Origin of the sequence: Marinobacterium sp. xm-m-383, assembly GCF_013283255.1 — a bacterium.
Classification (GTDB): Bacteria; Pseudomonadota; Gammaproteobacteria; order Pseudomonadales; family Balneatricaceae; genus Marinobacterium_E.
Genome location: NZ_WBYT01000003.1, coordinates 1 through 57,525, shown reverse-complemented (window position 1 = coordinate 57,525; position 57,525 = coordinate 1). Strand labels below are relative to the sequence as shown.

Sequence of the window (57,525 nt, the reverse complement as noted above, 5' to 3'; positions counted from 1 at the left end):
GGGAGAGCATCTGCCTTACAAGCAGAGGGTCGGGGGTTCGAACCCCTCTTCGCCCACCATATCGAGTTCTGATTCATGCAGACACCTTCAATCTCTATCGAAACTATAAATCTACCTAACGGCTTTAGTTTTGATTTATTGCGTCTAGATCAAACTGATCGTCTGATTTCGGGCAATAAGTGGTTCAAACTGCTCCCTAATCTCTCTAAACTCAACCTTGGTGATCTAGTGGCCAGCTTTGGAGGTCCTCACTCCAACCATATTCACGCACTGGCCTACGCGGCACAGAATCTAGAGCTTAAGTCGGTTGGTTTTATTCGCGGTGAACCTCAATCCACACCAACACTTGAGGATGCTAAAGCCTGCGGCATGCAGTTGATATTCATCGATCGTGACACCTATCGTGAAAAGCCTACTCAGTCGCTGGCGGATCAATATCAGTTAATCAATCCCTACTGGATACCGGAAGGGGGAAGTAATCATAGCGCCGTCGAAGGCTGTGCCTCTATCTGGCATCAAGCCTGTTTGCAGAATCGCGTCTACGATCAGGTCTATGTGGCGGTGGGATCTGGGGGAACTTTGGCGGGTTTAGTCGCTGGAGCGCCTGATGGAGTCGAGCTGATTGGGTTGTCTGCTCTAGGAAGCCTCGCCGACCTAAATGAACGTGTCAGTGAGCTGCTGACACAAGCAGGTCATCTTCAAACGGAGCAATCCGTGCAGTGGTCTATTGAGGTGGCTCTGCAGCAACGCTATGGCAAGGTGACTGCTGAACTAGCGGCCACTCAGGTTCGAGCTCAGATTCTAGGTCTACTGCTAGACCCAATCTATACCTTGCGAGTATTCCACTATCTGAATCGTCAGTATCTCAAGCATCGTTTAACAGGGAAGCGTCTACTGATGGTTCATACCGGAGGTTTGCAAGGTCTTAGGGCTCAGCAAGAACGTATCAACCGTCTGGCAAATGAGTTTGTCGGCCCTCTCCCTTTTTAACGGCTTTTAACACCTAGGTCGGCTAACGTTCTCCCTCTACAAGCTTTATACTGCTGTCTAATCATTCATTGATATCCGCAGGGAAACGCACAGGGTATGTATCAATTTCGCAATATTGGTCTTATAGGCCGCTTAGGAAGTAAAAAAGTCATCGATACCATGAAGCAGCTCATTCGCTTTCTTGAGCAGCGTCATTTGAACATTGTCATTGACGATAAGATTTCAGAGCTAATGCCTGGCCATGGTCTGCAGGTCTCGCCGCAAAAGCTGATGGGCGAAGTGGCTGATCTGGTGATCGTAGTGGGTGGTGACGGAAGTCTGCTTGGGGCTGCACGCTCATTGGCGTCGTCAAATGTGCCTGTGTTGGGTGTTAACCGCGGTAATCTTGGCTTCCTAACGGATATTAAACCTGAAGAGATCGAAGAGATGGTCGATCAGGTTCTAGAAGGCCACTACGTAGTTGATAAGCGTTTCTTGCTGGATGTCACCGTGAAGCGCAATGGCGAACCCATCGCCGAGACAACGGCCCTTAACGACTGTGTGTTGCACCCAGGTAAAGCGACTCGAATGATTGAGTTTGAACTCTGGATTGAAGGTCAGTATGTCTACACCCAGCGTTCAGATGGTTTGATCGTCGCAACACCAACAGGATCTACCGCCTACTCACTGTCAGCCGGTGGTCCTCTGATGCACCCTAAACTGGACGCGTTGGTCTTAGTTCCAATGTTCCCGCATACACTATCAAGCCGCCCAATTGTGGTAGACGGTAACTCTGAGCTGAAACTGGTGATCAGTGAAAATAATGAAACATACCCGTCCGTAGCCTGTGATGGCCAAAGTAACATCGCTTTGGCGCCTGGTGATACCGTGACGATCAGTAAGAAGCCACAAAAGCTGCGCCTGCTCCACCCAGAAAACTACGATTTTTACAGCACCTGCCGGACCAAGCTCGGTTGGAGCTCAAAGCTCTGGGATAAGTAGTTTTGCAGAGACAGGGTATAGATTTAATTGGCGATATCCACGGCTGCGGCGAGAGTTTAAAGCTTCTGCTCAACCGCATGGGATACAGGGAAATTGATGGTGCATACCGTCACCCTAACCGCCGCGTTATTTTCCTCGGTGATGTAATCGATCGTGGTCCACGCATTGTTGAGACCTATGAGATCGTTCGGGCCATGGTGGAAAAGTCGGGCGCCGAAATTGTCATGGGTAACCACGAATACAACTACTATTGTTATAAAACGCCTAAGGGTGATGGTAGTGGTGACTTTCTTCGTGAGCACACGCCCAGACACCAACGCATTGTTCAAGAGACTTTAGATCAATTTGCTCATCGTCAATCGGATGAACAAGAGCTGTTGGATTGGATTGAGTCGATTCCACTGTTCATCGAGCATGATGATCTGCGAGTGGTGCATGCCTGTTGGCACTCAACCTTGATCAACCGTTTAAAAGAGCGAGTAGGTTCTGCTCCAGTCGTGGATAAGCAATTTCTTTTGAACTCTGTCAAACCGCACAGTTTTGAGCTCTTGGTCATGGATCGATTGACCCGTGGCACCCATTTGCGACTGCCCAACAATGAAGTGATGATCAGCAAAGATGGATTTAGACGCCACTTCTTCAGAACTCGTTTCTGGGCGCAAGAGCCTAAACGAATGGGGGATGTGGTGTTTCAACCTGATCCTTTGCCGGAGCATATAGCTCGTACCGAGCTAACACCCGCTGATTACGTGGATCTGCAGTTCTATTCGCGCGATGAGCGGCCACTGTTTATCGGCCACTACTGGTGTGAAGGTGAACCTAAACCGGTTGCCGATAACATCGCCTGCCTAGATTACAGTGCGGTTAAATACGGTAAGTTGGTGGCCTACCGATTCGATGGTGAAAAGACGCTCGATAGCAGCAAGTTCATCTGGGTCGATGTCGATGCGGAGTTCCCGCGCTAGTGGTTCCTGTGGTTAAAACCGATCTAACGGTCGATCTAACAGAGTTCACCCAATTTTTATGGGCTAACGCCATTCCTCATCGGGTGGTGGAAGAGGGTGACAGCCAAACACTCTTTGTTGCGGCCCACATTAACCGCGAAAAAGTCCTCGAACTCTTTCAATATTGGCGAGAGGGTGGGGATCTCGCTAGCATCAATGTGCAAGTTCACAACCCTAAAAGCCGATCCCCCTTTAAAATTTCAGAGCTAAAACAACTGCCTGCGACGGCTTTACTGATTTTCCTATCGGCCATCATCACGCTGCTCATCGATTTCGGTGGCAATGCCAGCTGGATGGTGAGATTCAGTTTTGCCGACTTTACACTCAGCTCCAGCCAGATTGAGTATCACACACTGAGTACTATGCTCTCATCGGGAGAGTTGTGGCGGATTTGGACTCCGATGTTTATGCACTTCTCTCTGCTACATATCTTGTTTAACCTGCTTTGGGTCTGGATGATCGGTGGTTCGATAGAGCGCCTTCAGGGGACGACCCACTTCTTGCTGCTGGTGCTTTTCTCGGCAGCTCTCTCTAATCTGGCTCAGTTTTGGGTGACGGGCCCGCTCTTTGGTGGCCTCTCTGGTGTCGTCTTTGCTGTGTTGGGTTACACCTGGTTATGGGATCAATTGAGCAGTAGGCCATTGTTTAGGCTCCCTAAAGCGCTGTTTGGGTTCATGATTTTTTGGTTGGCTCTGGGATATACCGGAGCGCTGGAATTCATAGGTTTAGGGGCTATTGCTAATACCGCTCATTTGGCCGGTCTGCTGTCGGGTTTGGCCTTCGCACTGATTAGCCGAGTTTGGCTGCCCAAATCCTCTTAAAAGCCAGTATCAAAAGCCCTCTCAAACGATCCTCTCTATGGTATTCTGAACGCTTGAAATTTGAATGAATGGGTAGCGGTTTGAATTACGAAAAAATGATCGAAACCATGACGCCTGATGTCTATCAGGCGCTCAAAGTGGCCGTTGAAATTGGTAAATGGCCCAATGGTGAAAAACTATCTCCTGAACAGCGTGAGACCAGTATGCGTGCGGTCATTGCCTATGAGGTGGCGCGTGATATTCCAGAGGATCAGCGTGTAGGTTTCATCGATCGTACTCGTCCTGATGGAAAACAGCATGGTTCGGATCCAATGCAGCCTGACGTGTTGAGAATCCTAACCGATGACTAATGACGCTTTATCGCTGCGAGCAGAGGGTATATTGGAGAAGATGCGAGTGCATCTCGACTCTCCTGTCCGTTATGAGCTATCCCTGAACGGCGAGGCTGGTCCGTTAGTGAATGATTTTATTGGCCAACCCATTCGCCTTGAATACATCGGACAAATCAACTGCCTCTCCTGTGGTCGTAAATCCAATAAAAGTTTCAATCAAGGTTTCTGTTACCCCTGTTTCAAAAAACTTCCGGGCTGTGACACCTGTATCGTTAAGCCTGAAACCTGTCACTTTGCCGAAGGAACCTGTCGTGATGAAAGCTGGGGTTTGAAGAACTGTTTTGCCCCGCATATCGTCTATCTTGCCAACTCTTCAGGGCTCAAGGTGGGCATTACTCGCCAAACCCAGATCCCGACTCGCTGGATTGATCAGGGTGCTGTGCAAGCACTTCCGATTATGGAGGTCGATAACCGCCTGCAGTCAGGTCTTGTTGAAACGATATTTGCTAAACAGGTGGCCGATAAAACCAATTGGCGTGCCATGTTGAAAGGCGATGTTCTGCCTCTTGATCTGAAACAGGAGCGCGATCGTCTGTTTGAACTCTGTGATGAGCCCTTGCAACAGCTCATCAGTGCTCAATCTGGCGATGCGATCCGTAAGCTGGATGCAGAGGTCGTTGAAATTAACTTCCCAGTGCGTAACCACCCCACCAAGGTAACCAGTTTTAACTTTGATAAAACGCCCATTGTAGAGGGCATCCTAGAAGGGGTTAAAGGCCAGTACCTCATGTTAGATACGGGCGTGATCAACCTGCGCAAGTTTGGCGCGTACAACATTAAATTTTTCGCGTGATTGGAGAGACAATCTTGAGTGAACAACCCAACACAATTTATCTAAAAGATTACCGTGTTCCTGAATTTTTGATCGACTCAGTAGCGCTTCGTTTTGAATTGGATGAAGAGGAGACGTTAGTCTTTGCAACATTGCAGATGCGCCGTAACCCCGAATCTCATCTTCGCAACGCCCCTCTGATTTTAAATGGCGATAAAGACCTTCAGCTCAAACGAATCTGCATTAATGACCAACAGGTGCCTGAAGGCGAGTATAAGGTCACGGATGAGTCACTGACGATTGAGGTTGTTCCTGATCAATTTACTCTGCAAACGCTCTGTCGCATTCAGCCACAGCTGAACACTGCATTGGAGGGTCTCTACCGTTCGGATGGTGTCTTCTGTACCCAATGTGAGGCAGAGGGCTTTAGACGCATCACCTATTACCTTGATCGCCCTGATGTGATGTCCCTGTTTGAGACAACCATCATTGCTGATCCCGAACAGTATCCCGTGTTGCTATCAAACGGTAATGCCGTTGATAAAGGGGTCACTGATGACGGACGTCATTGGGCTACTTGGCAGGATCCACACCCCAAACCCGCCTACCTGTTTGCTTTAGTGGCGGGTGATTTAAGCTGCATTGAAGATCAGTTCACAACAGCCTCTGGACGTGAAGTTCAGCTGCAAATTTTTGCTGAACCTAAAGATCACGACAAGCTTGCCTATGCGATGGAATCCCTAAAGAGATCGATGCGCTGGGATGAAGAGGTCTATGGCCGTGAGTACGATCTTGATATCTACATGATCGTGGCCGTCGACTTCTTCAACATGGGTGCGATGGAGAATAAAGGCCTCAATATCTTCAACACCAGTTGTGTATTAGCCAGTCAAAAGACCACTACAGACCTTGGGTTTCAGCGAGTAGAGGCGGTGGTTGCTCATGAGTACTTCCATAACTGGTCAGGCAACCGTGTCACCTGTCGTGACTGGTTCCAGTTAAGTCTTAAAGAGGGCTTTACCGTCTTTCGTGATGCGGAGTTCTCGGCCGATATGAACTCGCGAACCGTGAAGCGAATCGAAGATGTGACACTGCTGAGAACGGCACAATTTGCTGAAGACGCTGGCCCCATGGCGCATGCGGTGAGACCGGAATCGTTTATCGAGATCTCAAACTTTTACACGCTGACCGTCTATGAGAAAGGCGCAGAAGTGGTGCGCATGATCCATCAGCTTTTGGGTGAAGAGACCTTCAGAAAAGGGACGGATCTCTACTTTGATCGTCATGATGGCCAGGCCGTTACGACGGATGACTTTGTGGCCGCGATGGAAGAGGCTTCAGGGCGCGACTTAACACAGTTTAAACGCTGGTATTCCCAAGCAGGTACTCCTGTGGTTGAGGTCTCTGATCAGTGGGATGCTGCATCAGGAACCTACCAGCTGACCTTTAAACAGAGCTGCCCAAGCACTCCAGGTCAAGATCATAAAGCACCCTTCCATATGCCCATCCGTTTTGGACTGCTCACACAGGAGGGGACGGAACTCTCTTCAGGTGTTTTGGAACTTACGGAAGAGGTACAGAGCATTAGTTTCGAAGGCCTTTCTGAACAGCCAACTCCGTCTCTGCTTCGCGGCTTCTCAGCACCGATTAAGTTGCGTTTTAACTACACGGATGAGCAACTGCTGCATCTGATGCGTTTTGATACTGACGGCTTTAACCGTTGGGAGTCGGGACAGCGCTACTTAGTGAACAAACTGCAAGCAGGCATTGCGGGTGCGGCGGTCGAATCCAACGCAGCGCTTTTAGATGCTTGGCGAGCGTTACTGGAAGATGAGTCCTTAGATGAGGCGATGCTCGCTAAGTTATGCACCTTGCCGAGCGAAGCCTATCTGAGTGAATTAGCTGAGGTCATTGACGTTGAAGCGATTCACGCGACTCGTAAAGCTTTTGTCAAAGCCCTAGGCAAAGCCCTAGCACCAGAGTGGTTGGCAGTCTATCAGCGTTGCACCTCTAAAGAGGCTTACCAACCAACTGCAGATCAAGTGGCTAAGCGCAGTCTGAAAAATTTAGCCTTGAGTTACCTGATCGCGGCTAACTATGAAGGCGCCATTGAGTTAGCAATGGAGCAGTTCAACAGCGCTGATAATATGACCGATCAACAGTCTGCACTGGCGGCACTGGTTCACTCTGAAGATGCCCAAGCAGCTAAACAGGCGCTTGCGGCATTCAAGCAGCAGTGGTCAGGTGAAGCGCTGGTGATGAACAGTTGGTTCTCACTGCAGGCCTGTGACTCCAAAGAGGGCGCTCTGGATCGAGTTAAAGCACTTGAAAACGATGAGCTATTTGATGCAAAAAACCCCAATAAACTGCGCAGTCTGATTGGTGCTTTTGCCAGTGCAAACCCAGTTCAATTCCATGCGCCGGATGGCTCGGGTTACCAATACTTGGCTGATTGGATCATTCGCTTGAATGAACAGAACCCTCAAATTGCATCGCGAATGTTAACGCCTTTAACTCGCTGGAAGCGCTATACTAGTGATAAGCAAAAGTTAATGAGAGCTCAACTGGAACGCATCATGAAGCAGAAGGCGCTGTCGCCCGATGTTTATGAAGTCGTCAGTAAGAGCTTGGTGTAATAGGAGTCATCGGTATGGCTATCTCTATCGATTCTGCGATTAAGTTTGATCTGCAACAGAACTACCGTCGTTACCTGAACTTTCTAGATCAGTACGGGGCTGAAAACGATGCACTGAAAAATGCGCGAAGCTCTAAGGTCTGGATTGTTGCATTGGTGCTACTGATTTTCGCTCTAGCCTCTGATTTCTTCTTAGGCGCGAGTGCTGCTCTGTTTGGTATCTACTTCTATCGAGTCGTGATGGCTTGGTTGGAGGTGAGAAAAGCGGAAGAGGGGCGTGAACAGGCAGAACGCTGGTTCTCGACTAAGGGGTTTAAGTTCGAAGGACGCGTACTCTTCTTCAAAGAGGACGAAATGCTGGAAGAGCCTGTAGATCCTTTTGATGAGCGAATCTACAAATAGTCTCAATCCCAAAGGGGCAGATCATTGATCTGCCCCTTTTAGTTTAAGCGTTATCCTCAAGGATCATGTCAGACGCTTTCTCTGCAATCATAGTGATCGGTGCATGAGTATTACCCGAGGTAAGGGTTGGCATCACTGAACCATCCACTACGCGCAGACCGTCAATGCCGTGCACTCTCAATCGCGCATCCACAACGGACATCTCATCACTGCCCATTTTTGCGGTGCCGACCGGGTGGAATATTGTTGTACCGACATCACCTGCGGCCTTCGCGAGCTCTTCATCCGATTGAAGCTGTGCGCCCGGTTTTAACTCAATTGGATTAAATTCACGTAAACGCTGAGTCGCCATTAGCTTGCGAGCGTGGCGTAAGCTATCTGCTGCAACCTTGCGATCGCCGTCCGTCGAAAGGTAGTTCGGTTTAATTGCTGGCGGAACATTAGGATCGGTCGATTGAATATGACAGGTACCGCGGCTCTCTGGACGCAGGTTACAGACCGAGACGGTGATAGCCGGAAACTCGTGCAGATCCTCACCGAATTTCTCAAGCGATAGAGGTTGAACGTGATACTCAATGTTCGCCGTAGCATGCTCATCCGAGGATTTAGTAAAGATACCGAGCTGACTGGGGGCCATTGACATTGGGCCTGAACGTTTTAAGAAGTATTCAGCCGCAATTTGCGCTTTACCCAACAGGGTTGACTGCCACTCATTCAGAGTTTTTGTGTTTTCAACGGTGTAGATGGTTCGCAACTGTAGGTGGTCCTGTAGGTTTTCACCGACACCAGGGAGCTCGTGCACCATCTCGATTTTGTGCTCCGCTAAAACCTTGGCAGGGCCAATGCCAGAAAGCTGTAGAATTTGTGGCGAATTGATCGCACCGGCACTGAGCAGTAGCTCTTTATCGGTCGTTACGCTCGCAACTTGCCCGTTAACGATGAGATCAGCACCCACAACGCGTCGGTTTTCAATACGCAGCTTGGTGACTTGAGCGTGAGTCATAATGGTGAGATTAGGACGTGCTTTAACGGGGTTGATAAAGGCTTTGCGTGCATTCCAGCGAATGCCATTTTTTTGGTTAACTGGGAAATAACCTGAACCCTCATTATCACCACGGTTGAAGTCTGAGGTTTTCGGTACATCAACCTCTTCAGCCGCCTCTCGAACGGCTTCTAGAATCGGCCAGCTCAAGCGCTGCTCTTGAACGAACAGTTCCCCTTTATCATTGTGGAACTCATCAGCGGGTTGGTAGTGTCGTTCAGAGCGTTTGAAATAAGGAAGAACCTCTTGCCAGCTCCAGCCTTCATTGCCTAATGATGCCCACTCATCATAGTCACGCTCTTGCCCACGCATGTAGATCATGCCGTTAATCGAAGAGCAGCCCCCCATTACTTTACCGCGAGGGTAGATAAGTGAACGACCATTAAGCCCCTCTTCGGCATCGGTTGAGAAACACCAGTCAGTTTTTGGGTTGCCTATACAGTAGAGGTAACCCACTGGAACATGTACCCAAAACTGGTTGTCACTGCCACCCGCTTCAAGCAGAAGCACACGAGTATTTGGATCTTGACTCAAACGGTTGGCTAATACACAGCCGGCAGACCCAGCGCCAACGATGACGTAATCGTAAGTTCCAAGATCTTTGACAGTAGACATGGCGTTATCCTTTCTATGCTTATTAGTGTGTGCACCATCTTATGATTATTTGTGCAGTAATTTTTGATTATTTTGCTGGTTTGTTGTGCTAAATTGCACAGATGATGGATGATAAATTGAATTGGAACGATCTGCGTTACTTTCTCGAGGTCGCTCGCGCGGGTCGTTATTTGACTGCAGCAAAACGAATGGGCGTGAACCATACAACGGTGTCGCGTCGAATAGCCGCTCTTGAAGATGCGTTGCAAACCCCACTGTTTGAGGCGGATGATAAAGGCTTGCACCTCACTCCGGCCGGTGAAGCTGTTTTGCCTCTGGCTCAACAGTGTGAAGACATTACTGTCTTGACCAAAGAGAGAGCGGCTTCAGATCAGCGATCCCTATCCGGGAACCTAAGAATTGGGGCGCCAGATGGTTTGGGAAACCTCTTTATAGCAAATCAATTAACCCATTTTGTCCATCGTAACCCTGATCTAAACCTACGCTTGGTACCCGTTCCACAGAGCCTTAACTTGATGAAGCGTGAGGTGGACATAGCGATCACATTGGAGCCCTCTGAGAGGCGGGATATTCATTGTAAGAAACTGACGGACTACCAGCTTTTTCTCTATGTAGGTCGTGAGTATCTGCAGAATAATTCCGTAGATTTAGAGGATATTGAATCGGTTAAACAGCACCCGTTTGCCGGTTATATTCCCGATATACTCTACACTGAGCAGTTGGGGTTTAACCGATTGATCGATGACCAACTGATTGAGCGCTTTCAGGGGGCAACCGTGATGTCCCAATTCCAGTTTATTGCTAATGGTGGAGGGTTTGGGGTGTTACCCCATTATATGGTGCAAGATGACCCGCGTTTTGTTCAGGTTCTGCCAAAGGAGATTAGCTTTATACGAAGCTACTGGCTGCTGACGCCTCTAGAGCTGAGGCGTCGCGCCAATGTTCGTTCTATCTCAACTGAGTTAGAGCAGTTAATCGCGCAGCACAGAGATCAGTTTTTGCCGCGCTCCTGAAGGTATCGTTCGACCGTATCGACAATCGCTTGCGTTTGAGGGTCGATCTCTAGGTTGATCAGATCACCTACCTTAGCTTTGCCAAACAGTGTGCGCTCCAAGGTTTCTGGGATTAGCCAAACAGAGAAACGGTCATCCGTTACTTGCGTCATCGTCAAACTACAGCCATTCAGTCCGACAAACCCTTTATCCAATAGATAGGGTGCCCATTGGCTCGGACGATCAAACTCAACTCGGCAATTGGTCTCTGTCTTTTCGATCGCTGTTATCGCTACTCGGTCGCAAATATGGCCCGACATTAGGTGCCCACCAATCTCATCGCCAATCTTAGCGGCACGTTCAAAATTGACCAGTGACCCGACCTGCAAATCGCCAAGGTTGGTCAGTTCTAGTGTCGATTGGATCGCATCAAACTTGGCTCTGTTACCTTCAAATGAGGTAATCGTTAAACAAGTACCATTAAGTCCGACACTGGCTCCGATCTGGAAGTTATCACAACAGTTTTCCGGGAACTCAAGCTGCAATGTCATAAAATTATCGGCTGGGGTGAGGGCAGTGACTGTCGCCACACCTTGAACAATACCAGTAAACATTATCGATTCTTCCTTTAGCTTTAGCAGTCCGAACGCTAGCATGGGACGTAGATAAAGCAAACAGTTAAGGGTTTAACAGCATGCACATTCTTTTGACAGGCGGTACAGGGTTTATTGGTGATGCAGTCGCTAGAGCGCTCGTCGCTCGAGGTGACCGAGTCACTCTATTGATACACAAACGATCCTCGAAAGTGGCCGGTGTTCAAACAATCTCAAATTTGTCTGACTTGAACACCGCTGTCGATGCCATTGTCAATTTAGCAGGCTTACCGATCGCTGATAAACCTTGGACTCACTCGCGAAAAGTGGCCCTGCGTGCCAGTCGTGAAGGAGTTACGGGGCAGTTAGTGCGTTGGATTGCTCAACAAGAGGTTAAACCCAAGGTGCTAGTCAGTGGCTCAGCGATCGGTTTTTACGGGGCGACTCGCAGTAATCAGACGCTTTCTGAGGCGGATCAACCTCTGGTTCAAGACTTCTCCAGTGAGCTTTGCAAAAGCTGGGAGAACATTGCCTTAAGTGCTGAACAAGAGGGTGTCAGAGTGGCGCTACTCAGAACGGGCATCGTGCTTGGTAAGGGTGGCGCCCTGAAGAAGATGCTACCTGCCTTTAAACTGGGCTTAGGTGGTCGCATTGTCGACGGCCAGCAGATGATGTCCTGGATTCATCTAGACGATCAGGTCAACGCCATTCTATTTTTGATTGATAACCCTGATGCGAGTGGGCCATTCAATTTGACCTCACCTAATCCAGTCTCCAACCAAGTATTTACAGAAGAGCTTGGCAAAGTCTTGAAGCGTCCAACCTTTTTGCCAATGCCAGCTTTTATGCCTAAGTTGATGCTTGGCAAAGAGGGGGCTGCACTGCTGACTGAAGGGTTGGCTGTGATTCCTGCGAAGTTGACTCAGCACGGATTTGATTTCAAATACCCTTCACTCGATCAGGCCTTAACCGCTGTTATCTAATCCGTTAACTTTTTGGTGAGCGTTTTTCAGACTCGAGCGTTTGAATTTGCTCCAACGAAGTCACCGCTTTATTGAGGTTTTGTTCTATTCGCTCTAAACGAGCTTCAAGCATCTGAAGGCGTCGCACCATAGCGTCTTCCCGGTCATTTTTCTCCTCTTCATCTTTTTCGATAAAAAAGACAGAGAAACTAGCGGTCAGCATTGAAAAGATCGCGATGCCAACCAAAATCAGAAGCATGCCAACGATACGCCCCTCAAGGGTGGTTGGAACAAGGTCGCCGTAGCCGACGGTAGTCATCGTGACCCAAGCCCACCAGAAGCCATCGATCGGGTTTTTAAACGCAGGATCCAGTCCAGAGATGAGGAAGGCGGCTAGGATCAGAAATCCCAGTGCGATCGCCAGAGTTACCCCTAGGTTATGCCGGCCCAACACCGAGCGAAGATCGCTAGATAGGCGTGTGAATATACTGGCAAAAATCAGCAGTCTCAGTGATCTTAAGACGCCACTTTGCAGGCCTAAAGCGTTTAATAAAATCGGAATTCCGGTCAGCACGATGACCAGGCTCATCCAGTTGCCTTTTAGGTATCGCAGTCTGTTGTCTACTAACACCAACATAACTACCAGATCTAAGGTAAAAAAGCCCCAGATCACCCAGTCGTTGAGACCGATAATGGCGAGCTGTTCGTGATGGTTTGTGGTTTGAAAATACCAGTCGATCAGTATCCAAAACGCCAGAAACAGGAGCGGCCACTCAAAAATACTCCCCCACTGTTTGGCTCTGTGGTTCTCTCGAACATCAACGCCTTGGACCCCTAAAATGCCCATTAAACGGTTGTGCTTATTGTGCTGAGTCACCGGCTGATCTCCTGAATAGATAGATGAATATTATTTATGACACCAGTGACTTAAGCAAACTGTCATTCAGAATGACCACTCTGTATAATTCGCCCAACTAAAATTTCGATTGGATAATCATGTTATACGACCTAGCCCGCTCTTTGATGTTTCGCTTAGATGCTGAGAAGTCTCACGACCTTGCACTGAGCAGTATGAACTTGGCTGCCGATCTGGGTATGCCGAAGCTTCTTGGTGCGAAAATGGTGGAAGCACCAACAGAAGTCATGGGCATTCGTTTTCCAAACCCCGTTGGATTGGCGGCTGGTCTGGACAAGAATGCGGGTGCTATTAACGGTTTGGCGGCTATGGGTTTTGGTTTTGTTGAAGTCGGTACCGTGACTCCTCGTCCTCAACCGGGCAACCCTAAACCCCGTCTATTCCGCATACCTGAGCACAGCGCGATCATCAATCGCATGGGGTTTAATAACCTGGGTGTAGATCGACTGATCGAGAATGTTGAGGCGTCGAACTTTAAAGGCGTACTGGGTATCAACATTGGTAAGAACAAAGATACCCCTAATGAAAATGCGGCCGATGATTACCTAATCTGTTTGCGTAAGGTGTATCCCTACGCTACTTACATAACGGTTAATATCTCTTCACCAAACACGCCTGGTCTTCGTGACCTTCAGCAGGGTGATAGTCTCAACTTGCTTTTGGACATGCTGAAGAATGAACAGGCCCGCTTGGCAGGTATTCACGGCAAATACGTCCCGATCGCGATCAAAATTGCGCCCGACATGGATGAAGAGGGTTTTGTAACAACTGCTAATCTACTTAAAACCTACGAGATGGATGGGGTGATTGCGACCAATACCACCATTGAACGAGGTGGTGTAGAGAGCTCTGAATTTGCCAAAGAGGCGGGTGGTTTGAGCGGTGCTCCAGTTCGCAACCTATCGACTCGTGCGATCCAAATCTTGGCGCGTGAGTTGGATGGTGCTTTGCCTATCATAGGTGCTGGTGGTATCACTGAAGGTTTTGACGCTGTCGAGAAGATCGAGGCGGGTGCTAGTTTGGTTCAGGTCTACACAGGTTTTATCTACCGTGGTCCTAAACTGATCACTGAAGCGGCTGAAGCGATTCGTGATCGTCGTTTATTAGGACACCGTTAAGCTCAACGCTTTGACACTGAATAGCCGCTATCGATTAGCGGCTTTTTTGTATTTATAGAGCAGTGCTAGCGGGATGTGGCAGAAACTATGATCCTCTGGATGACGTGTCAGTCGGTCCTGGTGCTCGTCATCACTTTTGACGTAGTTGGATAGGGGGAGTACCTCAATAGCCAGCTGTTTATAATCTTCGCGGCTTTTCAGAATTCGTTTTGCCTCGTCCAAGTGTTTGCGTTCTCGACTGTAGATCCCTGTTCTGTATTTAGGCCCAACATCTTGGCCTTGTTGGTTGATGCTGTAGGGGTCGATTATTTCAAACAAGCACTCTATCAGCTCGACTAGGGCTATCTGTTCAGGGTCGAAGTCGATCTGTACACACTCCGCATAGCCATCATACTCAACGTCTGTCCTGTTAGACGTGCCATTGGCTCGACCTGCTTGCGTGGAGATGACGCCAGGAACATGCCGCATGAACTCTTGGACACCCCATAGGCAGCCCCCAGCAAAGTAAATCTGTTCCATTAGCCCTGCTTAACATTGGTGTTTAACTGTGAAGAGAGGATCTTAAAACGAAAAAGGCTCCTATGGGTATCATTAGGAGCCTTACTTGATTAAATGTTGTTAGTGATAACTTGGATTGACCTGTATCGCTGAAACACCTGATTGGCCATTCCAGTGGGCTTCTCGCCCTTCGCGCCATCCTGTCATCCAGTGGCTGCGTAAGTCTGTCGTTGATACCGGACAATCTGACTGTGATTTACCCTCCAGTCCGGCAGTAAAACCGCGTTTGTATAGTGAATTGCTACGTTCTCGTTTCTGTCTTTTCATATATACGCCTCGTATTGAGTGAGTATCTGCTTTCGCAGTGATGTTTTGGCGACAACAATTGGTAGTCACAACCTATTAATAGACCAGATTGGCAATTTTAAGTAATTGTATTGCTCAATTTAAATTCACCTTCTAATAGGTTTAACCTTTTCGCGTCAGCAGCAAAGTCGGCTGAATCAGTGACTTACAGATGAAGCGTAATGCTTTAAAATAGGGCCAATATAGCGGATGAAAATTTTTCATTTCATTCGGCGTTAACCAAATTGAGTGTTGAAATGAAATTATTCGTTACCTGCCCCAAGGGCGTTGAGTCTTTACTGCTAGCCGAGTTGAAGTCGATCGGTATAGAGGGGTTAAAAGAGACTCAAGCAGGGGTTCAGGTAGAGGGTGATCTCGCCACAGCCTACACGATCTGTTTGTGGTCACGTCTTGCAAACAGAGTACTGTTGCTATTGAAAGAGGCTGATGCGACTTCGACAGAAGCACTCTATAACGATATTAAGTCGATTAATTGGCTGGAGCACATCCGGGCTGAGGGGACTTTGGCCGTTGATTTTAACGGCCGTAATGAGTCGATCAATAACACCCATTTTGGCGCTCTTAAAGTGAAAGATGCGATTGTTGACTCCGTTCGTGAAGAGACCGGCAGTCGTCCCTCCGTTGCCAAACAGTACCCTGATCTGCGCATCAACGTTCATCTGCGCAGAACGACAGCTCAGGTAGCAATTGATCTGTCCGGTGAGAGTCTGCACCGCCGTGGATACCGACTTCAAACCGGTGCTGCGCCGCTTAAAGAGAACCTTGCAGTAGCGCTATTGATGCGTGCGGGTTGGCCCAATCAAGGTGACTTTAAACAGCTAGTTGATCCTATGTGTGGTTCTGGAACCTTAATCACTGAAGCTGCATTGATGATGGCGGATATTGCGCCGGGTCTGTTACGTCGTCGCTGGGGCTTTGATCGTTGGTGCCAACACCAGCCGTCTATCTGGCAAGAGATCTACCAAGATGCAAAACAGCGCCGTGAAGCAGGGCTAAACAGAGAGGGTTACCCTCGTCTAACTGGTTTTGATGCCGATTCAAATGTTCTGCAGCGTGCAAACAACAACGCTCAAGCCTTAGGTGTCGAGTCACTCGTCCATTTTGAACGTTGTGATCTGGCTAGCTTGTCACTTCCTTCGCCAGAAGATAAAGGGTTGTTAATTACTAACCCCCCTTATGGTGAACGATTGGGTGATCGTTCAAGCCTAAGATTTTTGTATAGCCAGCTGGGTGATTTCTTAAAAGCCCAAGCGCATCACTGGCGTGTGGGGGTGTTTACTTCGAACCCTGAGCTTGGCAAGGTGATGGGTCTGCGTGCAGACAAGCTCTACAAGCTCTTTAATGGCGCACTGCCCAGTCAATTACTGCTATTTACCGTCTACCCGCAGGAGGGTGTGCCGCAAAACAGTGCAGATTCCGATTCGGATGTTGTGCACCAAGATAGTGCACCCCTGTCTGAAGGGGCGCTGATGTTAGAGAACCGACTTAAGAAAAACCTTAAACAGCTCTCTAAGTGGGTGAAACGTGAGTCAATCGAGGCATACCGAGTCTATGACGCTGATTTGCCAGAGTACGCGGTCGCAATCGATCGATACGCTGATCAGATTGTGGTTCAGGAGTATGCGCCGCCTGCGAAAGTCGATCCTGTAAAGGCCTTTAAGCGACTTCAAGATGTGATGGCCGTTGTAGGAAGAGTGTTTGCTTTGGGCACAGACTCGATTGTATTGAAACAACGCAAGCGTCAGCAGGGCAGCGATCAGTATCAACGACAGACCGAACAGGGTGAGACGCTGACGGTACAAGAGCATGGCTGTCTGTTCGAGGTCAACCTAAGAGATTACCTAGATACAGGTCTTTTCCTAGACCATCGTCCTGTTAGGCAACAGATTCAGTCTCTCGCTAAGGGTAAACGTTTCCTAAATCTTTTCTGTTACACCGCTACCGCCAGTGTCCATGCGGCTGCCGGTGGTGCGATCAGCACGACCAGTGTCGATATGTCGGCAACCTACCTCGATTGGGCCCGACGCAATTTTGAACTGAACAAACTGGACGCTAAACGTGCTGATTTTGTTCAAGCGGACTGTATTCAGTGGCTTGATCGCCCTCGTTCAGAGACCTTCGATCTCATCTTTATGGATCCACCCACCTTCTCTAACTCTAAGAGAATGTCTGACATCCTAGATGTGCAGCGTGACCACGTTATGCTGATTAAAGGGGCAATGGCGTTGCTTGAACCCGGTGGGCTTCTGATCTTTTCAAATAACTATCGCCGCTTTAAGTCGGACTACGAGCAGCTCGACGCTTTTGAGATTGTGGATACTTCTCATCGTACGATTGATCCTGATTTCAAACGTAACTCGAAGATTCACTACAGCTTTGAGATCCGCCATAAGGCATAAAATTCGTTTAATGCCCAAAGTTGGTACGTTACTTGCTAACTAATGCACAGTCTTGCAGCACGGAGTTTGCTGAAAGTGAGTGATTAGTTTTTAAGTTATTGAAAGTAGATAGAAAAAACATTTTATCTTTTTTTATTAAGCCGTCTAAAACTCATCGCATAGTCATTAAATGCACCAAAAGTGTGCATGAAATATAGAGCTGCACCCTATATGTGCATTTCTAAGCAATTTGAGGAGATTAAGGGTGGAAACGATCAACAGTGCCGTTGAAACACTGGTACAAAGTTCCAATACACTATTCATTTTGATGGGTGCCATCATGGTATTCGCGATGCATGCTGGCTTCGCATTCCTTGAGGTAGGTACTGTCCGTCATAAAAACCAGGTCAACGCACTGGTTAAGATCATGACCGACTTCGGTTTCTCTGCAGTGGTCTACTTCTTTGTTGGCTACTGGATTGCCTACGACGTCACCTTCTTTGCCGATGCAGCCACTTTAGCGGAAGGTAACGGCTATGAGTTGGTGAAATTCTTCTTCCTAATGACCTTTGCGGCAGCGATTCCTGCAATTATCTCGGGTGGTGTGGCTGAGCGTGCTCGCTTCTACCCAATGCTTATCGCAGCTGCACTCTGTGTGGGTCTAGTCTACCCGTTCTTCGAGGGCATCATCTGGAACGGTAACTACGGTTTCCAGGGCTGGCTTGAAGAGACCTTTGGTGCAGGCTTCCACGACTTCGCTGGTTCTGTCGTAGTCCACGGTGTCGGTGGTTGGATCGGCCTAGCGGCTGTTTTGGTTCTAGGTTCACGTAAAGGTCGTTACCGTAACGATCGTGTTGTGGCGTTCCCACCATCAAACATTCCATTCCTCGCTCTAGGTGCATGGATCCTATGTATCGGTTGGTTCGGCTTCAACGTGATGTCGGCTCAAACACTGGACGGTATCTCTGGTCTGGTTGCAGTCAACAGCTTGATGGCAATGGTCGGCGGCATCATCGTTGCGACCCTTCTTGGTAAGAACGACCCAGGCTTCATTCACAACGGTCCGCTTGCGGGTCTTGTTGCGATCTGTGCTGGTTCTGACGTTCTACACCCAATTGGCTCGCTGTTTGTAGGTGGTATTGCCGGTGCACTATTTGTTTGGCTGTTCACACTGGCTCAGAATAAGTGGAAGATCGATGACGTACTGGGTGTATGGCCTCTACACGGTCTATGTGGCGCCTGGGGTGGTATTGCAGCAGGTATCTTCGGTAGCCAAGCACTAGGCGGTCTTGGTGGCGTAAGCCTAGGTGCTCAGGTTGTGGGTACTCTTGCAGGTATCGCAGTGGCCTTGATCGGTGGCTTCCTGGTTTACGGTATTGTGAATGCAGTAGCGGGCATCCGTCTGGATGAAGAGGACGAGTTCCGTGGTGCGGATCTAAGTATTCACCGTATCGAAGCCACTTCGGATGATCGCAAATAAGCGATTGATCCCGTTGCTCTAGGGAACCTGCGAATAAGTCCATGGCATCTCAGGCTTACAGTCGAATTCATCATCAAGGCGTGGTTTCGAAGGCCTAGCGGGCTAAGTCAAGAAAGCGCAACACAGAGGGTGGATTTGACTGTAAGCCCCCAAGGGCGTGGCCTGCAATATGCATCTACGGCGTTGCTCCTCTTGCTAAGGGCTACGGCCATTAGCGGCGAGAAGCGCCTTGTATCTGCACATTTCAGGTCTCGCTGAGATACTATGGACTTGTTCGCAGGTTCCCTTGCAACAATCACAAAAAAGCCGAGTTATTTAACTCGGCTTTTTTAATGTTAGATCGATGGTGGATTAGTGGTGGTGACCGCCAGCTCCATGAACATGACCGTGCTCAACTTCTTCAGCGGTTGCTTCACGTACTTCAACCACTTCAACGTCAAAGTTGAGCGTTTCACCAGCAAGCTGGTGGTTGCCATCAAGAGTGATCTGGTCGCCTTCAACTTTAACAACGGTTACAGGCTGCTCACCCCAAGGTGTTTGAGCCATAAACTGCATGCCAACATCGATATCATCAACGCCCTGGAACGCACTGCGATCAACTTCTTGGATCAATTCATCACGAATCTCGCCATAGCCTTCAGCCGGTTCAACGGTAACCTGAAGTGCATCACCAACCGCTTTGCCAGTTAGGGCGTTTTCTAGACCGGGAATGATGTTTTGAGCACCTTGTAGGTAGACAAGAGGATCCTGTCCTACAGAGCTATCAATCGTCTCGCCCAGAGCATTGGTAAGAGTGTAGTGAATAGAGACAACAGTTTTGTCAGCGATTTGCATCTTTCTCTCCTTATATTGGAGATGCAGACCATTAGTGAATCGCAGTGCTCCGTGAATGTAGGCGACTATGCTAACAAACTACAAGGGCAGGTTGTAGGGTAAATCACCGATGACTAAGAGCCGATGACAGGCTGAAGCCAGTCACGGTTACTCCGTAGATAGTTCAAAGCACCGGTGACAGTAATTTGCTCCTGCAATTACCGCATACAGCACATCCGTGTACTTAACAGGTTTCAACCTGTCATCCTCTGTATCGGTCATCCGAAACCTCTATCTGAGCGTAAATATTGAAGTAAAAATCAACACCGAGGCGCACAATGAAGCTTATGAAAATATTAACCCTACTGGCAGCCGTTTTTGGCTTTAAAACAGCCTCAGCTGATACTTGCACTAACGTGCTGAATCATACCGTTCGTGAGCTAGCCGGTGAAAAAGAGGTCAACCTCTGCGAAGAGTACAAAGACAAAGTGGTCTTGATCGTCAATACAGCCAGTAAGTGTGGTTTTACCGGGCAGTATGAAGGTCTTGAAGCGATGCATGCTAAGTACAAAGACCAAGGCTTTGCAGTGTTAGGTTTCCCTAGCGGTGATTTCGCCAATCAGGAGTATCGTGAGGAGGGGCAGATCAGAGAGTTTTGTCGTTTAACTTACGGTGTTAAGTTCCCGATGTTTGAGAAGTCAGTGGTTCGTGGGGATCAAGCGAGCCCTCTATGGGCGGATTTGATTGCTGCGACAGGAACCGCCCCGAAATGGAATTTCTACAAGTACCTGATTGGCCGTGATGGTAAAGTCATTGATGTCTACTCAAGTGTCACATCGCCCGAAAACAGAGGCTTCATTAATACCGTTGAAAAGGCCATTGCGGTAGAGCCCAATTCATAGGATCAATATGCCAAGGATAGCTATTATCGGCGCTGGTTTAGCCGGTGCTACACTCGCCAATAGACTGACCACTTCAGGTTTTACTGTTGATCTGTTTGAGAAATCACGAGGAACGGGTGGGCGTTTAGCCTCTTCTCGCGTGGGTCAACTCTCTGCTGATCTAGGTGCTCCCTATCTAGATGGCTGTTCCAGCGAGTTTGAGCGTTTCTTAAATGCCTATGTCGACACCGGTGTGATTGAGACCTGGAGTACCACGCGCTCGGATTTTAGCCTCACACAACATGAGTCCGTTGAGTACAAGATCGGCGCGGGTCGTAACAGTCTGTTTACTCGTGAACTTCTCAAAGGTACTACTCTCCACACTGAAACCCGTATAGGTGTCGTGTGGAGCGATAAGCAGGGTGTACTGATTCGAGATGATCAAGGTGAACTGATCGACTATTTTGATGCGGTAGTTGTTGCCGCGCCCGCGCCACAGGCGGTGCCACTTCTTGAAACCTCACCACGCTTTGCTCATCGCGCTGAGCAAGCAGCAACCTCAGCCAATTGGATTGCACTGTTTCAGTTAGAGACGCGACCATCGCGCTTAGACGGAGTCTCTGTGATTGAGGGAGAGCATCCAGAGTTCTACCGTATCGTGGTCGAGAGTGACAAACCTGGCCGAGAGGGGCTGTTGGTTCGAGTTGAAATGCGTGAATCTTGGAGCGAATCACACATTGATGATGATCGGGGGGCTCTGCTGAAAAAAATAGAGGGCTTATTGTCTGATTGGCTGGGTGAATCGATAGAGCCTAGCGCCTCAAAAATTCACCGTTGGCTCTACAGTCGAACTCTGCAGAGTGCTCAATTAACGGAACCTTTGTGGGATGCTGAACTTTCGATTGGCGCCTGTGGAGACTGGATTAATGAGCCCGGTTTGGCAGGAGCTTGGAAGAGTGCCAATGAATTGGCCGATGTCATTATTGACTCTTATAGTACAAGCGGTAGTCTGTCCTAACACCCGCATAGTTAAGATGGCACAGATTGATTGAGTTCGAATATACCCTAGAGCGATCCAGTAGACGTCGAACTCTGTCGATTCAAATCGACAGGGGTAGAGTCGTTGTCAAAGCACCACTATTCATTAGTGAGGCTGATATTCAGCAATGGGTTCTGAGCAAACAGGCCTGGGTCACTCCTAGGCTAGTACAACAGCAGAAAGCATTGAGTAAGCACTCCATTGATCTGCATTCAGAGACTCTGGTCGTTAATGGCATCAACTACCAACTTGAGAAGGTCTCTCAATTAACACCCGAAGAGAAAACAATCTGTCACACTGGCCGTTCCGTCAGGGTTAAAGTCAATGCGCGCTCAACAGATCAGTCAATCAGACGACAGCTTCAATCTTCACTAAAGGGGGCTGCCCAACAGCAGTTAATTGCACGTTCTGAGCAGTTATCGAGTTTCACTGGTCTAAAGCCCTCATCCGTCAATATAGGCAGCTATACGAGTAAATGGGGGCAGTGTTCCAGTCGCGGTGAGATCACGCTTAACTGGCGATTGATACACCTTTCACACACTCTGCAGGACTATGTGATCATTCACGAACTCTGTCATTTGAAAGAGATGAACCACAGTCCACGCTTTTGGGCCCTGGTTAGCCGCTTCTTTCCAGACTATCAGTTGGCCAAACAAGAGATAAAAGATCGCTTCGCCTACTTAAACTGGTAGAGGTAAGTTGTTAGACTGGCGTGACTGTTTATTAGAGGTGTACGGTGCAATCGTTTCTATTTTCGACTGAAGATGATCGTGGTGGTGTGATTTTGTGTGATATCGACACCCTTGAAGAGGTCGTACCTTACCTTCAAGCACGATTCAAAGGTGTTATTCGTGTCGAGCAGGGGCGTCGTGCATGGACCATTGAAAATGGGATCGCAGACTTTACGCCACGTCCCATTACCGATGAAGACTTAGCTTAGCGGCGACGCTTTTTCTGGCTGCGCTCTTCGATACGAATCGGCTGCAGAACAGGCTTTTTAGACTGAATATTTGTGCTGATGATGTACAGTGCTGCAGCAATACACAGAGCGCCTAGAATAACCATTTCCATACTCACTTCTCTCTGTTTTTGTTAATTAAAACCACTCATCCTGTCTCTTCTTACGACGAGGAAGGTGGGGAAGGATCAATCCAACGATCAAACCTGCTAAGGCGATCAGTCCGCCATGCGTTAACCAGCGCATTAGGTTTGATTGATCCATATTAGCGACTTGAAACTCAAGTTCGCGAATCCGTTTATCTTTGATGACAAGCTCTGTGGTCGAGTCAGTCGCTTCATCGCGGTAGCTTGCCAACTCTGTTTCGAGTTGGGCGATTTGATCGTTTTTCTTTGCCAAATCTTCACTAAGCGACGCTAGCTGCTGTTTTAGATCCGGTAGCTCAGTCTGCAGAACTGTCAGTTTGCTTTGTCCCTCTGCTAAGTAGCGAGTGAGAACATAACCCTCTTTGCCATCGGCCAGTTTGATCTTGGTGTAATCTTTGCCGCGCTCTAACAGAGTCACGGGATCGCCACTGCGAACTCTAGAGACGATGCGGTATTCGTAAGAGGGGCCGCTGTGCATGAAGAGCTGAACATCATCGGCGATATGGTAATCAGCCGCATAGAGGTGGCTTGACATTAGAAGAGCAAATAGAGAAAAAACTGAACGCATAGCTGGGAAACTGCTTTACCTAGGTTATAGTGTAGATATGGGGGTGATTTTATCACTATCAACCTTACCCGCAGCTTAAATTTAGCCTTTTTGGACGTTTAACTATGCCTGATTTGCAATCTCTTATGGATACCTACTTAGTCCCATGGTCTATCAATATCGCCACGGCTTTGGCCATCTTTGTGGTGGGTCGTTGGTTAGTCAAATTTGCAACCCGACTGCTTGAGAGAGGGCTGCACCGTACATCAATGGACAATATGCTGGTCAACTTTGTCCGCTCCGTCATCAGCATTCTGTTGACGCTGCTGGTTATCGTTGCCGCGCTGGGTCAATTGGGTGTTGATACCACCTCATTGATCGCTCTGGTCGGTGCCGCAGGTTTGGCAATCGGTCTGGCACTGCAGGACTCGTTGAAAAACTTTGCTGCGGGTGTCTTGCTGATCTTCTTCCGCCCATTCAAAGAGGGTGACTTTGTCGAAGTGGCTGGCATATCCGGCGTAGCTGAAGAGATCACGATTTTTAATACGGTGATGCGTACCGGAGATAACCGCGAAGTGATTGTGCCAAATGGTTCGATCTATTCAGGGATCATCACGAACTACAACCGTAGACCGACACGTCGTATCGATATGATCTTTGGTATCAGTTATGACGATGATCTGCGTAAAGCAAAACAGATCTTAACAGAGGTTGTGACGGCCGATAGTCGAGTCTTGGAGGATCCTGCCCCTAAAATTGCGGTATCAGAATTGGCCGATAGCAGCGTTAATTTCATTGTGCGCCCATGGGTTAAAACCGAAGACTATTGGGAGGTCCGTTGGGCACTGACCGAAGAGATTAAAGTGCGTTTTGATGCGGAAGGCATCTCTATTCCTTACCCGCAAATGGATGTTCATCTCAAAAAAGAGGAGGCCTAAAGCCTCCTCTGATTCTTTACTCTGCGGGTACTAACTCTCATCAGTTGAGAGCCCCAATCGTGCTTTCAGTGTCTGGTTTTCATGGGTTAGCTTCTGTATCTCTAAGCGATGCCCATGAATCACTTCGTACTGACGATCAACCTTCTCCTCTAACACCTTGTTCGCATTTTTTAGCTTAGCGAGCTCGTTGTTAAGCTGTTCGTTATTATCTTGCAGCGACTCAAACAGAGGACTGTTTTCGGTTTCTGAACTGCTCAATTTTAATTCGCTGGCAATGTGAGAGAAGAGCGCTTTCAGATCGGCGGATTCTCGGTCGGAGTAGCGAATAGACTCTTCAATTGCTGAATGTGCACCTGCTGCGCCAATAGAGCCGGCTAATCGTTGCTCGAGTAGTCGATGAAACTCCATCAATTCGACAATGGTGAAATGAGTGCGAGCACCTAGCTGGAGGTCCGTCAAAATGCTGCCAAGTACCTGATCCGCCGCATCACTGCTTAGAAAACGGTTGAGAAGAAGCTCAGCCTCTTGGGTTTTCGGCTCACGCTCAATATAGGCTTCAAGCCCAGTGGGGCGGGCATTGCGATATCGGTCCGTTAACATCTCGTTAGTGGCGTTAAACAGCTCTTCTGTCTGAGCTCTCTCAACCTTACGAGGCTTGTAGAGTTTACTGCCAACCACATACAGCGTGATGTTAAACAAGAGTGACCAGAATACGCCGTGGGCGAGTGGGGGTAAAAATTCCAGTCCAAACAGTGCATTAGGACGCAGCCATGAGTGGCCAAACAGTCCATTCGTCATAACACTGGCATCGATCCAGCCCTCACCAACCATAGGCGGTAGCACTAAGGTGAAGCCCCAGAGAATAAAGCCAGACAATAAGCCCAGTGCTGCGCCTAAACTATTCCCTTTACGCCAAAATAGACCGATTAACCCAGCGGGTGCTAACTGCAGAACTGCCGCGAACGAGATTAAACCCAATGCAACTAACAAGTAAGGTGCATCGAGTTGGTTGGCAAACAGATGGGCAATTAACGCAATGCCTAGAATGAGTATCCAGCGCAGATGGAGCAGTGAGGCGCCTAAATTGAGATCCGGTTTAAAACGACGCCAGATGGGAATCACCAAGTGGTTTGATGTCATCGTCGCTAGGGTAATTAGGGTAACGATGACCATACCCGTGGCGGCGGCGAATCCGCCTAGGTAACCCACCAGGGCCATCACCTCACTATTAGCGAGCTTAGGTATCAATAGAACGAACTGATCACCAGAGCTTTTTGGAAGCCCGAGCAACAGCCCGGCCAGTGCGATAGGAATAACAAATAGGTTGATGCCAAGCGTGTAGATAGGAAAGAGCGTCAGGGCGCTCTTGATGTGTGTCGTACCCGGATTTTCAACGACCGTGACATGAAACTGTCTTGGCAGCATCAGGATGGCGGCTGCGCCTAGTATGATTAGGGCAACCCAGGTTAAGAAACTGTCCGATCCACCAAAGCTGTAAACCGACTGTAAGTTGGCCTGCTCCGCTTGCTTGAGGAGATCGTCAAACCCATCAAACAGACCAAAGGTGACAAACAGACCCAGGGCAATGAAGGCAAACAACTTTACCAGACACTCGGCGGCTAACACGGCAATAATGCCCTGGTGACGTTCAGTCGGATCAATTTTTCGGGCACCGAAAAGAATCGTAATAAACGCGAGCGTCAGTGTGATGATGGCAGCCGACCAGCTACCTTGGGTTGCTGAGTCGTTGGTCAGTACATCAAACGCACTATTGATCGCACGCAACTGAAGAACGATGTAAGGCAGCAGCCCTAGAATCGCAATGATGGTCACCAGAGCGGCAATGCGCTGAGAGCGTCTGTAACGCGTTGATATGAAATCGGCAATGGACGTTAAACGAAAACTCTCTTTGGCCAGAACCATTTTTTTGATCGCTTTGGCACCAAAGAGTAGACCTAAAATGGCACCGATATAGATGGCAAAGAACTGGAGTCCGTTCTCGAGCGCGAATCCAACGCTGCCATAGAAGGTCCAAGAGGTAAAAAAGACCGCTAATGAGAGGGCGTAGATGGGTCCCTGGAAGCTAAGACCAGACTGTTTCCTTACCTTACGCTCAACAAAAATCGCTAATGCAAACAGAAGAGCCATGTAGAGCAGAGCAATGCCTGTAAGGCTGGCAGTAGAAAACACGATCAGTGCTCCTTGTTCTCAGGGTGTGAACAGCCGCAGCTTTGTTCGGCAAGTTCTTGTTGATAACTGCTCTCAAGCTCACTGCCTGGAACCGGATCTATCCCACCATCAGACCCTGGATGGCAGCGTCCAATGCGTTTTAAACCGAGCAGTGTGCCTTTGAGGGGGCCGTACAGTTGAATCGCTTCGATCATATAGCTAGAGCAGGTTGGGTAGAATCGACAGCGCGGACCCAGTACAGGACTGATGAACAGTTGATAGAACCGAACCGTCAGTACGAGAAGATGTTCAAAAAAATGTTTAACCACACCGGACTCCTTATTGACGCAATGGTAGTCCTTTAACGCCAATAAACCAATCCGGTGGGGTCCCAGAAATAGAAAGAGTTAGGCCGCTTGAGAGGCCTTTTTCTCATCCAGTTGTAGTGTCTCAAGCGTTTTAGCCCGCACCGTGCGAAGAAGATCGCTATTGGTCGCCAATGATTCACCGTAGGATGGAATCATCTGTTTTAGCTTCTCGGACCAGTTCGACTTCTGCATGCGCTCAGCAAAGCACTCTTCGATGATCGAGATCATCGTGCTGGTTGCCGTTGATGCACCCGGTGATGCGCCCAATAGTGCCGCTATCGAACCATCAGCTGCAGAGATCACCTCTGTACCGAACTCTAGCTTACCCTTGGTTTCATTGCCCGGTTTGATGATTTGGACACGCTGACCGGCGTAAGAGAGTTCCCAATCGTTCTCTTCAGCATCTGGGAAGAAGTTGCGAAGTGACTCTACACGTGAACCGTGCGTCTGCATTACTTCACTGATTAGATATTTGGTCAGATCCATGTTGTTGCGGGCAACTGACATCATTGGCATCAAGTTGTCTGGGCTCAATGACATCGGCAGATCCATCAACGAGCCATTTTTTAGGAACTTAGTAGTGAACCCTGCAAAAGGACCGAACAGCAGTGCTTTTTCACCATTGATAACACGGGTATCCAAGTGGGGTACTGACATGGGTGGCGCACCAATGGGGGCCATGCCGTATACCTTGGCTTGGTGACGCTCGATGACCTCTTTGTTCTTACAGATCAACCACTGACCACTAACTGGGAAGCCGCCGTACCCTTCACCTTCAGGGATGCCAGATTTTTGCAACAGAGGTAGAGCTCCACCACCGGCACCGAGGAAGACAAACTTCGCACGGACTTTGTAGGTGTCTGGCTTAGCAGAGTGTTTCAGTTTGACGCACCAACGGCCATCCTCTTCCTGTTTAAGATCTTGGACTGTTGACGACAGTTTGAGTTCGAAGTTGCCACTAACTTCAAGGAAATTGACCATGAAGCGCGCAAGTTCACCAAAGTTAACGTCCGATCCATATCGCACGCGAGTAGCAGCAATCGGCTGGTTATCTTCGCGGTTTTGCATCACTAGAGGCATCCACTCGCGAATTTGCTCAGGATCTTCGCTGTACTCCATCGCCTCAAAAAGAGGGTGCTGTGAAAGTGCTTGGTGGCGCTTACGAAGGAAATCGACGTTATCTTCACCCCAGACAAAACTGCAGTGGGGCGTTGTGTTGATGAACTTCTTAGGATGAGGAAGCGCACCTTTATTCACAAGGTATGACCAAAACTGCAAGCTGATCTCAAAACATTCGTTAATTGAGAAAGCTTTGCTGCAGTTAATTGAGCCGTCAGCCTGGCGAGGGGTGTAATTCAACTCACAATAGGCTGCGTGCCCAGTACCCGCGTTATTAAGACCATCGGTGCTTTCGCTAGCCACGTGGTTGAGACGTTCGACCATCATCATTTTCAGATTAGGGTCCAGCTCCTGGAGCATAACGGCAAGCGTCGTACTCATCGCTCCTGCGCCAACTAACAATACATCTACTTCTGAATCCATAACTCGACTACCATCTGTGTGTTGAACAAATGTGCCTTACGACTCAATCTCCTATAAGCTTTTGGCAAATAGGCCTTGGAAGTGAGGCGGTGGGTAACAGATAAATGTGTCACCCATATTTCAGTGGTGCCAATTATATTGCGCCGCATCATGGTTTCTAGTCTCTATCGCCTAACTGTTTTGTTATACAGCTATGACAGATAACTATAAGCCACGTAGTTACTGGACTTCGGCGAAATGGACGGTTTTTCAAGATAGACCAATGTCTCAGATGGATGTATCCAATGATCGACTTAAAAAGTCTAAAACCCCTTGAATTGTGGGGATTTGTTGAAGATGCGCTGGTGGAAAAAGGGCACCCTTGGAGGGTGTTTACTCTCTCTACAGTGGATGATGCTGGTCGACCGCAATCACGCTCTGTTGTCTTAAGAGAGATCGAATCGAATAACTGGCTTTTGCGTTTCTATAGTGACTCCCGATCACCAAAAATTTTGCAGCTGCAACATAATCCAAATGTCTCACTCTGCTTCTGGAATCCACAGTTAAAACAGCAGTTACGAGCTGAAGGGTTAGCGACGTTAATGAGTGACAAGGAAGCCATTGATGAACGTTGGGATAGGGTCAAAGAGGGGCCGACGGTTGCGGACTACACGACCAAGTTACCACCGGGTTCAGAAATTGATCCACTGGTGGAATTTGTCGAACAGAACTGGTTCTGTGTGGTGGAGATTAAGATCAGCTCGTTTGATCTTCTGCAGCTAAATCGCGAGGGTCATCAAAGAGTGGCCGTGACCCCAGATGGAGTCACAGCACTGGTACCCTAAAACGGGATGTTTAGAGATGCTCTTCGGCGTATTCGGCCAGTTTAGAGCGGAAGATTCCCTCAAAGTGAACGCTGGCAGAGCCCTCATAGTCTCTAAAGCGTTCAACAATGTAAGTTAAGCCTGAAGTGAGTGCGGTTAGGTAGTTTGAATCAATCTGGGCCAAGTTTCCTAGGCAGACCATCTTGGTGTTTTTACCACAGCGAGTCAGGATCGTTTTCATCTGTTGCGGCGTTAGGTTTTGGGCTTCATCAATCAAAACAATGGCGTTCTGAATGCTTCGCCCACGTATGAAGTTGAGAGACTTGAACTGAATGTTAGCCTTCTCAATCGCATACTTAACACTGCTTTGCGGGCGTTCGTCCTGTTCGTGCATCGCTTCTAAGTTATCGTTAATCGCACTCATCCATGGAGTCATCTTCTCCTCTTCGGTGCCTGGTAAAAAGCCGATATCTTCAGCGACCGGTGGCGTCGAGCGAGTGACAATAATTTTATTGTAGCGACGCTGTTCAATAACCAACTCCAGAGCACTGGCTAGGGCAACCAAGGTTTTACCCGAACCGGCGGACCCAAGCAGAACGGCTAGATCAATATTAGGATCCAGCATCGCTTCCATGGCAAAGGCTTGTTGAATATTGATGGGTGAAATGCCCCAGCAGTTTTGCTGCATCAGGTTTTGGTAGCCCAGATCCTGAAGGATGACCTTGTCACCTTCGACACGGCTGGTTTTAGCGGCAAAATCCTGCGAGTCGTCCCAAATATATTCATTAGGGTAGGTCTCTGGCAGCACCTCGCGGTCTACTCTGTGACAGGTGTGCTCGTTTTCGTGATAGCTTTCAACGGAATCAACCCCCTCCCAAAAAGGGGTCTCTAAATGAAGATGGCCCGCAGGGAGTAGATCGATGTCCGAGACGAGCTGGTCGGTACGGTAATCCTCAACGCGTTTTAAGCCAGCTCCCATCGCCTTAAGACGCATATTCAAATCTTTAGTGACCAGAATCACCTGGCGCTTAGGAAGCACTCGCTGTAAGTGAAGGGCGCAGTTAATGATTCGGTTGTCTTTATTGTGGTCTGCTGGCAAGAACCCTTTGTCATGAGCCAGTTCATGATCAGGGTAGATGGAGAGCTTACCAAATACGATCTCGCGCTCTTTACCATCCAATAAAATCTGCACACCGTCTAGAATCTCTGAAGGGTCTTTGGCGTTGCTCAGAATTTTATCAATTTCGCGAATCGCAGCACGCGCTTCTGCCGCTACGTTCTTCTTCCGATCTTTGATGTCGTCGAGCTCTTCAAGCACGGTCATCGGAATGGCAATATCTTGCTCTTTAAATTCGACAAGACACTTGGGGTCGTGCAACAGCACGTTGGTATCAAGGATATAAAGCTTGGATGCGCTCATTGGCGGTTCCTTCTGCAGCAGAGAGGGATCGATGAAAAACTCACCGATAACTTTAAACTAATCGATGCATTCGCCTTTGGCAAATATGTTCTGCCGATTAGCTGAATGTCATCTATCCTTCATGTATAAACGTAAATAATAACATCGTGATTACGCGAAGGAGAGTGTTATGAGCGATCTATTTGTCAGTGCCAGTGTCAAACCTCTTGAGAGTTTGGATATGCTCTCACCCTATGAAGTAGAGCGTATTCGGGATCGAAGCGATTCTGGGCTATACCCTCTATTTCGCCAATGCGCTTTGGCGGTACTCAACTGCGGTAGTGAGATGGACTGTACGGCCGAAGTGCTTGAGAAATACCAAGATTTTGATGTGCACATCGTCAATAAACACCGTGGTGTGCAGCTGGATCTGATCAATGCACCAGCGTCGGCTTTTGTGGATGGTGAGTTGGTCGATGGTATTCGTGAGCACCTTTTCTCGGTGTTACGAGACCTTGTCTATGTAGTAGACGAGCTTAATGATGTCTGTGAGGGCTTAACGCCAGGTGAGAAACTGACCAATACAGTATTTCACATTTTAAGACACGCTAAATCGCTAAGACCCAACATTAAACCCAACATTGTGGTCTGTTGGGGCGGTCACTCTATTGCTCGCCATGAGTACGCCTACACCAAAAAAGTGGGTTACGAACTGGGCTTAAGAGGCCTCAATATCTGTACCGGCTGTGGCCCGGGTGCTATGAAAGGTCCAATGAAAGGGGCCACCATTGCACACGCTAAACAGCGCATTAGCGACCCAAGATACATAGGCATTACTGAACCCGGCATCATTGCGGCTGAATCGCCCAATCCGATTGTCTCTGAACTGATTACCATGCCGGACATTGAGAAACGCCTAGAAGCTTTTGTGCGACTCGGTCATGGCGTCATTGTATTCCCAGGCGGAGCGGGCACAGCAGAAGAGATTCTCTACATGCTTGGCATCTTGCTTCAAGAACAGAATCGCAATGTAGAGATGCCCTTTATCTTTACAGGCCCTGCAGGTAGCGAGGCCTACTTCGAGCAGATCGATCAGTTTGTTAAAGCGACGCTCGGTGAAGAGGCCAGCAAGCTGTATCAGGTTGTGATTGATCATCCGTCGAAAGTGGCTGCATTGATGAAAGAGGGTCTCAACCGAGTCACCGAACAGCGTAAAGAGTCCGGTGAGGCTTACCACTTCAACTGGCAACTGCAGATACCTTACGAGTTGCAACTGCCTTTTGAACCGACACACGACAATATGGCCGCGCTGAATCTTCACAAAGGTCAGCCGATCTCTGAACTGGCGTCAGAACTTCGTAAAGCACTATCGGGTATTGTCTCAGGCAACGTTAAAGAGCCTGCTGTTAAAGCGGTTGCGGAAAAGGGGCCTTTCATCCTAGATGGCGATCCCGAGGTGATCACTGCACTCGATAAATTGTTGAATGGATTCATTGAGCAGCGTCGAATGAAGATTGATTTTGCGGGTTACGTTCCCTGCTTTAAGCTTGCTAGTTAACTTAGAAGGATGACTGGCTTTAGCCTGTCATCCGCAATCTAGTTAATCTCCAAAATAGAGGTCAGCCCCCGGTCGTTTAATCAGTTATACTTCCACTAGCTTAAAGACAGGGAGTCGCTATGTGTGAGTTAATGGGTATGAGCGCTAATGTACCCACCGATATCTGTTTCAGTTTCGCCGGCTTGATGCAGCGTGGCGGTGGTACTGGACCGCACAAGGATGGATGGGGTATCGGTTTCTACGAAGGAAAGGCTCAGCGAGCCTTTCATGACCCGCAACCCAGTGTCGACTCACCCATTGCTCAGTTGGTCTGTCACTACCCGATCAAAAGCAAGAACGTCATCAGCCATATTCGCCAAGCCAATGTAGGTTCAGTCAATCTAGAAAATACCCACCCATTCAGTCGCGAACTCTGGGGTTTTACCTGGACCTTTGCCCACAACGGACAGTTGGATCCGGTGATTTTTGATTGGCCTCTACGCTTTTACAAACCAGTGGGTACCACCGATTCGGAGTATGCCTTCTGTTGGTTGTTGGATCAGGTTCGACTAGCCTTTCCAGAACCTCCCCAAAAATCGGAACCTCTGTTTGAATTGATTACCCAGTGCTGTCATAAGCTTCGTGCGCTAGGGGTTTTCAATATGCTGCTGTGTGACTCCGACTGGCTCTTCTCATACTGCACTACTAAATTGCATTGGATTACCCGGCGCGCGCCTTTTGGTGTCGCTCAGCTAAAAGATTGTGATTTGACGGTCGATTTTAGAGGGGAGACACAGGAGAACGATATCGTCACAGTGATCGCGACAGAGCCACTGACCGATAACGAGGTATGGCAGCCTATTCAGTCAGGTGAAGCTCGGGTATTCAAAGAGGGAGAGACCTGCTTCTATCGCAGTGAATAAGATGTCTCAATTGCCCCTCTCAATAAACAGCCTTTCGCAACTGCCTCAATGGTTATCAAACCAATACGCCAATGCACCTGCCGTACGGGAGGGTAATACACAGCTATCCTTCTCTGAGCTGAATGGTCACTGCCGCGCCGTGTCACAATGGTTTGTCGAGGTTCTAAACCTCTCAGCAGGGGATAGAGTCATTGTTCAGATGCCCAATGGTGCTCACTACCCGGTGCTGTTAATGTCGCTTTGGCGTGTCGGTTTGGTTCCAGTCTGTTTGACAACCTCCGCTGATATCACCGAGTTAGAGCGGGTCGCGAAACTGACGCAAGCCAAGGCACTGATTGCCTGTCACTCACACTCTAACTTAGCCGAATTAGCAGTCCGTCGAGGCCATGGCCTAACCACTGTAAGCTGCTCCCCTGAAGACTTTTCAAATTGGTTTCTGTTTCCACTTAAGCGACTTTGGCGCCATATATGCAAACGCTCACCCAATTTGGCGGATTTTCAATTTCGTGAAGCGATTGTCTATCACTCAGACTCCTTGATGCTCAGTGCACGATCAGAGGTGGATGAGGTGGCAATGATACAGCTGACCAGCGCTACCACGGGGCAGGCAAAAGCGGTGCAATTGAGTCACAGAAACCTGCTCAGTAATGTTGGGCAGTTAAATCATCGGCTTGTAGATATCGGTATCTCTGGCCCGCAAAGATTACTGATGCCCTTGCCGATCTATCATAGCTACCCCTCAATGATCTGTTTAATGACCTGGTGTCAGGGTGGGGTGGTTGAGATGGCATCGGATGTCAAAGAGATCAATCACATTGCAGAGCTGTTTGATCGTTTTCGCCCGACCCTGTTTGCCGGTGTGGCTCCACTCTTTATGGGCTTAGTACAGCATCCGCTCTTTCCTCAACTCGACTTCTCAATGCTCAAATGCACTCTGTCAGGTGGTGCACCACTCAATCAAGCCATTGGTGATCAATGGCAAGCGATCACTCACTGCGTTATCTCGCAGGGCTATGGCCTAACCGAGTGTTCACCCGTTGTGACGCTGGACTCGAGTGGCAGGTTCGTGACCGGCGCAGTCGGTCGACCGCTGCAAGAGACTGAGGTACGTATTCAAGATGAGTCTGGCAGTGAACTGCCTCAAGGCAGTGCAGGAGAGATCTGCATTAGAGGCCCCCAAGTGATGTTGGGGTATGCCGGTCAAGTTGACACCCAGTTTGAGCAAGGTTGGTTTAGGACAGGTGATATAGGACGTGTGGACCCAGATGGTTCACTGCATATGATTGAGCGCCAGTCTGATGTCATCTCACTGGTTGGAAACTTTAAGATTTACCCCTCTGAAGTCGAAGCGCTCATCTCCCAGCACCCTGACATCACCGATTGTGCCTTCGGCAGTTATCAGGAGGATGGCGAAATCAAGCTCCGTCTATTCGTAGTGACCAACAACCGTCGTTTGACGCAGAAAATGATCCGTAACTACTGTCGTCAACGTTTAACGGCCTATAAAGTCCCACATCTTATTGAGCTGAGACGGGCTCTGCCCCATAGCTCTGTCGGTCGAGTATTACGATCGGGACTGGTTGATTAACCCTAACCCTTGGGCCAAACCAACTATTTAATCGCTTCTCTGGCAGCCTTTTTACCAGTTGGGTAAAATTCGCGGCTATCAAAAATTATGAGTCCCATTGTGCATCCGACATTAAAACCGTTTATTGACCGCCTCGAGCGTTGCCAAATACGCGACCAATACCCTATTCGTCGTGCATTGGAACGACTCTCCGAGGCAGCAGAAATCGATGAAACGGCACTGCAAAAGGCGGTTGAACGCATAGAGCGATCGGAAGCGATAGTGGCGCAGAAGACCGAAAAAGCTCTGCTACCGATCGACTACCCAGACCTGCCGGTGACGGGTGCACGCCAAGAGATACTCGATGCAATCCAGCATAACCAAGTGGTGGTGGTCGCAGGTGAAACCGGGTCCGGTAAAACGACCCAGTTGCCAAAACTCTGCCTAGAGTTGGGGTTAGGCTGTAAAGGGTTGATTGGACATACACAGCCACGACGATTAGCCGCGCGCACGGTTGCCAGTCGCATTGCTGAAGAGTTGAAAACTGAACTGGGCTCTAGAGTCGGTTATCAAGTTCGATTCCACGATCAGATTGGCGAAGAGACTCAGATTAAACTGATGACGGACGGTATCCTTCTGGCCGAAACTCAGCACGATCGATACCTGAACAAATACGAAGTCATCATCATCGATGAGGCGCATGAGCGCAGCCTCAATATCGACTTCTTATTGGGCTACTTCAAACGAATTTTGCCTAAACGCCCCGATCTTAAGTTGATCATTACCTCTGCAACCATCGATGTGCAGCGTTTCTCGAAACACTTTGGTGATGCACCTGTGATAGAGGTCTCCGGAAGAACCTTCCCGGTAGAGACACTCTACCGCCCATTGAACGAATCCACGGATGAGGATGATGAGGCGAGTGGTGATATTCAGCAGGGCATTCTCAACGCTGTCGATGAACTCATTGCCATCGACAGAGCTAAACCGAGTGGTATGCCTGGCGACATTCTGATCTTTTTACCGGGTGAACGAGAGATTCGAGAGAGTGCAGAGAAATTGCGCAGGGCTGATCTCAGAGATGTCGAGATTATGCCGCTCTATGCAAGGCTGTCGTTAGCGGAACAGAACAAGGTCTTTACCTCGGGTCGCTCAGCAGGGCGTCGTATCGTCTTAGCCACCAACGTGGCAGAGACCTCCGTGACAGTGCCGGGGATTCGTTATGTCATTGACCCCGGTCTGGTTCGCATGTCGCGCTACAGTTATCGATCTAAGGTACAGCGCTTACCGATTGAGCCAGTGTCACAAGCGAGCGCCAACCAGCGTGCAGGTCGCTGTGGGCGAGTAGCTCCCGGCACCTGCATTCGACTCTACTCGGAAGAGGATTTTCTCTCTCGTCCTGAGTTCACCGATGCGGAAATTCGTAGAACCAATCTCGCCTCCGTTATTCTGCAGATGCTGCAACTTCGATTGGGTGATATTGATCGTTTTCCCTTTATCGATCCACCCGATAAACGCTTCATCAATGATGGTTATAAACTGCTTGAAGAACTGCAAGCGGTCGATGCAAAGCGTTCAATCACCAATTTGGGTAAACAGCTGGCGCGCTTGCCTGTCGACCCAAGGATTGCACGTATTATTGTTGAAGCGGGTCGTCAGCACTCACTGCGTGAGATATTGATCGTTACCAGTGCACTGAGTGTCCAAGACCCTCGCGAGCGTCCGCAGAATAAGCGCCAAGCAGCCGATGAAAAACACAAGTTGTTCCATGACGAGAAGTCCGATTTCATCACTCTGATTAATTTGTGGAATGCCTTTGAGGAGCAACGCCTTGAGCTGAGCCAGAATCAACTGCGCAAGTGGTGTACTAAACACTACCTTAGCTACCTAAGAATGCGAGAGTGGCGAGATCTGCATCGACAGCTGCATCTGAGCATCAAGTCGCTTGATCTGAAAGAGAACAGTGAACCGGCCAGTTACGATCAGGTTCATCGAGCAATTATCTCGGGTTTCTTGGGACACCTCGGTTTCAAGCAGGAGCGTGGTGAGTATCTTGGTGCGCGTAACCGCCGCTTTAAAATATTCCCTGGCTCAGGCGTATTTAAGCAGGCACCGAAGTGGGTGGTCGCTGCAGAGATGATTGAGACCAGTCAGCTGTTTGCTCATACCCTTGCCGAGATTAACCCAGAGTGGGTTGAGCCCTTGGCTAAGCACCTCATCAAACGTAGCTACTTAGAGCCGCATTGGGAGAAAAAACGTGCTCAGGTAGTGGCCAGTGAGCAGGTCAGACTTTACGGCCTAGTTATTGTGCCTAAACGTAAGGTGCACTATGGTCCGATCGATCGCGAAGTCTCCCATGAAATTTTCATTCGAAGTGCACTGGTCGAGGGTGAATATCAGACTAAGGCGCCGTTTTTCCAACACAATCGAGATCTTTTAGAGTCCGTTGCCGCGCTTGAGGATAAGTCGCGCCGACGCGATCTGTTGGTCGATGAAGAGACACTGTTTCAGTTCTACTTAGAGCGTCTGGATCAACACGCGGGATCAGATATCGTCAACGGAGCTGGGTTTGAATCTTGGCGCAAAAAAGCAGAACAGGCCTCCCCTAAGCTGCTCTTTTTGACCGAGCAGGATGTGCTGCAACGCTCGGCAGATCATGTTCGAGATGAACAGTACCCAGAAGTATTGTTGATCGAGGGTGCGCCTTTAAAACTGAGCTACAAATTTGAGTTAGGTGCGGTCGATGATGGCTTGAGTATTGATTGCCCTCTGCCACTGCTGCCCAGACTCAGTACCGAACGTCTAGCCTGGCTGGTACCGGGTATGTTGGCCGCCAAGCTTGAGGCGTTGCTACGTGGCCTGCCTAAGGCTGAGCGTAAACAGTTTGTGCCGATCCCTAACTACGTCACCGAGTTAATGGAGAAGCTGGCATTTGGTGATGGCGATCTGTTTGAGGCGGTGTCACTGCAACTGCTGCGTCTGACTGGGCACCGTGTTCAGGTGGATCAGCTGAAAAGTGTGCAGCTTGAGCCGATTCATCAAGCCAATATTCGCGTAATCGATGAGCAGGGGAACCTATTAGGGCAGGGGCGTGATTGGTCCGAGCTACAACGTAAGCTCGGTGATGCGGCACAGACAGCGATTCAGCAAGCACCTAAACAGAGTTGGGGTGAGACAGAGTTAACGGAGTGGAGTTTTGGCAAACTCGATAAACAGAAAACCGTTAAACATGCTGGCGGTATCGAAGTGGAAGCCTACCCTGCACTGATCGATAAGGGTGAGAATGTCGAGCTGACCTTATTGAGCCAGCCCTTGGATGCACAACGCCAGTCACATCGAGGTGTGGCACGTTTGGTGCTGATATCTCTGCAAACTCAGGTTAAAGATATTCGTAAAAGCCTGCCTAATTTGGCGCAAGCGATTCTGCAGGCGGGTAAAAAATATAATGAACGCTTCCTGCAAGAGCAGATCATTATGGCCGCGGCACTGAGCCTGATCGATCAGGACAATCTTCCTACCAGTGAGTCGGAGTTTAGCCAGACGCGAGATCGGGTGAGAGCCGATCTGCATGAACAGGCCAAAACTATTGCAGCCTTTGTCATAGAACTTCATCAACGCGTGCATCGCATATCGAAGACGTTGAACGGTAAGGTCTCATTAGAGACGGTACCGGTACTGAATGACATTCGTGCGCAACTTGATCGATTGATTGATAAAACCTACCTCACCGAGACGCCACCGCAGTGGCTGGCACATCTACCGCGCTACCTCAAAGCGATTGAAGTGCGATTAGATAAGTACCAAAGAACCCTACGCCAGCAGGTTTTGTGGTCGGATGAGCTGGTTAAATGGCAACAACAGTATGAAGCAGCCGTTGCCAAAGCGCGTGATACTGGCGAAGTGGGTAGCGAGTTGATCGACTTTAAGTGGTGGATCGAAGAGTACCGAGTCTCACTGTTTGCTCAAGAGCTTGGCACAGAATTTAAAATTTCTGAGAAGCGTCTTAAGCAGAGGTTCACAGAAGTTTCTGGATAATAGATCCATTAAAGAATTCTTGGCCTATACTTCATAAATCATTGGTTAGGCGCTAACGGATAATTAGGTAGTTTTTAATGAACGTTTTAAATAAGTTGTTGGCTCTTTTTGTACTGAGTCTGTCACTCAATTCGGTCACAGCAGTGGCTCAAGATTCGGAGTTAAATGACCCTTGGGAAGGCTTTAACCGTGGTGTCTTCAACTTTAATGAATCCCTAGATCGCGCCATTCTTAAGCCGGTTGCTCAAGGTTACCGTTTTATCATGCCAGATGTGGCCGAGCAGGGCGTCAGTAACTTCTTTGATAATCTGCGTGATGTGGTCACCTTCTTTAATAACGTTCTTCAGCTTAAACCCGTTGAAGCAACCCAGGATCTATCGCGCGTTCTCATCAACACCACCATCGGTATTGGTGGTCTGTTTGATGTGGCATCAGCCATGGATATTCCTAAAAACGATGAAGACTTTGGACAAACCTTAGGTGCATGGGGTGTTGAATCAGGCCCTTACCTTGTTCTGCCTCTGTTTGGACCTTCCACTGTTCGTGATGGGGTAGGTATTATTCCCGATATGTACCTAGACCCACTGAACCAGGTTGAGTCTGATGAGCTACGCTACGGCTTAAAAGCGCTGAAAGTGGTTGATAAGCGTGCGTCGTTGCTTGATCGTGAAGGGGTTGTTACGGGTGATCGTTACACGTTCATTCGAGATGCCTACCTGCAGAAGCGTGAATTCGAAGTCAATGATGGTCGTGTAGAGTACAACGCAGACGACTTCTAACAGCAGTTTACTTCACACCTTCGCAGGAGTAGTCTCGGTACTTAATATGTTGCTACTTGTTTGACGAAACCTGCGATGGATTCACAAGAGACTCGAATTTTAATCTACTCCTCGGATACCGAGACCATAGATGCTATTTTTGATCTTTGTGAATTGAGCCAGGTGGATGGTCTTAGATTGGCCACCTGCGCGACACTCGATGCCGTCGAAGATTATCTAGAACACCACTCTACCTCGCTTCTCTTTTTCGATTTCCACTCCTTTCCTGAAACTCAGCAACTCAGTGAATTAGCGCAACGAGTCAGTCCAAAACCGACCATCGCATTTATCTCTCAGCTTGAACAAAACACGCTCGTGCGAGCCCTTCGTAATGGGGCCGATGGTGTGTTCAGTCTTGATGAAGTGCGCAATGACCCGTTAAGTCTGGTGCGCTCATTAGATCGCCAACTAGACCGTGCCATCGCGATTGAATCGGCGCGCTACTTAAGAGATTCACTGAGCCAGAGTTTAGAAGAGCTAAAAGCCGATCAGGATGCGGCTGCGCAAATTCAGCAGCGACTGCTGCCGCCTACTCATCAATCGCTTGATGAATCGCTTAGCTGCGAATATCTGTTGCGACCCTCACTTCTGTTGAGCGGTGACTTTATCGATCTGATTCCGCTGAAAAACGATCAGTATCTATTCTATTTGGCTGATGTGTCAGGTCACGGAGCCTCGTCAGCACTGGTGACAGTGCTGCTGAAAAACATGACCAATCGCCTGCAACGCGCCTACTTTAAAGGCGAAAGTGATCGGTTGGAGAATCCCCAACAGCTGTTAGAACATTTCAATAAAGAGATTCTACTGACCAGTTTTGGTAAGCACATGACGATGTTGATTGGTGTGGTCGATACCAAAGCCTCAAAACTGACCTATAGTATTGGTGGGCATCACCCCTCGATGGTGTTAGTGCAGGGCGATAAAGCTCACTACTTAGAAGGGCGCGGAATGCCGGTGGGACTGTTTGAAGAGCCACTTTATGAAGAGCACCGCTGCGAATTGGCCGATGACTTCTCAATCTACCTCTTTTCGGACGGTATTTTAGAGATCATAAAGGGTGACAAACTCGAAGAGAAAGAGCAGAATCTGCTCCGGTTGTGTCAGGCTGATCAGCCCTCTCCAGAGACTTTGTTAAAACGGGTCGTAGATGAAGAGGCGGAGTTGCCTGATGATGTTGCAATAATGATGGTTTCACGTCGATGTTAACGACAGATGGCGGCTTGTTGTTCGCCTTTCAAGATGGCCACTATGTGGTTAAATTTATTGGTGATGTGCGTCTGACGCTCTGCTCAACAATAGATCAACACCTGCGCTCAATGCTCAGTCGAGATGATGTCACTCATACATTGATCGATCTGACCGAGACCACCAATATCGACAGCACCTCTCTTGGACTGATCGCAAAGCTGGCCGTTAAAAGCGCCAAATGTGATATGCCCCGTCCAACCATCGTTTCAACCAACCCAGATATCACCAAAATCCTATATGCCATGGGATTCGATCACATCTTCTTGCTTTTAGAAGAGCTACCCACCAGTAAGAAAGACCTGACCGAAGTGCCTTTCGTTCAAGAGTCCGACGAAGCCGTGCGCGCTAAAATCATCGAAGCCCACCGCATTCTCATCGACCTAAACGACAAAAACCGAGACGAATTCAAAGGCCTAGTCGAAGTCCTAGAGTGCCAAAAATAACGCCTGCTCCACCGTAGGAGCGGTCTTACAAAGGCCGCGAATGCTCCAGATTTAAGTCCCATCGCCTCATCTACGATAAGGCTCCAACAGTTAAACCCGCTCCCCAGTTATAGCAGTCTTGCAAAGGCCGCGAAGCTCTCGATTTAAGTCCAAATCGCCTCATCTATGATAAGGCTCCAACAGTTCGATCCGTTCCCTAGTTGGAGCGGTCTAGAATAGGCCGCGAAGTTCTCGGTTAAAGTTCCAATCGCCTCATCTACGATAAGGCTCCAACGTTTCCTCCCGTTCCCTAGTTGGAGCGGTCTAGAATAGGCCGCGATAAAAATAATCAAGCAAACCCAGAAATTTCATCTAAGCTAAACGTTTCATAGCAGTCAAGGATGAATGTATGAAACCGGGTACCAAAGCCCTTCGCAAAGGGCGAACCTCAATCCCTAATCAGATCTACCATCTAATCGCGACAACAAAAGACCGACGTCCAGTGTTTAACGATTTTCGGTTAGCCCGATCAGCGGTCTATGCTATCAATAGCCAACCAATATCCACGTTAGCCTACGTCGTGATGCCAGATCACATACATTGGTTACTACAGATGGGGCATGACGCTATTGATTTGGGAAAACTGATGCAATCAGTTAAAACATCCGTATCACGCAAGCATTATCTTCGTTTCAGCCACGGAAATATTTGGCAGCAAGGTTTCTATGATCATGCTATCCGCAGTGAAGAAATCATCGAAGATATTGCTAGATATATAATCTACAACCCTGTCAGAGCAGGGTTGGTGAAAACGGTTCGAGAGTATAGCCATTGGGATGCTAAGTGGGTTTGAAGATGAATTGCCTCGTTGGAGCCTTTAGCCCCTCTAGTTGGAGCGGTCTTGCAAAGGCCGCGAAGCACTAGGTTTAAGTCCAATCGCCTCATCTGCGATAAGGCTCCAACAGCTCGAGCCGTTTTCTTGTTGGAGCGGTCTAGAATAGGCCGCGAAGTTCTCGGTTAAAGTTCCAATCGCCTCATCTACGATAAGGCTCCAACAGTTAAACCAGCTTAGGAACGCGTTTTAGCTGATGTCTAAGGCGATGCTGTGCATGCTCGACAGAGATCGGGTAGAAGAAAACCTCGGTCCCAGGTGTGGCTTGGGCTAGAAGTGCTAGATCGGCTCGGCAGATCGAGCCGATCTTCATATATCCCCCGATCGTTTGGTGATCATTGAGCATAATGATGGGGTGGCCATCGGCCGGTATTTGAACGGCGCCTAGATTGATACCTTCTGATCGAATACCACCGATAGGTGGCTTGATAGGGGTGTCGGCTATCAATCGACAACCCATTCGATCCGTCAGTGGAGAGACTTCAAAACGCGTTTGGAAAAAACGATTAAAAGCCTGCCAGTCATAAAGGTGGCTCTGTAACCCTTTCACTAAGCCCAATCGAATCGAGCGTTTAAACTGTGGAATTTGATCGACTGAAAGAGCCACCGAATCAGTGATGGTTGGAATTAATAGCGTTAGATTATCACCGACTGATAAAGCATAGCCTAAGCCTTCTCGGGTGCAGGTCGAGGCGCTGCCAAACAGTCTCTCTGTATCAAACCCACCCGATGCCGCTAAATAGAGGCGAGCCCCTTGTGAAGCGGGTTTGATTTCAAACCGATCACCTTTGTGCAGTTTAATGGTCTGATACTGGTCTACTGGAGTGTCGTTAAGAAGCAGAGGCGCTTTTGCACCGGTGACGGCCAGACTGACGTCACAACCACTGGTAAACGCAAAACCACCTAGCGTGATCTCTAAAACTGGTTCAGATTCCGCATTACCCACCAGTGCATTGGCGCAGCGCATCGCCCACTTATCGGCCGCGCCTGATTCGGTTATCCCTAAATGAGCAAATCCGGTTCGTCCGTTATCTTGAATCGCAACCTGACCAAGTACCTTAGTGATCGTCCAGCTAGACATAACTGCCCTCCGACAGAGACCAGTGTTCTGGGCACTGTTTGATCCGCTCAAATGTATCCTGATTGACGGAGACAAATCGAACCCGATCGGCAGGCTGAATCAGAGAGTAGGGTGCTTGAGTTGGATTAAACAGCTCAACCGGACATTGACCAATAATATTCCAGCCACCCGGTGACGCAGCAGGGTAGACAGCCGTCTGTTGATCGGCGATGGCAACAGACCCAGCAGGTACAGAGACTCTTGGCGTTTCCAGTCTTGGAGTTGCGATGCGTTGGTCTACTTCGCCTAGATAAGCAAACCCAGGAGCAAACCCCAGTGCAAAGGCTCGGTAGTCAGTACCGCTGTGGATCTTAATCACCTGATCAACTTCCAGGCGGGACTGTTGTGCCACACGCTCTAGATCCTGACCGACCTCTTCAGAGTACCAGACCGGCAGGTGGACCAATGATGGGTTAATCGATTGACCGGCTTCTAAAGGCTCCTGTTGCAGAAGGATTAGAGCCTGTTTGAGCTCGGACTCACTTATTTTACAGACATCATAGCTCAGCAAAATAGAGCTATAGGATGGAACCAAATCGATAAGAATAGGCGCTAGTCGCTCTATAAGTAGTGAGTTGAGCTGCCCAACAGACTCATTTAATGAAACACTCAGCTCACCATCAAAGTAGATCATGATGGCGCACTCTGAGGCGGTCTCAAATCGCCACTGTGCCATTAGATTAGCGCTCGAATCTGTTGCACAACCTTAAGCGCCTCTGGATTATCACCATGCACGCAGATTGATTCGACAGGGAATATTAAAGGGTGGCTGTTTTCAGACAGGATAACCCCTTCCTCAACTAATCGAAGCACTTGATTAATTGCATCAGACGCCGCATGGACCGCATGGGCTTGGCCTCTGGAGACCAACTGACCTTGGTCAGTGTAAGCGCGATCGGCAAAGGCTTCAAAGATCAGTTCAACCTTTTTACGATCGGCCAAAGCCGAAAACTCAGTGTGTTTGTCGTTGGCTAATAGCATCAGTTTGAGTGGTTTTGAGCAGCGCTTGATAGCATCCAAAACAGTATCAAACAGCTCACTATCAGCCATCATATCGTTATAAAGTGCACCGTGTGGCTTCACGTAGTGAATCGGGTATTGCTCCTCTTCAGCTATCTGACTGAGGGTATCGACCTGATGGGTGATCACCTCAATCAACTCTTCCCTAGGCAGAGTCATAGAGGTGCGACCAAAGTTTTCAGAGTCAGGGTAGGAGGGGTGTGCGCCTACTTCGACGCCGTACTCTTTTGCGAGTCGCAGGGTGTCGCGCATGGTCTTCAGATCGCCAGCATGCACGCCGCAAGCGATATTAGCCTGATCAAGCAGCGGCATAAGCTCAGCATCCATGCCAAGCAGTTTACCGTTAACGCGTTCGCCTAAATCTGCATTTAATTTCATGCACTCAGTTTAATCGCCCCCAACTTTTGAGTCTATCTACGACTACGTTGGAGCCTTATCGAAGATGAGGCGATAGAAAATCTAATAAAATAAATCGCGGCCTTTATAAGACCGCTCCAACAGGTGGTTTTAGTTTTATCGCAGATGCAGCGATTAGATCTAGAGTGATCCCAGCTTTAGCGAGCTTCCTCTAACGAATTGCAGAATCAAAAACTAATGTCTAGTATAAAGGTTCTATTAACAGGTCCAGCTAAAAGGTTTCTTAATGCGTTTCTCAGAAGATATCGTCCCGCTGAAGGATTTAAAGGTTAATCCAGGAAAAGTGGTCACACATACACAAACAGCCAAACGTCCTGTTCTGTTAACCAGTCGCGGTCGTGGTGTTGCTGTTATTCAAAGCTTAGCTGAGTTTGAAGAGCAGAGTGATCAGTTAGAGTTTGTTAAAGCCGTCGCTAAAGGTTTGTTGGAAGAAAAGCAGGAGAAAACTCTAACCCTCGATGAGCTTAAAGCGGATCTCGGGATCTAAATCGTGCAGATCAAATTCACTCACTCAGCTCGAACGGATCTAAAAGAGATATTGGAACACTTCAAATCTGAAGGTTTAGAGGTGAGAGGCGAAGAGATAGTGGGTGATCTTATTCACGCAATGGAGTTGGTGTTAGAAAACCCTAAAATGGGGCGAGTTGTTCCTGAGTTCCAAGTCGATACACTGAGGGAGCTCATCCGTCCTCCATATCGAGTCGTTTATCGAATCACAGAAAATTGGATTACAGTCGTCAGAGTTTGGCGCTCAGAGAGGTTGATGAAGCCAATTTCAGAGTAGCCTAAAATATCATCGCGGCCTTTGAAAGACCGCTTCAACAGGTTGTTGGAGCCTTATCGAAGATGAGGCGATTGGAATTGGAATGAATCGCGGCCTTTTCAAGACCGCTCCAACCCTTAGGCTTTTGAAGCCAACAGCTTCTCTAACTTAACCTGATCGATCGCGAAGTTACGAATACCCTCTGACAGCTTTTCAGTCGCCATAGCGTCTTCGTTCATGCCCCAACGGAACGCTGATTCGGTTGGGCCCACTTTGGCATCCTTGCTGCTAGCATTCGCTGCAACGAGACGCTGTTCGATAGAACCTGTCGCAGCAGCTAGCTCTTCAAGTAGGCTTGGACCAATGGTGAGACGATCACAACCCGCTAAAGAGATGATCTCGCCGGTATTGCGGAAGCTGGCGCCCATCACAACGGTGTCGTAGCCATTCGCTTTGTAGTAGTTGTAGATACGCGTCACTGACTGCACGCCAGGGTCATTATCACCAGTGAAATCAGCGTCAGGAGTCTGCTTTTTGTACCAGTCCAAAATACGACCGACAAAAGGTGAAATCAGGTAAGCACCAGCATCGGCACAAGCCTGTGCCTGAGCAAATCCGAATAACAGCGTCAGGTTACAACGGATGCCGTTCTTCTCGAGTTCACGAGCGGCTTGGATGCCTTCCCAAGTTGAAGCAATCTTAATTAGCACACGGTCTTTGCTAATGCCCTGCGCTTCATAAAGCTCAATCAGACGGTAGGCCTTTTTAAGTGTCGCTTGAGTATCGAAAGAGAAGCGTGCATCAACCTCGGTAGAGATGTAGCCCGGTACAATTTTAGTGATCTCACTACCAATCAAAACTGCGAGGTGGTCGGTCATGTTAGCCAGCTGCTCACTGTCACTTCCGCCCTGTACTTTAGCCCAGTTGATCGACTGTTCTAGCAGGTGAGCGTACTTAGGATCTTCACTCGCTTTTAGAAGCAGTGAGGGGTTGGTGGTCGCATCCTGTGGCGTGAACTGTCGAATAGCATCAATGTCACCAGTGTCGGCAACGACGGTGGTCATGGATTTAAGTTGGTCTAGTTGATTCATCTATCTCGTCCTTGTAGCTGATCGACTTAGAGTATCGTTACTCTGTTACAAATTTAAGAGCTTCGCGGAAGGTTTCAACACCCGCTTCGCGTTTATGTCCGTTTTCACTGAGATGGCGTCTAAACTGCTTACCACCGCGCTCGCCATGAAATAGTCCTAGCAAATGTTTCACCACACCATAGAGCGAATGGCCATTGGCCATGGCCCGTTCAATGTAAGGGATGAACTGCTCTGCCACTTCGGTTCTAGCAAGCGGTGTGCCAGTTTCACCAAAGAGTCTTGAGTCTACTTGGCTAAGAAGCGGGTAGGGGTTTTGGTAAGCTTCACGCCCAATCATCACACCATCTACATGCTGCAGGTGCTCTTCGCACTCATCCAGTGTTTTGATGCCACCGTTGATCACAACCTCTAACTCTGGAAACCGCTGTTTGATCTTATAGACATTGTCGTAGATAAGCGGTGGTACTTCGCGGTTCTGTTTAGGGCTTAAGCCATCCAGAATGGCTTTACGAGCGTGGATGGTGAAGCTGTTGATACCGCTTTCAGCAACCGTCTCAACAAACTGCTCTAGCAGCTCGTAGCTGTCGAGATCATCTATGCCTAAACGGTGTTTAACGGTCACTGGGATTGATACCGCTGCCTGCATCTCGCCCAAACACTCTTTAACTAATTGAGGGTGTGCCATTAAGCAGGCACCGATCATATTGTTCTGGACACGATCCGACGGGCAGCCCACATTAAGGTTCACCTCATCGTAACCCCACTCTTCGGCAAACTTTGTGCACTTAGCGAGATCCTCAGGATTACTACCTCCAAGCTGCAGAGCAAGCGGGTGTTCCTCGGCGTTATAGTCCAACCAGCGAGCAGGGTCGTTATGAATCAGTGCACCCGTCGTCACCATTTCGGTATACAGCAAAGTATGGCGAGACATCAGGCGATGAAAGAAACGACAATCACGCGTCGTCCAATCCATCATGGGAGCGACTGAAAATTTGCGGGAAAAGCTTTTATTACTCAAAATAATTTCGCTGTATCTGTTGGAGCCTTATCGAAGATGAGGCGATCAGACTAGCAAGAATCGCGGCCTTTTCAAGACCGCTCCAACATCGGTTAACTCAAATCACCAAAACGCGCTGAAATATCGGCAAGCATTGGCAAATCACCACCATTTCGCTCACAGGTTACTGCCGCAGCATGGGCTGCAAATTTTATCAGTTTTGCCGCATCAAGGTTATCCAGATTATCAGGGCCACCTTGTTGGAATATTTCGTGAATTAATCCAGCCTGGAAGGTATCACCTGCCCCAACGGTATCTTTAACGGTAATCTTTGGTGCCGGTGAGTGGAAGTACTCTCCTTTGGCTCCAAAAGCATGCGCTCCGTCACCACCCTGAGTAACAAACACCCAGCGTGGGCCTAAAGCCAAACACGCTTTAGCGTAATCTTCGATGGAACTGCCAGGTGATAAGAACTCGATATCCTCATCGGACATCTTCATTACGTGAGCGATTTTGCCTAAACGATCAATCTTTGCCTGCCATACAGCGGGGTCTGGTTGAATGCTTGGGCGTACATTCGGGTCATAAGCAATTAACGCACCCGCGTTACGTGCCTCACTGGCAAACCACTCCAGTGTGCTTGCACCCGGTTCAACAACCGTGCTGTAGGAGCCTAACGAGATGGCTGTAAACAGAGAGGGATCTGGGCACTGCTCTTGAGTTAAAGAGACATCTGCACAACCATCGATGTAAAAAGAGTAGGCAGGGTGGCCATTTTCGTTGAGAGCGATCATCGCCAGTGACGTGTTGAGATGGCTACTGGCTAAGAACTTAGTCTCTACGCCGTTAGCAGCAAGGTGCCCCGCCAATTTTTGACCCAATGGATCGTTGGAGTTTGCGGTTAAATAACCGGTAGGGTTGCCCATGCGTGCTAGGCCGATAGCGACATTCAGGGGGGATCCACCCACCGTCGCATTTAATGTCACCTGACCAGTAGAGGCAGAATCGCCAGGGAAAACGTCATACAAGGCATCGCCGCAACACAAAAACATCAAAACTCCTTAAGTAGAGCGTTATAACGCTCTATAATGTCAAACTTTAGTTTTATAAGTGGATTTTAACCTCATGGAATGGTTGCTTGATAGTGCTGACGTAAAAGATTGGAAGAGAGTATCACCAACTGGCCTATTTTCGGCCGTTACGACCAATCCACTTCTTATTCAGAGAGCCGGTCTGCACTGCTCAATCGACACCTATAAAGCGCTGCTTGATCAAGCGATGGATCTAGGGTTTAACCACCTTCAGCTACAGGTGTTTGGTGATGATTGGGAAGCAATGGCGGAGAAGATTCTTTCGATCAGTGATAACACCCTCGTCAAAATCCCAGCCAATGAAAAAGGCTTCGCTCTGGCAACCCAATTAGCCGTGCCTGAGCGTACGACCATTACCGGTGTCTACTCAGTCCATTTAGGAGCTGCAGCAGAACGCCTAGGCGCTGCTTATGCTGCGCCTTATTATGCCCGATTGGCTGAGTCGAATCGTGATGTGGAAGTTATCTTAGCTGGCTTGCGCGCTGCCTGCCAGAATACAAAGATCCTAGTCGCAAGCCTGCGCTCGATCGATCAGTTCGAGCATTTGGTCACGCTCGGTCATCGTTGCTTTACGATTCCGGGTGCCTTGCTGAATGATCTATTGAGTGATGAGATGACGGAAGCAGCCATCGCGCAGTTTGAAGAGGCCGCGAAGAGCTGAAATGTCGGTTTAAGATCAGACAACAGTTCTTTATAATTCACGCCATTATTAATTTTCGGATCTATTAAGTTTATGACCGTTCGTACACGTGTTGCTCCATCTCCAACAGGCGATCCACACGTAGGTACTGCCTACATCGCACTGTTTAACCTTGCCTTTGCTCGCCAGCATGGCGGCCAATTTATTCTGCGAATCGAAGATACCGATCAGACTCGTTCAACGCCTGAGTCTGAGCAGGCAATCCTCGACTCTATGCGCTGGTTAGGTTTGGAATGGGATGAGGGTCCAGATGTGGGTGGTCCGCACGGTCCTTACCGTCAGTCTGAGCGAAAAGATGCCTACAAAGACTTTGCGATGCGTCTTGTTGAAGAGGGTAATGCCTTCATCTGTTACCGTACCGGAGAGGAGCTTGATCAGCTACGTGCATCTCTAAAAGAGCAGGGCATAAATCGTGCGCTTAAAGAGTGTGATTTGGCTCTACCTGCTGATGAGGTTGAGAAACGTCAGGCTGCGGGTGCGCCATTCGTTGTTCGTATGAAGGTGCCTGTTGACGGTGTGTGTGAAGTTGATGACATGCTTCGCGGTACCATTGAGCTTGACTGGGCTTTAGTAGACGCGCAGATTCTTCTGAAATCTGATGGCATGCCAACCTATCATTTAGCGAACGTAGTTGATGATCACTTAATGGAGATCACGCACGTGATTCGTGGTGAGGAGTGGATTAACTCGGCGCCTAAGCACAAGTTGCTATACCAGTACTTTGGCTGGGATATGCCTCAGCTTTGCCACATGCCGTTGTTGCGTAACCCTGATAAGTCAAAGCTCTCCAAGCGCAAGAACCCAACTTCGATCCTGTTCTACAAACGCATGGGTTACCTACCAGAAGCATTGTTGAACTACCTTGGCCGTATGGGTTGGTCGATGCCAGACGAGTCTGAGAAGTTCACTCGTGATCAGATGTTCGAAAACTTCGATATCCAGCGTGTATCACTCGGTGGTCCTGTTTTCGATCAGGAGAAGCTGAGTTGGTTGAACGGCCTATGGATTCGTGAAGAGTTGGATCCTGCTGCATTTGCCGCTGAGTTCCAGAAGTGGGCACTTAATCCAGAGTATCTGATGCAGATTATTCCACTGATCCAACCACGTGTTGAGAAGTTCTCTGATGTGGCACCTTTAGCGAGTTTCTTCCTGTCGGGCATGATGCCAATCACCTTAGAGAGCTTTGCTCATAAGTCGCTTCAAGAGGAAGATGTTCGTCGTATTCTGCAATTTGCAGTATGGCATCTTGATCAGCAGCGCGAATGGGATCGTGACTCACTCTTTAATAGCCTAAAAGGCTTGAGTGATGCGATGGAGTTCAAGATCCGTGACTTCCTATTCCCGCTGTTTGTCGCGATTGCAGGTACGTCACAGTCTGTCTCTGTCGTAGATTCAATGTCGATTCTGGGTCCGGATATGAGCCGTGCTCGCTTGCGTCATGCGTTGGACATCGTCGGTGGCCCGTCCAAGAAGCAGACGAAGGCTTGGGAGAAAGAGTTTCGCTCGATCGTTTAATGAGAAAACCAGACAGGTTTAAATGCCTGTCTGGTGCTCAACTAAGATCTAAACCCCAACTGCTCAGAAATTCGCTCTCCCGTTGCCTTTAGGTCAGCGATCCACTCCTCTTTGCGTCGTTCGATAGGCGCTGAAACAGAAAGTCCTGCAGCCACCTTACCGTTGCGATCGTAAATCAGCACGCCAATACAGCCCACACCAATTTCGGCCTCTTCATCGTCCAGTGAATAGCCTCGTTCAACCGATTCGTGACAAACTCTTTTAAGGGCGTCTATGTCGCTAAGTGTGTTGCGAGTGTATGCAGGTAGGTTAGTTCGTTTTGCATAACCATCGATACTGGAGTCGCCTCCCAAGCCTAGCATCAGCTTTCCGACTGCTGTGACATGCAGTGGTGCACGGCTGCCGATCAGTTGGTTAACGTGCATCATACGATTAGGTGTCGCTTTCTCAAAATAGATAACGACATCGCCTTCGCGCAATGTCAGGTTCACCGTTTCGCCGGTACGATCACGCAGTGCTTCCATGTGGGGTAGGGCAACGGCTCTAATATCGACTTCTGAGTGCAAGCCGCTAGTCAGCTGGATCAGTTTTTGGCCAAGGCGATATTCACCATTACCACTGGCTTCAACGAATTTGTTGTCGCTAAGAGAGTGCAAAATACGGTGAACAGTCGATGGGTGAAGTCCCGTTTCGGCGCTAAGGATCTTTAATTTAACCGGTTTTGAGTAGCGAGCCAGTGCTTCTAAGATTTGAACAGCACGATCGATTACCTGTATTTTAGATCCGGAATTATCACTCATTTTGGGCTTCTCAATAATATTGTCATCTAGTTAGTGTATTTTTCATGATGCAGTAAGTTTTTCAAATAGTGAATATTTCATATTGTGAATTTATTTCAGAATGAAAATTATTATCTCTCTCGCACTCTTGAGAGATTAGCAGTTGCAAGGGCTGTTCGGTTTGATTAATATCCTGCTTGCTCTGATGGGGCCTTAGCTCAGCTGGGAGAGCGCTTCGCTGGCAGCGAAGAGGTCAGGAGTTCGATCCTCCTAGGCTCCACCAAATAAAAATGGCTACCGTAAGGTGGCCTTTTTTGTTTGAACTTCACTGAACTCGAACGTATGAATCTTTTATGATTTTTCTAAATCGTTCAGAGGTTGTAGACCAGTCTACAACGTCTACCGGCCAAACTAGGTCACACCGATCAAATGCGTCTTTGATCGAAGCAATTTTGCTCAAGCCAAGAGAGGTCTCAGTCATAATAGCTAAATCTAGATCTGAGTAGGGTCGAGATTTTCCAGTTACTCTGGAGCCAAATGCTATGACTGAAATGCCAGAGACTTCCGATTCAAGGATGCCTCTTACCGTTTCTAATTCGTGCTCACTGATCCGTAAATGATCTAGATTGAGTTCTGGCATTTGTTCGTTAATATCTTTTGCAGGTGAACAGCTTCATCAATAAATGCTGGAATTCCTTCCACTACTTGGATGGCAACGCTTTCGTCATAAGTATGGCTAGTTTTACCCCTCATCTCTCGATAAGTGCTCCAATCTGACCAGTTGCCTTTAATTAATTTCTTATCAGAAGCCGTGCGAATTAAACCCTGAAAACTGAGTTCATTAATACTGTCACTGTTGGCGGAACTCTCAACAAGGTACCGGCGAATCATCTTATGTGCGAGTTCGTACGTGAATTCAAAGCGTTGAATTAAACCGTCACGGACTTGATCGTCTGAGGTATCAAGCTGATAACGCTCCAATCCTTCTATTAGCTTCTTAAGAGCGTTGTTAAATGGTGTTAGATCTAATTCCATAATCATCACATTGTTTGAACTAAGTCTTATTTAAACACACTTTCCACTCAAATTGATGCCCAGACAACTTCAAATAGTTGCCCATAAAAAAGCCCCGGCAACTCAGTTACCAGGGCTCTTTCAAAGCAATTTCAGCTTATTGTGGGATAGAACCTTTTAGGCCTTCTACGTAGAAGTTCATGCCTGCAAGAGTACCATCATCCGCTGTTTCGCCTTCAGCCAACCAAGCAGAACCGTCTTGCTTGTTGATTGGGCCAGTGAATGCGTGGTATTCGCCAGAAGCTAGTGCATCACGTAGTGCGATTGCTTCAGCTTTCACGTCTGCAGGTACTGCAGACGAGATCTCGCCGATGCCAACCATGCCAGCGCCGATACCGTCCCAAGTGTTTACTGATTCCCAAGTACCGTCTAGAACTGCTTGAGTACGTGCGATGTAGTATGGTGCCCAGTTATCGATGATCGATGAAACGCGTGGCATTGGACCGTATTCAGCCATGTCAGATGCCTGACCGAAAGTGATTACGTTGCCCGCTTCCTGTGCAGCAGCCTGTGGTGCAGTTGAGTCAGTGTGCTGAAGGATAACGTCAGCGCCTTGCTCGATTAGAGCTTTAGCTGCATCTGCTTCTTTAGCTGGATCGAACCAAGTGTAAGCCCAAACAACGTTGAACTCGACATTTGGATTCGCTTTCTTAGCGTGGATGTAAGCCGAGTTAATGCCACGGATAACTTCTGGGATTGGGAATGAACCGATGTAACCAACTTTGTTGGTTTTAGTCATTTTACCCGCGATGTGACCCTGAACTGCACGGCCTTCATAGAAACGAGCAGAGTAGACAGATACGTTGTCTGCTTGCTTGTAGCCAGTCGCGTGCTCGAACTTCACTTTAGGGAACTTCTTAGCAACGTTGATGGTTGGATCCATGTAACCGAAAGAGGTTGTGAAGATCAGATCAGCGCCTTGAAGAGCCATCTGAGTCATAACACGCTCAGAGTCAGCACCTTCTGGAACGCTCTCTTGGTAGATCGTTTCAACGCGATCACCGAAGTGCTTCTCAACCGCTAGGCGGCCTTGGTTGTGCTCGTAAGTCCAACCACCGTCACCCACAGGGCCAACGTAGACGAAACCAACTTTAACGTCGGCTGCGATTGCTGCAGAGCTAAGCGTGATCGCCGCAGCCGCAGTAGTAAGGATTGATTTAAGTTTCATAGGGTCTCCCTAGTGAGTTTTTTAACCTCAGTTTGAGGCGTGGAACAGGCGGCCAAGGGAGGCGGGTGCCCCGTGATTCCCTTTTGCCGAAATAATGACCAGTACGAGAATTGTTATCAAAAACGGTGACATAGACAAGTACTCAACTGGAATTGCGACACCAGCTGCTTGCAGATTAAGCTGCAGCACGGTGATGCCACCAAATAGATAAGCGCCCAATAGTGCTCGCCAAGGCTTCCAGCTGGCGAATACAACAATTGCCAGTGCGATCCAACCCGCACCCGCTGTCATACCCTCGGTCCACTGTGGGACACGAACCAGACTGATGTATGCACCGCCCAAGCCAGCACAAGCACCACCGAACATGATCGCCATGAAGCGGATACGGATAACCTTATAGCCCAGGGCGTGAGCAGCATCGTGATTTTCACCTACTGCGCGAAGTACCAAACCGATGCGCGTGTACTTAAGAACAAACCAAACGGCTGCCACGATCAGAATAGAGATATAGACCATTGGATCGTGTGAGAACAGCATAGGCCCCAATACAGGGATGTCTGATAGAACGGGAATCTCGAAGGCTTGAAGGGTGGGTGACTTGATCCCTTCATAAGGTTTACCCAACAGCGCAGAGATACCTAAGCCGACTAAGGTTAACCCCAAGCCAGTCGCCACTTGGTTCGATTTAAAGAAGAGCACCAAGGTTGCGAAGATAGTCGATAGCAACGCACCGGCAATAGCCGCCGTTACAAACCCCAGTGCAGGACTAGTCGTATTAACGGCCGTTATAAAACCGACCACCGCACCGACAATCATCATGCCTTCAACACCTAGGTTAAGCACGCCGGACTTTTCTACGACGGTCTCACCAATGGCAGCCAGCAAGATCGGAGTGGCTGATACCATTAAAGAGGCGATCAAAAGGACGGGGCTGATTCCTGAAAGATCCATTATTGAGCCGCTCCCAATCGAATTCGGTAGTTGGTAAACATATCCGTCGCCAGCAAGAATAGAAGCAACATACCTTGGAATAGCTGGATGGAGGCGCCGGGAAGTCCCAACATCAACTGTGCTAATTCACCGCCGATGTAAGTCAGTGCCATTAATAGACCAGCTAACAGAATACCCACTGGGTGAAGTCGTCCTAAGAAGGCAACGATGATGGCTGTAAAGCCGTATCCAGAGTTGAAGTCGATGGTGATTTGGCCTGCTGGGCCTGCCACTTCAAACATTCCTGCTAGACCCGCCAAGGCTCCAGAGAAACCAAGACAGAAGACAATTAGACGTGTCGTAGAGACACCGGCAAATTGGGCTGCTTTAGGTGCTTCACCCATTAGACGAACTTCAAATCCGCGAATGTGACGAGTCATCATGACGTAGGTAAAGATCACCGCAATAAATGCAGTGATGACGCCCCAGTGCATGCCGGAATTGGCAATCACTTCACCATTGAACGCACTTGGGTACTGTTGCAGGTTGCGTGAACCCGGGAATCCATATCCGTCAGGGTTCTTTAAAAGCCCTTGCGCTACGGAAGCTAGAATCGATTCAGCTACGTAGACCAGCATTAACGAGACGAGAATCTCATTCGTTTTAAACTTGGTTCTAAGAACTGCAGGGATCATAGCCCAGAGCCATCCGCCGAAAGCGCCAGCAATGATCATGGTGGGGAAAATAAACGGTGATTCAGCAGGGTAGACGGCCAGTGCAGCAGCGGCACCAAAGATAGCCCCCATAATGTACTGACCCTCAGCGCCAATATTCCAGATGCCCGCTTTAAATCCGACCGACAGACCAATAGCAATCAGAATCAGTGGGCCTGCTTTAACCAGTAGTTGTGGTCGTGAGTAGGAGGCGAAGTTCTCATCAAAGAGTGGATCCCAAAAGATGATGCGTATGGCTTCAAACGGATCTTTACCCAAGGCTGCAAACATAATGCCGCCGGCAATCATGGTAAGGATGACTGCGATAATTGTAGTCAGGATGGTGGTTGTTCGTGACGGCGCTAACCGTTTTTCAAAACGTATCACTGTGCACTCTCCTCAACAGAGGCAGTCGATCCGCCCATCATCAAACCTATTTGATCCATACCTAACCCTGCAGTGGGAACGATTTCAGAGAGTGAGCCCTCATTTAGCGCACAGAAGTGATCACTGATCTCTAACAGTTCATCCAAATCTTGGCTGATCACTACGACACCCGCACCATTATCAGCAAGGTCCAATAGTTTTTGCCGAATAGAAGCCGCTGCAGCCGCATCGACTCCCCAAGTAGGTTGGTTAATGACCAGCACTTCTGGCTTTTGCAAAACCTCACGGCCCACGACAAATTTTTGTAAGTTACCGCCTGATAAAGAGCCGGCTGGAGTGTGAGTGCCAGGGGTGCGCACGTCAAAGTCTTCAATAACCTCTTCGGCATAGTCATTGGCGCTAGACCAGTTCACAAAACCACTTTTCAAAAGCCCCATACGGCGAGCTGCAGTAATCACAGTATTCTCTTTCAGTGACATGGCAGGAGCGGCTGCATGGCCTAGTCGCTCTTCGGGTGCACTCAGAAGACCTAGCTGACGACGTTTGATAGGGCCTAGCTCACCGATGGGTTCGCCATTAAATTGAATGGCATTTGCGTTCGTTTTAAGTTCGCCAGAGAGTGCCGAAAGGAGTTCATCCTGACCATTACCAGCAACTCCGCCAATACCCAGTATCTCACCGGCTTTAAGGTCGATATTGATCGATTTAAGTGAAGTGCCAAATTGATCTTGTGAGGACGAAGAGAGGGCTTTAACAGAGAGTATGGTTTCACCAATATTTCGGCTGGATTTAACCGGGTTTGCAAAACTGGCACCCACCATCATCTCCGCCATCTCGCGAGCCGTGGTTTTTGACGGCACACAGGTTGCGACCTTCTCACCATGCCGAAGTACGGTCGCTTCATCACACAGAGCACGAATCTCTTCAAGCTTGTGTGAAATGTAAAGAATGGAGGTACCTTCCTCTTTAAGCTGGCGCAAAGTTTTGAATAGGATCTCGACCTCTTGGGGAGTCAGAACCGACGTGGGTTCATCCATAATCAAAAGCTCAGGGTTTTGTAACAAGCAGCGAATAATCTCAACGCGTTGACGTTCACCCGCCGACAGGGTCCCTACAATACGGTTTGGCTCAAGCGGTAATCCATAGGCATGTGAGACGAGCTCAATACTTTTGGATAGCTCACGTGGCTTGGGTGCGTCATCCATGCCCAGTGCAATGTTTTCAGCAACGGTTAATGCATCGAAAAGGGAGAAGTGCTGAAACACCATCGCAACACCTGATGAGCGAGCCGCGTTGGGCGACACTGGCGAGTAGTCGGAGTTGTTGAGTGTCATTTGGCCAGAGTCAGGTTTAACCAGGCCGTAGATCATCTTAACCAGTGTGCTTTTACCGGCACCGTTCTCACCTAAAAGGGCATGAACTTCGCCCTTGTTGATTTCGAAAGAGACATTGTTATTGGCGACAACACCCGGGTATGCCTTCGTCAGGCCATTAATCTTTAAGAGCGCATCTGCCATTGAATCGCTTTCTCTTGGTGGCTGAAAGAACAGTCGCTGTCTGACTGCCTGGTTAACAATTGAATAAGAATACCTAGGGAAGGAACAGATGTCATCACTCTGTCACTGAGTGATTGGCAAGGCCCTAGTATTGTAGACACCTGTTAGCGTTACAATAACGCCTAACAAGAGGTGATCACCAATGAGTGCAAAACGTTACACCGAAGAGTTCAAAATCGAAGCGACTAAACAGGTCACGGAA

General features: G+C 48.6%; 56 protein-coding genes and 2 tRNA genes (1 of these 58 only partly in view). 33 read left to right on the top strand and 25 right to left on the bottom strand.

Translation table 11 applies throughout. The annotated features are described in order from the left end of the window. From XMM383_RS05860 to XMM383_RS05820, 9 genes are all read left to right on the top strand, one after another. A tRNA-Val gene (locus tag XMM383_RS05860) sits at positions 1–59 on the top strand (it extends 17 nt beyond the left edge of the window). 16 nt (positions 60–75) lie between these two features. Continuing rightward, positions 76–990, top strand: a complete 915-nt coding sequence (locus tag XMM383_RS05855; RefSeq protein ID WP_173494670.1) for a 1-aminocyclopropane-1-carboxylate deaminase/D-cysteine desulfhydrase — start codon at positions 76–78, stop codon at positions 988–990. Positions 991–1,086: 96 nt separating this feature from the next. Further along, positions 1,087–1,971: an NAD(+) kinase gene (locus tag XMM383_RS05850; RefSeq protein WP_173480570.1), complete on the top strand. Its 885-nt coding sequence runs from the start codon at positions 1,087–1,089 to the stop codon at positions 1,969–1,971. A gap of 2 nt (positions 1,972–1,973) precedes the next feature. Beyond that, a complete protein-coding gene (locus XMM383_RS05845; protein ID WP_173494669.1) occupies positions 1,974–2,936 on the top strand; it encodes a metallophosphoesterase in 963 nt (320 codons plus the stop codon). Beyond that, on the top strand, positions 2,936–3,796 hold the full coding sequence (locus XMM383_RS05840; protein WP_173480572.1) for a rhomboid family intramembrane serine protease: 861 nt from the start codon (positions 2,936–2,938) through the stop codon (positions 3,794–3,796). The genes XMM383_RS05845 and XMM383_RS05840 overlap by 1 nt, the downstream gene beginning before the upstream one ends. A gap of 80 nt (positions 3,797–3,876) precedes the next feature. Continuing rightward, positions 3,877–4,146, top strand: coding sequence for a YeaC family protein (locus tag XMM383_RS05835; RefSeq protein WP_173480573.1), 270 nt, complete (start codon positions 3,877–3,879; stop codon positions 4,144–4,146). Next, positions 4,139–4,981: a DUF2797 domain-containing protein gene (locus tag XMM383_RS05830; RefSeq protein ID WP_173484650.1), complete on the top strand. Its 843-nt coding sequence runs from the start codon at positions 4,139–4,141 to the stop codon at positions 4,979–4,981. The genes XMM383_RS05835 and XMM383_RS05830 overlap by 8 nt, the downstream gene beginning before the upstream one ends. 11 nt (positions 4,982–4,992) lie before the next feature. After that, complete coding sequence (gene pepN / locus XMM383_RS05825; RefSeq protein WP_173484667.1) at positions 4,993–7,596, top strand: aminopeptidase N; 2,604 nt, start codon at positions 4,993–4,995, stop codon at positions 7,594–7,596. A 14-nt stretch (positions 7,597–7,610) separates the two neighbouring features. Then, positions 7,611–7,997, top strand: coding sequence for a hypothetical protein (locus XMM383_RS05820; protein WP_173484651.1), 387 nt, complete (start codon positions 7,611–7,613; stop codon positions 7,995–7,997). A 43-nt stretch (positions 7,998–8,040) separates the two neighbouring features. Here the strand turns inward: XMM383_RS05820 and XMM383_RS05815 are convergent, their stop codons facing one another. Continuing rightward, the gene (locus XMM383_RS05815; RefSeq protein ID WP_173484652.1) at positions 8,041–9,654 is read right to left on the bottom strand and encodes a GMC family oxidoreductase; all 1,614 of its coding nucleotides are present in this window, start codon (positions 9,652–9,654) and stop codon (positions 8,041–8,043) included. Positions 9,655–9,770: 116 nt separating this feature from the next. On the opposite strand from XMM383_RS05815, the gene XMM383_RS05810 reads away from it, so the two are divergent. Then, positions 9,771–10,667, top strand: a complete 897-nt coding sequence (locus XMM383_RS05810) for a LysR family transcriptional regulator (RefSeq protein ID WP_173480577.1) — start codon at positions 9,771–9,773, stop codon at positions 10,665–10,667. Here XMM383_RS05810 and XMM383_RS05805 read toward each other — a convergent pair. Beyond that, positions 10,646–11,260 (bottom strand): riboflavin synthase subunit alpha, encoded by a 615-nt coding sequence (locus XMM383_RS05805; RefSeq protein WP_173480578.1) that lies wholly within the window; start codon positions 11,258–11,260, stop codon positions 10,646–10,648. The genes XMM383_RS05810 and XMM383_RS05805 overlap by 22 nt on opposite strands. An 80-nt stretch (positions 11,261–11,340) precedes the next feature. Between XMM383_RS05805 and XMM383_RS05800 the strand changes: the two genes are divergently transcribed. Further along, positions 11,341–12,222, top strand: coding sequence for a TIGR01777 family oxidoreductase (locus tag XMM383_RS05800; protein ID WP_173483288.1), 882 nt, complete (start codon positions 11,341–11,343; stop codon positions 12,220–12,222). Positions 12,223–12,226: 4 nt separating this feature from the next. Here the strand turns inward: XMM383_RS05800 and XMM383_RS05795 are convergent, their stop codons facing one another. After that, complete coding sequence (locus XMM383_RS05795; protein WP_173484653.1) at positions 12,227–13,078, bottom strand: ion channel; 852 nt, start codon at positions 13,076–13,078, stop codon at positions 12,227–12,229. 119 nt (positions 13,079–13,197) lie between these two features. Here XMM383_RS05795 and XMM383_RS05790 point away from each other — a divergent pair, with 119 nt between their 5' ends. Beyond that, positions 13,198–14,235 (top strand): quinone-dependent dihydroorotate dehydrogenase, encoded by a 1,038-nt coding sequence (locus XMM383_RS05790; RefSeq protein WP_173483286.1) that lies wholly within the window; start codon positions 13,198–13,200, stop codon positions 14,233–14,235. Between the two features lie 27 nt (positions 14,236–14,262). On the opposite strand, the gene XMM383_RS05785 is transcribed toward XMM383_RS05790, so the two are convergent. Further along, positions 14,263–14,754 (bottom strand): peptide-methionine (S)-S-oxide reductase, encoded by a 492-nt coding sequence (locus XMM383_RS05785; RefSeq protein WP_173484654.1) that lies wholly within the window; start codon positions 14,752–14,754, stop codon positions 14,263–14,265. Between the two features lie 99 nt (positions 14,755–14,853). Next, on the bottom strand, positions 14,854–15,060 hold the full coding sequence (rmf, locus tag XMM383_RS05780) for a ribosome modulation factor (protein ID WP_173480583.1): 207 nt from the start codon (positions 15,058–15,060) through the stop codon (positions 14,854–14,856). A gap of 275 nt (positions 15,061–15,335) precedes the next feature. On the opposite strand from rmf, the gene rlmKL reads away from it, so the two are divergent. Further along, positions 15,336–17,498, top strand: a complete 2,163-nt coding sequence (gene rlmKL / locus XMM383_RS05775) for a bifunctional 23S rRNA (guanine(2069)-N(7))-methyltransferase RlmK/23S rRNA (guanine(2445)-N(2))-methyltransferase RlmL (protein ID WP_173506470.1) — start codon at positions 15,336–15,338, stop codon at positions 17,496–17,498. A 244-nt stretch (positions 17,499–17,742) separates the two neighbouring features. After that, positions 17,743–18,957 (top strand): ammonium transporter, encoded by a 1,215-nt coding sequence (locus XMM383_RS05770; protein WP_173484656.1) that lies wholly within the window; start codon positions 17,743–17,745, stop codon positions 18,955–18,957. 351 nt (positions 18,958–19,308) lie between these two features. Here the strand turns inward: XMM383_RS05770 and XMM383_RS05765 are convergent, their stop codons facing one another. Next, a complete protein-coding gene (locus XMM383_RS05765) occupies positions 19,309–19,791 on the bottom strand; it encodes a peptidylprolyl isomerase (RefSeq protein ID WP_173480586.1) in 483 nt (160 codons plus the stop codon). 317 nt (positions 19,792–20,108) lie between these two features. On the opposite strand from XMM383_RS05765, the gene XMM383_RS05760 reads away from it, so the two are divergent. From XMM383_RS05760 to XMM383_RS05745, 4 genes are read left to right on the top strand one after another with little or no spacing between them, the layout of a single operon-like run. Then, on the top strand, positions 20,109–20,672 hold the full coding sequence (locus tag XMM383_RS05760; protein ID WP_173480587.1) for a glutathione peroxidase: 564 nt from the start codon (positions 20,109–20,111) through the stop codon (positions 20,670–20,672). 7 nt (positions 20,673–20,679) lie between these two features. Beyond that, on the top strand, positions 20,680–21,669 hold the full coding sequence (locus XMM383_RS05755) for an NAD(P)/FAD-dependent oxidoreductase (protein ID WP_173480588.1): 990 nt from the start codon (positions 20,680–20,682) through the stop codon (positions 21,667–21,669). Positions 21,670–21,695: 26 nt separating this feature from the next. Continuing rightward, positions 21,696–22,382 carry a M48 family metallopeptidase gene (locus tag XMM383_RS05750; protein ID WP_173480589.1) on the top strand — a complete coding sequence of 229 codons (687 nt, stop codon included), beginning with the start codon at positions 21,696–21,698 and terminating at the stop codon, positions 22,380–22,382. 44 nt (positions 22,383–22,426) lie between these two features. Then, complete coding sequence (locus tag XMM383_RS05745; protein ID WP_173480590.1) at positions 22,427–22,630, top strand: hypothetical protein; 204 nt, start codon at positions 22,427–22,429, stop codon at positions 22,628–22,630. Here XMM383_RS05745 and XMM383_RS11785 read toward each other — a convergent pair. Both XMM383_RS11785 and XMM383_RS05740 read right to left on the bottom strand, forming a co-directional pair. After that, positions 22,627–22,761 (bottom strand): hypothetical protein, encoded by a 135-nt coding sequence (locus XMM383_RS11785; RefSeq protein ID WP_256368146.1) that lies wholly within the window; start codon positions 22,759–22,761, stop codon positions 22,627–22,629. The two genes, XMM383_RS05745 and XMM383_RS11785, sit on opposite strands and share 4 nt — an antisense overlap. 25 nt (positions 22,762–22,786) lie before the next feature. Continuing rightward, positions 22,787–23,362 carry a TIGR04211 family SH3 domain-containing protein gene (locus XMM383_RS05740; protein WP_173480591.1) on the bottom strand — a complete coding sequence of 192 codons (576 nt, stop codon included), beginning with the start codon at positions 23,360–23,362 and terminating at the stop codon, positions 22,787–22,789. A 104-nt stretch (positions 23,363–23,466) separates the two neighbouring features. Between XMM383_RS05740 and XMM383_RS05735 the strand changes: the two genes are divergently transcribed. Continuing rightward, positions 23,467–24,279, top strand: coding sequence for a mechanosensitive ion channel family protein (locus XMM383_RS05735; RefSeq protein ID WP_173480592.1), 813 nt, complete (start codon positions 23,467–23,469; stop codon positions 24,277–24,279). Positions 24,280–24,309: 30 nt separating this feature from the next. Here XMM383_RS05735 and XMM383_RS05730 read toward each other — a convergent pair whose 3' ends face one another. The 3 genes from XMM383_RS05730 to mqo all read right to left on the bottom strand — a co-directional run bounded on the left by XMM383_RS05730 (position 24,310) and on the right by mqo (position 28,358). Continuing rightward, complete coding sequence (locus XMM383_RS05730) at positions 24,310–26,469, bottom strand: hypothetical protein (protein WP_371731497.1); 2,160 nt, start codon at positions 26,467–26,469, stop codon at positions 24,310–24,312. A gap of 2 nt (positions 26,470–26,471) precedes the next feature. Continuing rightward, positions 26,472–26,777 (bottom strand): membrane protein insertion efficiency factor YidD, encoded by a 306-nt coding sequence (yidD, locus tag XMM383_RS05725; protein WP_371731412.1) that lies wholly within the window; start codon positions 26,775–26,777, stop codon positions 26,472–26,474. Positions 26,778–26,855: 78 nt separating this feature from the next. Beyond that, entirely contained in the window at positions 26,856–28,358 is a 1,503-nt protein-coding gene (gene mqo / locus XMM383_RS05720) for a malate dehydrogenase (quinone) (protein WP_173480594.1), read from the bottom strand. Between the two features lie 284 nt (positions 28,359–28,642). Here mqo and XMM383_RS05715 point away from each other — a divergent pair, with 284 nt between their 5' ends. Beyond that, positions 28,643–29,182 (top strand): pyridoxamine 5'-phosphate oxidase family protein, encoded by a 540-nt coding sequence (locus XMM383_RS05715; RefSeq protein WP_173480595.1) that lies wholly within the window; start codon positions 28,643–28,645, stop codon positions 29,180–29,182. A gap of 10 nt (positions 29,183–29,192) precedes the next feature. On the opposite strand, the gene XMM383_RS05710 is transcribed toward XMM383_RS05715, so the two are convergent. Beyond that, entirely contained in the window at positions 29,193–30,581 is a 1,389-nt protein-coding gene (locus XMM383_RS05710; RefSeq protein WP_173480596.1) for a PhoH family protein, read from the bottom strand. 169 nt (positions 30,582–30,750) lie between these two features. Here XMM383_RS05710 and ppnN point away from each other — a divergent pair, with 169 nt between their 5' ends. The 8 genes from ppnN to XMM383_RS05670 all read left to right on the top strand — a co-directional run bounded on the left by ppnN (position 30,751) and on the right by XMM383_RS05670 (position 41,963). Then, positions 30,751–32,118, top strand: a complete 1,368-nt coding sequence (gene ppnN / locus XMM383_RS05705; protein WP_173480597.1) for a nucleotide 5'-monophosphate nucleosidase PpnN — start codon at positions 30,751–30,753, stop codon at positions 32,116–32,118. 119 nt (positions 32,119–32,237) lie between these two features. Then, positions 32,238–33,020 carry a class II glutamine amidotransferase gene (locus tag XMM383_RS05700; protein WP_173480598.1) on the top strand — a complete coding sequence of 261 codons (783 nt, stop codon included), beginning with the start codon at positions 32,238–32,240 and terminating at the stop codon, positions 33,018–33,020. A gap of 1 nt (position 33,021) precedes the next feature. Continuing rightward, entirely contained in the window at positions 33,022–34,608 is a 1,587-nt protein-coding gene (locus XMM383_RS05695) for an AMP-binding protein (RefSeq protein ID WP_173480599.1), read from the top strand. Between the two features lie 99 nt (positions 34,609–34,707). Continuing rightward, entirely contained in the window at positions 34,708–38,622 is a 3,915-nt protein-coding gene (hrpA, locus tag XMM383_RS05690; RefSeq protein ID WP_371731411.1) for an ATP-dependent RNA helicase HrpA, read from the top strand. A 77-nt stretch (positions 38,623–38,699) separates the two neighbouring features. Next, on the top strand, positions 38,700–39,401 hold the full coding sequence (locus tag XMM383_RS05685; protein WP_173480601.1) for a VacJ family lipoprotein: 702 nt from the start codon (positions 38,700–38,702) through the stop codon (positions 39,399–39,401). A gap of 75 nt (positions 39,402–39,476) precedes the next feature. Beyond that, positions 39,477–40,646 (top strand): PP2C family protein-serine/threonine phosphatase, encoded by a 1,170-nt coding sequence (locus XMM383_RS05680; protein ID WP_173494668.1) that lies wholly within the window; start codon positions 39,477–39,479, stop codon positions 40,644–40,646. Next, a complete protein-coding gene (locus XMM383_RS05675) occupies positions 40,640–41,131 on the top strand; it encodes an STAS domain-containing protein (RefSeq protein WP_173480603.1) in 492 nt (163 codons plus the stop codon). Before XMM383_RS05680 ends, XMM383_RS05675 begins: the two co-directional genes overlap by 7 nt. A gap of 388 nt (positions 41,132–41,519) precedes the next feature. Further along, positions 41,520–41,963, top strand: a complete 444-nt coding sequence (locus XMM383_RS05670; RefSeq protein WP_173480604.1) for a transposase — start codon at positions 41,520–41,522, stop codon at positions 41,961–41,963. Between the two features lie 205 nt (positions 41,964–42,168). Here the strand turns inward: XMM383_RS05670 and XMM383_RS05665 are convergent, their stop codons facing one another. From XMM383_RS05665 to XMM383_RS05655, 3 genes are read right to left on the bottom strand one after another with little or no spacing between them, the layout of a single operon-like run. Then, entirely contained in the window at positions 42,169–43,083 is a 915-nt protein-coding gene (locus XMM383_RS05665; protein WP_173483631.1) for a biotin-dependent carboxyltransferase family protein, read from the bottom strand. Continuing rightward, positions 43,076–43,798, bottom strand: coding sequence for a 5-oxoprolinase subunit PxpB (gene pxpB, locus XMM383_RS05660; protein ID WP_173480606.1), 723 nt, complete (start codon positions 43,796–43,798; stop codon positions 43,076–43,078). Before pxpB ends, XMM383_RS05665 begins: the two co-directional genes overlap by 8 nt. After that, the gene (locus XMM383_RS05655) at positions 43,798–44,520 is read right to left on the bottom strand and encodes a 5-oxoprolinase subunit PxpA (RefSeq protein WP_173480607.1); all 723 of its coding nucleotides are present in this window, start codon (positions 44,518–44,520) and stop codon (positions 43,798–43,800) included. The genes pxpB and XMM383_RS05655 overlap by 1 nt, the downstream gene beginning before the upstream one ends. A gap of 265 nt (positions 44,521–44,785) precedes the next feature. Here XMM383_RS05655 and XMM383_RS05650 point away from each other — a divergent pair, with 265 nt between their 5' ends. Both XMM383_RS05650 and XMM383_RS05645 read left to right on the top strand, forming a co-directional pair. Then, positions 44,786–45,046: a type II toxin-antitoxin system Phd/YefM family antitoxin gene (locus tag XMM383_RS05650; protein WP_173480608.1), complete on the top strand. Its 261-nt coding sequence runs from the start codon at positions 44,786–44,788 to the stop codon at positions 45,044–45,046. 3 nt (positions 45,047–45,049) lie between these two features. Further along, positions 45,050–45,343: a type II toxin-antitoxin system RelE/ParE family toxin gene (locus tag XMM383_RS05645; RefSeq protein WP_173480609.1), complete on the top strand. Its 294-nt coding sequence runs from the start codon at positions 45,050–45,052 to the stop codon at positions 45,341–45,343. A gap of 116 nt (positions 45,344–45,459) precedes the next feature. On the opposite strand, the gene tal is transcribed toward XMM383_RS05645, so the two are convergent. From tal to XMM383_RS05630, 3 genes are all read right to left on the bottom strand, one after another. Further along, the gene (tal, locus tag XMM383_RS05640) at positions 45,460–46,413 is read right to left on the bottom strand and encodes a transaldolase (RefSeq protein ID WP_173494667.1); all 954 of its coding nucleotides are present in this window, start codon (positions 46,411–46,413) and stop codon (positions 45,460–45,462) included. Between the two features lie 37 nt (positions 46,414–46,450). After that, the gene (gene dusA, locus XMM383_RS05635; protein ID WP_371740241.1) at positions 46,451–47,437 is read right to left on the bottom strand and encodes a tRNA dihydrouridine(20/20a) synthase DusA; all 987 of its coding nucleotides are present in this window, start codon (positions 47,435–47,437) and stop codon (positions 46,451–46,453) included. Between the two features lie 86 nt (positions 47,438–47,523). Beyond that, positions 47,524–48,462: a carbohydrate kinase gene (locus XMM383_RS05630; protein ID WP_173494665.1), complete on the bottom strand. Its 939-nt coding sequence runs from the start codon at positions 48,460–48,462 to the stop codon at positions 47,524–47,526. 73 nt (positions 48,463–48,535) lie between these two features. Between XMM383_RS05630 and XMM383_RS05625 the strand changes: the two genes are divergently transcribed. After that, positions 48,536–49,162 (top strand): transaldolase family protein, encoded by a 627-nt coding sequence (locus XMM383_RS05625; RefSeq protein WP_173488612.1) that lies wholly within the window; start codon positions 48,536–48,538, stop codon positions 49,160–49,162. Positions 49,163–49,234: 72 nt separating this feature from the next. After that, complete coding sequence (gene gltX / locus XMM383_RS05620; protein ID WP_173480614.1) at positions 49,235–50,716, top strand: glutamate--tRNA ligase; 1,482 nt, start codon at positions 49,235–49,237, stop codon at positions 50,714–50,716. A 41-nt stretch (positions 50,717–50,757) separates the two neighbouring features. On the opposite strand, the gene XMM383_RS05615 is transcribed toward gltX, so the two are convergent. Then, positions 50,758–51,516: an IclR family transcriptional regulator gene (locus XMM383_RS05615; protein ID WP_173480615.1), complete on the bottom strand. Its 759-nt coding sequence runs from the start codon at positions 51,514–51,516 to the stop codon at positions 50,758–50,760. A gap of 186 nt (positions 51,517–51,702) precedes the next feature. Between XMM383_RS05615 and XMM383_RS05610 the strand changes: the two genes are divergently transcribed. Next, a tRNA-Ala gene (locus XMM383_RS05610) sits at positions 51,703–51,778 on the top strand. A gap of 42 nt (positions 51,779–51,820) precedes the next feature. On the opposite strand, the gene XMM383_RS05605 is transcribed toward XMM383_RS05610, so the two are convergent. From XMM383_RS05605 to XMM383_RS05580, 6 genes are all read right to left on the bottom strand, one after another. Next, on the bottom strand, positions 51,821–52,135 hold the full coding sequence (locus XMM383_RS05605; RefSeq protein WP_173494664.1) for a nucleotidyltransferase family protein: 315 nt from the start codon (positions 52,133–52,135) through the stop codon (positions 51,821–51,823). Next, positions 52,117–52,530 carry a nucleotidyltransferase substrate binding protein gene (locus XMM383_RS05600; protein WP_217361984.1) on the bottom strand — a complete coding sequence of 138 codons (414 nt, stop codon included), beginning with the start codon at positions 52,528–52,530 and terminating at the stop codon, positions 52,117–52,119. The genes XMM383_RS05605 and XMM383_RS05600 overlap by 19 nt, the downstream gene beginning before the upstream one ends. A gap of 136 nt (positions 52,531–52,666) precedes the next feature. Next, complete coding sequence (locus XMM383_RS05595) at positions 52,667–53,737, bottom strand: BMP family ABC transporter substrate-binding protein (protein WP_173480617.1); 1,071 nt, start codon at positions 53,735–53,737, stop codon at positions 52,667–52,669. A 27-nt stretch (positions 53,738–53,764) separates the two neighbouring features. Continuing rightward, the gene (locus XMM383_RS05590) at positions 53,765–54,688 is read right to left on the bottom strand and encodes an ABC transporter permease (protein ID WP_173483627.1); all 924 of its coding nucleotides are present in this window, start codon (positions 54,686–54,688) and stop codon (positions 53,765–53,767) included. After that, positions 54,688–55,767 (bottom strand): ABC transporter permease, encoded by a 1,080-nt coding sequence (locus XMM383_RS05585; RefSeq protein WP_173494663.1) that lies wholly within the window; start codon positions 55,765–55,767, stop codon positions 54,688–54,690. Before XMM383_RS05585 ends, XMM383_RS05590 begins: the two co-directional genes overlap by 1 nt. Next, on the bottom strand, positions 55,764–57,284 hold the full coding sequence (locus XMM383_RS05580) for an ABC transporter ATP-binding protein (RefSeq protein WP_173488616.1): 1,521 nt from the start codon (positions 57,282–57,284) through the stop codon (positions 55,764–55,766). The genes XMM383_RS05585 and XMM383_RS05580 overlap by 4 nt, the downstream gene beginning before the upstream one ends. Between the last annotated feature and the right edge of the window lie 241 nt (positions 57,285–57,525).

Excerpts from the sequence above, each read along its gene's own strand:
- XMM383_RS05855 (WP_173494670.1), top strand. The coding sequence starts at position 76 with ATGCAGACACCTTCAATCTCTATCGAAACTATAAATCTACCTAACGGC.
- XMM383_RS05850 (WP_173480570.1), top strand. The coding sequence starts at position 1,087 with ATGTATCAATTTCGCAATATTGGTCTTATAGGCCGCTTAGGAAGTAAA.
- XMM383_RS05830 (WP_173484650.1), top strand. The coding sequence starts at position 4,139 with ATGACTAATGACGCTTTATCGCTGCGAGCAGAGGGTATATTGGAGAAG.
- XMM383_RS05820 (WP_173484651.1), top strand. The coding sequence starts at position 7,611 with ATGGCTATCTCTATCGATTCTGCGATTAAGTTTGATCTGCAACAGAAC.
- XMM383_RS05815 (WP_173484652.1), bottom strand. The coding sequence starts at position 9,654 with ATGTCTACTGTCAAAGATCTTGGAACTTACGATTACGTCATCGTTGGC.
- XMM383_RS05805 (WP_173480578.1), bottom strand. The coding sequence starts at position 11,260 with ATGTTTACTGGTATTGTTCAAGGTGTGGCGACAGTCACTGCCCTCACC.
- XMM383_RS05800 (WP_173483288.1), top strand. The coding sequence starts at position 11,341 with ATGCACATTCTTTTGACAGGCGGTACAGGGTTTATTGGTGATGCAGTC.
- XMM383_RS05790 (WP_173483286.1), top strand. The coding sequence starts at position 13,198 with ATGTTATACGACCTAGCCCGCTCTTTGATGTTTCGCTTAGATGCTGAG.
- XMM383_RS05785 (WP_173484654.1), bottom strand. The coding sequence starts at position 14,754 with ATGGAACAGATTTACTTTGCTGGGGGCTGCCTATGGGGTGTCCAAGAG.
- rmf (WP_173480583.1), bottom strand. The coding sequence starts at position 15,060 with ATGAAAAGACAGAAACGAGAACGTAGCAATTCACTATACAAACGCGGT.
- rlmKL (WP_173506470.1), top strand. The coding sequence starts at position 15,336 with ATGAAATTATTCGTTACCTGCCCCAAGGGCGTTGAGTCTTTACTGCTA.
- XMM383_RS05765 (WP_173480586.1), bottom strand. The coding sequence starts at position 19,791 with ATGCAAATCGCTGACAAAACTGTTGTCTCTATTCACTACACTCTTACC.
- XMM383_RS05760 (WP_173480587.1), top strand. The coding sequence starts at position 20,109 with ATGAAGCTTATGAAAATATTAACCCTACTGGCAGCCGTTTTTGGCTTT.
- XMM383_RS05755 (WP_173480588.1), top strand. The coding sequence starts at position 20,680 with ATGCCAAGGATAGCTATTATCGGCGCTGGTTTAGCCGGTGCTACACTC.
- XMM383_RS11785 (WP_256368146.1), bottom strand. The coding sequence starts at position 22,761 with ATGGAAATGGTTATTCTAGGCGCTCTGTGTATTGCTGCAGCACTGTAC.
- XMM383_RS05740 (WP_173480591.1), bottom strand. The coding sequence starts at position 23,362 with ATGCGTTCAGTTTTTTCTCTATTTGCTCTTCTAATGTCAAGCCACCTC.
- XMM383_RS05735 (WP_173480592.1), top strand. The coding sequence starts at position 23,467 with ATGCCTGATTTGCAATCTCTTATGGATACCTACTTAGTCCCATGGTCT.
- mqo (WP_173480594.1), bottom strand. The coding sequence starts at position 28,358 with ATGGATTCAGAAGTAGATGTATTGTTAGTTGGCGCAGGAGCGATGAGT.
- XMM383_RS05715 (WP_173480595.1), top strand. The coding sequence starts at position 28,643 with ATGATCGACTTAAAAAGTCTAAAACCCCTTGAATTGTGGGGATTTGTT.
- XMM383_RS05710 (WP_173480596.1), bottom strand. The coding sequence starts at position 30,581 with ATGAGCGCATCCAAGCTTTATATCCTTGATACCAACGTGCTGTTGCAC.
- ppnN (WP_173480597.1), top strand. The coding sequence starts at position 30,751 with ATGAGCGATCTATTTGTCAGTGCCAGTGTCAAACCTCTTGAGAGTTTG.
- XMM383_RS05700 (WP_173480598.1), top strand. The coding sequence starts at position 32,238 with ATGTGTGAGTTAATGGGTATGAGCGCTAATGTACCCACCGATATCTGT.
- XMM383_RS05695 (WP_173480599.1), top strand. The coding sequence starts at position 33,022 with ATGTCTCAATTGCCCCTCTCAATAAACAGCCTTTCGCAACTGCCTCAA.
- XMM383_RS05685 (WP_173480601.1), top strand. The coding sequence starts at position 38,700 with ATGAACGTTTTAAATAAGTTGTTGGCTCTTTTTGTACTGAGTCTGTCA.
- XMM383_RS05680 (WP_173494668.1), top strand. The coding sequence starts at position 39,477 with ATGGATTCACAAGAGACTCGAATTTTAATCTACTCCTCGGATACCGAG.
- XMM383_RS05675 (WP_173480603.1), top strand. The coding sequence starts at position 40,640 with ATGTTAACGACAGATGGCGGCTTGTTGTTCGCCTTTCAAGATGGCCAC.
- XMM383_RS05670 (WP_173480604.1), top strand. The coding sequence starts at position 41,520 with ATGAAACCGGGTACCAAAGCCCTTCGCAAAGGGCGAACCTCAATCCCT.
- XMM383_RS05665 (WP_173483631.1), bottom strand. The coding sequence starts at position 43,083 with ATGTCTAGCTGGACGATCACTAAGGTACTTGGTCAGGTTGCGATTCAA.
- pxpB (WP_173480606.1), bottom strand. The coding sequence starts at position 43,798 with ATGGCACAGTGGCGATTTGAGACCGCCTCAGAGTGCGCCATCATGATC.
- XMM383_RS05655 (WP_173480607.1), bottom strand. The coding sequence starts at position 44,520 with ATGAAATTAAATGCAGATTTAGGCGAACGCGTTAACGGTAAACTGCTT.
- XMM383_RS05650 (WP_173480608.1), top strand. The coding sequence starts at position 44,786 with ATGCGTTTCTCAGAAGATATCGTCCCGCTGAAGGATTTAAAGGTTAAT.
- tal (WP_173494667.1), bottom strand. The coding sequence starts at position 46,413 with ATGAATCAACTAGACCAACTTAAATCCATGACCACCGTCGTTGCCGAC.
- XMM383_RS05630 (WP_173494665.1), bottom strand. The coding sequence starts at position 48,462 with ATGTTTTTGTGTTGCGGCGATGCCTTGTATGACGTTTTCCCTGGCGAT.
- XMM383_RS05625 (WP_173488612.1), top strand. The coding sequence starts at position 48,536 with ATGGAATGGTTGCTTGATAGTGCTGACGTAAAAGATTGGAAGAGAGTA.
- gltX (WP_173480614.1), top strand. The coding sequence starts at position 49,235 with ATGACCGTTCGTACACGTGTTGCTCCATCTCCAACAGGCGATCCACAC.
- XMM383_RS05615 (WP_173480615.1), bottom strand. The coding sequence starts at position 51,516 with ATGAGTGATAATTCCGGATCTAAAATACAGGTAATCGATCGTGCTGTT.
- XMM383_RS05605 (WP_173494664.1), bottom strand. The coding sequence starts at position 52,135 with ATGCCAGAACTCAATCTAGATCATTTACGGATCAGTGAGCACGAATTA.
- XMM383_RS05600 (WP_217361984.1), bottom strand. The coding sequence starts at position 52,530 with ATGGAATTAGATCTAACACCATTTAACAACGCTCTTAAGAAGCTAATA.
- XMM383_RS05595 (WP_173480617.1), bottom strand. The coding sequence starts at position 53,737 with ATGAAACTTAAATCAATCCTTACTACTGCGGCTGCGGCGATCACGCTT.
- XMM383_RS05590 (WP_173483627.1), bottom strand. The coding sequence starts at position 54,688 with ATGGATCTTTCAGGAATCAGCCCCGTCCTTTTGATCGCCTCTTTAATG.
- XMM383_RS05580 (WP_173488616.1), bottom strand. The coding sequence starts at position 57,284 with ATGGCAGATGCGCTCTTAAAGATTAATGGCCTGACGAAGGCATACCCG.